General features: G+C 63.5%; 42 protein-coding genes, 3 tRNA genes and 1 pseudogene (1 of these 46 running past the window's edge). 21 read left to right on the top strand and 25 right to left on the bottom strand.

Annotation, left to right across the window (positions count from 1 at the left end):
- The 4 genes from sthA to AC1TPF_RS16385 all read right to left on the bottom strand — a co-directional run.
- Nucleotides 1-442 carry the 5' end (the start) of a Si-specific NAD(P)(+) transhydrogenase gene (sthA, locus tag AC1TPF_RS16400; protein ID WP_482145132.1) on the bottom strand. It extends 995 nt beyond the left edge of the window, so the window shows 442 of its 1,437 coding nt (coding positions 1-442); it begins with the start codon at nt 440-442; its stop codon lies beyond the left edge, outside the window.
- A gap of 106 nt (nt 443-548) precedes the next feature.
- Complete coding sequence (locus tag AC1TPF_RS16395; RefSeq protein ID WP_482144754.1) at nt 549-1,406, bottom strand: PE-PPE domain-containing protein; 858 nt, start codon at nt 1,404-1,406, stop codon at nt 549-551.
- A gap of 71 nt (nt 1,407-1,477) precedes the next feature.
- Nucleotides 1,478-2,275: an Fpg/Nei family DNA glycosylase gene (locus tag AC1TPF_RS16390; protein WP_482144753.1), complete on the bottom strand. Its 798-nt coding sequence runs from the start codon at nt 2,273-2,275 to the stop codon at nt 1,478-1,480.
- A 22-nt stretch (nt 2,276-2,297) separates the two neighbouring features.
- Nucleotides 2,298-2,765, bottom strand: coding sequence for a ribose-5-phosphate isomerase (locus AC1TPF_RS16385; RefSeq protein WP_482138913.1), 468 nt, complete (start codon nt 2,763-2,765; stop codon nt 2,298-2,300).
- Nucleotides 2,766-2,866: 101 nt separating this feature from the next.
- On the opposite strand from AC1TPF_RS16385, the gene AC1TPF_RS16380 reads away from it, so the two are divergent.
- On the top strand, nt 2,867-3,883 hold the full coding sequence (locus AC1TPF_RS16380; RefSeq protein WP_482144752.1) for a M48 family metallopeptidase: 1,017 nt from the start codon (nt 2,867-2,869) through the stop codon (nt 3,881-3,883).
- 53 nt (nt 3,884-3,936) lie between these two features.
- Here the strand turns inward: AC1TPF_RS16380 and AC1TPF_RS16375 are convergent, their stop codons facing one another.
- Complete coding sequence (locus AC1TPF_RS16375) at nt 3,937-4,548, bottom strand: mycothiol-dependent nitroreductase Rv2466c family protein (RefSeq protein WP_482138909.1); 612 nt, start codon at nt 4,546-4,548, stop codon at nt 3,937-3,939.
- 172 nt (nt 4,549-4,720) lie between these two features.
- Between AC1TPF_RS16375 and pepN the strand changes: the two genes are divergently transcribed.
- Nucleotides 4,721-7,288, top strand: a complete 2,568-nt coding sequence (gene pepN / locus AC1TPF_RS16370) for an aminopeptidase N (protein WP_482144751.1) — start codon at nt 4,721-4,723, stop codon at nt 7,286-7,288.
- Nucleotides 7,289-7,366: 78 nt separating this feature from the next.
- Here the strand turns inward: pepN and AC1TPF_RS16365 are convergent, their stop codons facing one another.
- From AC1TPF_RS16365 to AC1TPF_RS16355, 3 genes are all read right to left on the bottom strand, one after another.
- Nucleotides 7,367-7,840: a DUF5130 family protein gene (locus AC1TPF_RS16365; RefSeq protein WP_482138905.1), complete on the bottom strand. Its 474-nt coding sequence runs from the start codon at nt 7,838-7,840 to the stop codon at nt 7,367-7,369.
- A complete protein-coding gene (ctaJ, locus tag AC1TPF_RS16360; protein ID WP_482138903.1) occupies nt 7,827-8,078 on the bottom strand; it encodes an aa3-type cytochrome oxidase subunit CtaJ in 252 nt (83 codons plus the stop codon). The genes AC1TPF_RS16365 and ctaJ overlap by 14 nt, the downstream gene beginning before the upstream one ends.
- A gap of 122 nt (nt 8,079-8,200) precedes the next feature.
- On the bottom strand, nt 8,201-8,890 hold the full coding sequence (locus tag AC1TPF_RS16355) for an HNH endonuclease (RefSeq protein ID WP_482144750.1): 690 nt from the start codon (nt 8,888-8,890) through the stop codon (nt 8,201-8,203).
- A gap of 183 nt (nt 8,891-9,073) precedes the next feature.
- Between AC1TPF_RS16355 and AC1TPF_RS16350 the strand changes: the two genes are divergently transcribed.
- On the top strand, nt 9,074-9,469 hold the full coding sequence (locus AC1TPF_RS16350; RefSeq protein ID WP_482138900.1) for a globin: 396 nt from the start codon (nt 9,074-9,076) through the stop codon (nt 9,467-9,469).
- A gap of 64 nt (nt 9,470-9,533) precedes the next feature.
- On the top strand, nt 9,534-11,183 hold the full coding sequence (locus tag AC1TPF_RS16345; protein ID WP_482144749.1) for a glycoside hydrolase family 13 protein: 1,650 nt from the start codon (nt 9,534-9,536) through the stop codon (nt 11,181-11,183).
- Between the two features lie 39 nt (nt 11,184-11,222).
- On the opposite strand, the gene AC1TPF_RS16340 is transcribed toward AC1TPF_RS16345, so the two are convergent.
- From AC1TPF_RS16340 to AC1TPF_RS16315, 6 genes and pseudogenes are all read right to left on the bottom strand, one after another.
- Nucleotides 11,223-11,915 carry a DUF8185 domain-containing protein gene (locus AC1TPF_RS16340; protein WP_482138896.1) on the bottom strand — a complete coding sequence of 231 codons (693 nt, stop codon included), beginning with the start codon at nt 11,913-11,915 and terminating at the stop codon, nt 11,223-11,225.
- On the bottom strand, nt 11,915-16,729 hold the full coding sequence (locus AC1TPF_RS16335; protein WP_482144748.1) for an NAD-glutamate dehydrogenase: 4,815 nt from the start codon (nt 16,727-16,729) through the stop codon (nt 11,915-11,917). Before AC1TPF_RS16335 ends, AC1TPF_RS16340 begins: the two co-directional genes overlap by 1 nt.
- Nucleotides 16,730-16,816: 87 nt before the next feature.
- The gene (ettA, locus tag AC1TPF_RS16330; RefSeq protein WP_482138892.1) at nt 16,817-18,490 is read right to left on the bottom strand and encodes an energy-dependent translational throttle protein EttA; all 1,674 of its coding nucleotides are present in this window, start codon (nt 18,488-18,490) and stop codon (nt 16,817-16,819) included.
- A gap of 436 nt (nt 18,491-18,926) precedes the next feature.
- Nucleotides 18,927-19,202: pseudogene (locus AC1TPF_RS16325) on the bottom strand (transposase); the annotation flags it as partial.
- A gap of 168 nt (nt 19,203-19,370) precedes the next feature.
- On the bottom strand, nt 19,371-20,693 hold the full coding sequence (locus tag AC1TPF_RS16320) for a cutinase family protein (RefSeq protein WP_482144747.1): 1,323 nt from the start codon (nt 20,691-20,693) through the stop codon (nt 19,371-19,373).
- 976 nt (nt 20,694-21,669) lie between these two features.
- A complete protein-coding gene (locus AC1TPF_RS16315) occupies nt 21,670-23,787 on the bottom strand; it encodes a bifunctional copper resistance protein CopD/cytochrome c oxidase assembly protein (RefSeq protein ID WP_482144746.1) in 2,118 nt (705 codons plus the stop codon).
- Between the two features lie 88 nt (nt 23,788-23,875).
- Here AC1TPF_RS16315 and AC1TPF_RS16310 point away from each other — a divergent pair.
- Nucleotides 23,876-23,949: transfer RNA gene (locus AC1TPF_RS16310), tRNA-Arg, on the top strand.
- Nucleotides 23,950-23,993: 44 nt separating this feature from the next.
- On the opposite strand, the gene AC1TPF_RS16305 is transcribed toward AC1TPF_RS16310, so the two are convergent.
- Entirely contained in the window at nt 23,994-24,263 is a 270-nt protein-coding gene (locus tag AC1TPF_RS16305; RefSeq protein ID WP_482138886.1) for a hypothetical protein, read from the bottom strand.
- Between the two features lie 69 nt (nt 24,264-24,332).
- Here AC1TPF_RS16305 and AC1TPF_RS16300 point away from each other — a divergent pair, with 69 nt between their 5' ends.
- Nucleotides 24,333-24,797, top strand: coding sequence for a DUF6188 family protein (locus tag AC1TPF_RS16300; RefSeq protein WP_482138884.1), 465 nt, complete (start codon nt 24,333-24,335; stop codon nt 24,795-24,797).
- An 18-nt stretch (nt 24,798-24,815) separates the two neighbouring features.
- Here AC1TPF_RS16300 and AC1TPF_RS16295 read toward each other — a convergent pair whose 3' ends face one another.
- Nucleotides 24,816-25,508 (bottom strand): lysophospholipid acyltransferase family protein, encoded by a 693-nt coding sequence (locus AC1TPF_RS16295; protein WP_482144745.1) that lies wholly within the window; start codon nt 25,506-25,508, stop codon nt 24,816-24,818.
- 37 nt (nt 25,509-25,545) lie between these two features.
- Here AC1TPF_RS16295 and AC1TPF_RS16290 point away from each other — a divergent pair, with 37 nt between their 5' ends.
- The 8 genes from AC1TPF_RS16290 (at nt 25,546) to AC1TPF_RS16255 (ending at nt 32,437) form a co-directional block, all read left to right on the top strand.
- Nucleotides 25,546-26,115 (top strand): TetR/AcrR family transcriptional regulator, encoded by a 570-nt coding sequence (locus tag AC1TPF_RS16290; protein WP_482144744.1) that lies wholly within the window; start codon nt 25,546-25,548, stop codon nt 26,113-26,115.
- A gap of 109 nt (nt 26,116-26,224) precedes the next feature.
- On the top strand, nt 26,225-27,505 hold the full coding sequence (locus tag AC1TPF_RS16285) for an HNH endonuclease (RefSeq protein ID WP_482144743.1): 1,281 nt from the start codon (nt 26,225-26,227) through the stop codon (nt 27,503-27,505).
- An 88-nt stretch (nt 27,506-27,593) separates the two neighbouring features.
- Nucleotides 27,594-28,139 carry a PadR family transcriptional regulator gene (locus tag AC1TPF_RS16280; RefSeq protein ID WP_482138879.1) on the top strand — a complete coding sequence of 182 codons (546 nt, stop codon included), beginning with the start codon at nt 27,594-27,596 and terminating at the stop codon, nt 28,137-28,139.
- Nucleotides 28,140-28,189: 50 nt separating this feature from the next.
- Nucleotides 28,190-30,235, top strand: a complete 2,046-nt coding sequence (locus AC1TPF_RS16275; RefSeq protein WP_482144742.1) for an FAD-dependent oxidoreductase — start codon at nt 28,190-28,192, stop codon at nt 30,233-30,235.
- A gap of 20 nt (nt 30,236-30,255) precedes the next feature.
- Nucleotides 30,256-30,762, top strand: a complete 507-nt coding sequence (locus AC1TPF_RS16270) for a nitroreductase/quinone reductase family protein (protein ID WP_482144741.1) — start codon at nt 30,256-30,258, stop codon at nt 30,760-30,762.
- A gap of 42 nt (nt 30,763-30,804) precedes the next feature.
- The gene (gene cmrA, locus AC1TPF_RS16265) at nt 30,805-31,608 is read left to right on the top strand and encodes a mycolate reductase (RefSeq protein WP_482144740.1); all 804 of its coding nucleotides are present in this window, start codon (nt 30,805-30,807) and stop codon (nt 31,606-31,608) included.
- A gap of 69 nt (nt 31,609-31,677) precedes the next feature.
- Nucleotides 31,678-32,277, top strand: a complete 600-nt coding sequence (orn, locus tag AC1TPF_RS16260; RefSeq protein WP_482138872.1) for an oligoribonuclease — start codon at nt 31,678-31,680, stop codon at nt 32,275-32,277.
- A gap of 84 nt (nt 32,278-32,361) precedes the next feature.
- A tRNA-His gene (locus tag AC1TPF_RS16255) sits at nt 32,362-32,437 on the top strand.
- Between the two features lie 261 nt (nt 32,438-32,698).
- On the opposite strand, the gene AC1TPF_RS16250 is transcribed toward AC1TPF_RS16255, so the two are convergent.
- A complete protein-coding gene (locus AC1TPF_RS16250; protein ID WP_482144739.1) occupies nt 32,699-33,931 on the bottom strand; it encodes a L,D-transpeptidase in 1,233 nt (410 codons plus the stop codon).
- Nucleotides 33,932-34,180: 249 nt separating this feature from the next.
- Between AC1TPF_RS16250 and AC1TPF_RS16245 the strand changes: the two genes are divergently transcribed.
- Nucleotides 34,181-34,253 (top strand) — tRNA-Lys (locus tag AC1TPF_RS16245).
- Nucleotides 34,254-34,468: 215 nt separating this feature from the next.
- On the opposite strand, the gene AC1TPF_RS16240 is transcribed toward AC1TPF_RS16245, so the two are convergent.
- The gene (locus AC1TPF_RS16240; protein ID WP_482138870.1) at nt 34,469-34,690 is read right to left on the bottom strand and encodes a DUF3618 domain-containing protein; all 222 of its coding nucleotides are present in this window, start codon (nt 34,688-34,690) and stop codon (nt 34,469-34,471) included.
- 144 nt (nt 34,691-34,834) lie between these two features.
- On the opposite strand from AC1TPF_RS16240, the gene bcp reads away from it, so the two are divergent.
- A complete protein-coding gene (gene bcp, locus AC1TPF_RS16235; protein ID WP_482144738.1) occupies nt 34,835-35,308 on the top strand; it encodes a thioredoxin-dependent thiol peroxidase in 474 nt (157 codons plus the stop codon).
- Nucleotides 35,309-35,326: 18 nt separating this feature from the next.
- Complete coding sequence (locus tag AC1TPF_RS16230) at nt 35,327-36,040, top strand: TetR/AcrR family transcriptional regulator (RefSeq protein WP_482138866.1); 714 nt, start codon at nt 35,327-35,329, stop codon at nt 36,038-36,040.
- 27 nt (nt 36,041-36,067) lie between these two features.
- On the opposite strand, the gene acpS is transcribed toward AC1TPF_RS16230, so the two are convergent.
- Nucleotides 36,068-36,472, bottom strand: coding sequence for a holo-ACP synthase AcpS (gene acpS, locus AC1TPF_RS16225; protein WP_482138864.1), 405 nt, complete (start codon nt 36,470-36,472; stop codon nt 36,068-36,070).
- 3 nt (nt 36,473-36,475) lie between these two features.
- The gene (locus tag AC1TPF_RS16220) at nt 36,476-45,694 is read right to left on the bottom strand and encodes a fatty acid synthase subunit beta domain-containing protein (RefSeq protein WP_482138862.1); all 9,219 of its coding nucleotides are present in this window, start codon (nt 45,692-45,694) and stop codon (nt 36,476-36,478) included.
- A 435-nt stretch (nt 45,695-46,129) separates the two neighbouring features.
- Here AC1TPF_RS16220 and AC1TPF_RS16215 point away from each other — a divergent pair, with 435 nt between their 5' ends.
- Nucleotides 46,130-46,564, top strand: coding sequence for an HIT family protein (locus tag AC1TPF_RS16215; protein WP_482138860.1), 435 nt, complete (start codon nt 46,130-46,132; stop codon nt 46,562-46,564).
- A complete protein-coding gene (locus AC1TPF_RS16210; RefSeq protein WP_482138858.1) occupies nt 46,557-47,327 on the top strand; it encodes an SIR2 family NAD-dependent protein deacylase in 771 nt (256 codons plus the stop codon). Before AC1TPF_RS16215 ends, AC1TPF_RS16210 begins: the two co-directional genes overlap by 8 nt.
- On the opposite strand, the gene AC1TPF_RS16205 is transcribed toward AC1TPF_RS16210, so the two are convergent.
- The 3 genes from AC1TPF_RS16205 to AC1TPF_RS16195 all read right to left on the bottom strand — a co-directional run bounded on the left by AC1TPF_RS16205 (nt 47,324) and on the right by AC1TPF_RS16195 (nt 53,822).
- Complete coding sequence (locus AC1TPF_RS16205; protein ID WP_482144737.1) at nt 47,324-51,487, bottom strand: AAA domain-containing protein; 4,164 nt, start codon at nt 51,485-51,487, stop codon at nt 47,324-47,326. The two genes, AC1TPF_RS16210 and AC1TPF_RS16205, sit on opposite strands and share 4 nt — an antisense overlap.
- 101 nt (nt 51,488-51,588) lie before the next feature.
- Nucleotides 51,589-51,924, bottom strand: coding sequence for a rhodanese-like domain-containing protein (locus AC1TPF_RS16200; protein ID WP_482138855.1), 336 nt, complete (start codon nt 51,922-51,924; stop codon nt 51,589-51,591).
- Nucleotides 51,925-52,082: 158 nt separating this feature from the next.
- A complete protein-coding gene (locus tag AC1TPF_RS16195) occupies nt 52,083-53,822 on the bottom strand; it encodes a DEAD/DEAH box helicase (protein ID WP_482139873.1) in 1,740 nt (579 codons plus the stop codon).
- A gap of 221 nt (nt 53,823-54,043) precedes the next feature.
- Here AC1TPF_RS16195 and AC1TPF_RS16190 point away from each other — a divergent pair, with 221 nt between their 5' ends.
- Nucleotides 54,044-55,834: an AMP-dependent synthetase/ligase gene (locus tag AC1TPF_RS16190; RefSeq protein WP_482144736.1), complete on the top strand. Its 1,791-nt coding sequence runs from the start codon at nt 54,044-54,046 to the stop codon at nt 55,832-55,834.
- A 101-nt stretch (nt 55,835-55,935) separates the two neighbouring features.
- On the opposite strand, the gene AC1TPF_RS16185 is transcribed toward AC1TPF_RS16190, so the two are convergent.
- Nucleotides 55,936-56,886: a hypothetical protein gene (locus tag AC1TPF_RS16185; protein WP_482144735.1), complete on the bottom strand. Its 951-nt coding sequence runs from the start codon at nt 56,884-56,886 to the stop codon at nt 55,936-55,938.
- 65 nt (nt 56,887-56,951) lie between these two features.
- Nucleotides 56,952-57,263 carry a hypothetical protein gene (locus AC1TPF_RS16180; RefSeq protein WP_482145131.1) on the bottom strand — a complete coding sequence of 104 codons (312 nt, stop codon included), beginning with the start codon at nt 57,261-57,263 and terminating at the stop codon, nt 56,952-56,954.
- A gap of 58 nt (nt 57,264-57,321) precedes the next feature.
- Here AC1TPF_RS16180 and AC1TPF_RS16175 point away from each other — a divergent pair.
- Nucleotides 57,322-57,671: hypothetical protein (locus AC1TPF_RS16175; RefSeq protein WP_482144734.1), on the top strand; the 350-nt coding region annotated here is incomplete at its 3' end.

Genomic DNA, 57,671 nt, shown 5'->3' with positions numbered 1-57,671 from the left:
GACGGGTGCCGACGGCGATGACCGCATAGTCGAACGTGATGTTCTTTCGGTCACCGCCCTCCGATTCGACGATGAGTTCATTGGGTCCGACAAACCTGCCGTTGCCGATCAGGAGCGCAACCCGGTTGCGGGACAACTGATTCTGGATGATGTCGATCTCTTTCCCCACCACATGCGATGTGCGTGAGGACAGATCAGCGACGGTGATGTCCGTCTTCAGCCGGTACGACTGCCCGTACAACTCCCGCTGATTCAGACCGGTCAGATACAAGACCGCCTCGCGCAGTGTTTTCGACGGAATGGTGCCGGTGTTGATACACACACCACCGACCATGTTCCGACGTTCGACCACCGCGGCTTTCTTGCCGAGCTTGGCGGCAGCAATCGCCGCCTTCTGCCCCGCGGGGCCGGAGCCGATGACAACCAGGTCGTAGTGATCCACGTTCATTTCTCCCAGCGTTGACAAGTCTGGGATTCAGTGTCACCCAAATACAGGTGTCTCACATTTCAGGCGCGTGAATTGTTGCCACCGGGCAAGTGGATACCGGCTAGGCAGCGTGCCGATCGACCCCGCCGAAGGGCAGAAATGTCACCTGCACCTGCAACCACTGGGCCAGTACCTCGCAACCGGACGCCTCGCCCCCGGCAAGTGGTTCGGCGTCATACGCGGTGTGCCGTCCGCCGCGACGGTTCACGACCTGCAGACCCCGCCACATCAATTTGCCAGGTAGGTACCCCGCGATCTCCACCACCGCGACCCGTAGTCGCCGTATGTCTTTACGCCACTGCCGAGGATGGATCGATGTCCGCGCCGCGTTCTGGAAGTCATTGCCCCTCAATACTTGCCAGAGATGGCGACACCAGCCACGCACGTCGTGAATCGACATCGCCGCGGTCAGGTCGGCGAAATCTCGCAGGAATGAGTCACCGCTGGCGTTGCAGATCACATCGGCGGGGTCGGCGATCCAGATCACCGGGATGTCCCCCGGTATCGCCGCGCCCTGGCCGGCAAGTCCGAAGCCGTCGCAGCCCGCGACCACCCCTGGCGGCTGGTGCGGATCGGCCACGAATCCGACCGCCATCACAGTCCTGTGACTTTGGCAGCCCGCCAGCATGTTTCGGATCACCACCGAGCCCTGCGAATAGCCGATGAGCATCACCGGCCCGGTGGTCGCATCCAGCCGGGCCTGCAGATTTGCCACACCCTCGCGCACGCTGTCCAGGTAACTCATACCGGCCAGATCCGGCACCGGGCCATAGCTTGCCGGGTATCCGACCCACCGGCAGTCGAATCGTTCGTCGAGCCGGCCTGCCACCTCCGAGAGGAGCCCTCCGACCCGGTGTCGGCTGTCACCTGGGTAGGATTCGCCGGTTCCTCCCACGAAGAGCACCGTCACAACTGCCATACGTCCATCATGCCGATGAAACCTGAGGGCTTGCTTAGGCGGTCACACTGCGATTGCCGAGAATTCGGCTTTCAGTCGGCCTGACAGGTCGGGCACCAGTAGACCTTGCGGGCCACCATCTCCCCCATCAGGATCGGTGTCCCGCAGATTCGGCAGGGTTCACCGGTGCGGCGGTAGACATAGGTACGCGGCCGACCCGGACCGTACGCCGGAGCCCCGTGATCATCGTCGGGTCGGACGACGTGCATCTTGCCGCGCCGCACACCGATTGCCATCAGCCCCACCAGATCCGACCACAATCCGTCCCATTCGGAACGGTCGATCCCGGTTCCGGGGCGGTGCGGATTGATCGACGCCCGGAACAGGACCTCCGCGCGGTAGACATTGCCCACGCCACACAGCACCTTTTGGTCCATCAGGAGTGAACCGATTGCCTTGCGGGATCGGGCTATCGCGGCCCAGGCGAGCTCGGGGTCGGCGTCCTTGCGTAGCGGGTCCGGACCGAGCCGCGCGGTGAGAGCCGTCAGATCCGCCGGGGTGTACAACTCGCAGGCGCTCGGACCCCGGAGGTCGGCGCCGTAGTTGTCGGATTCCATGCGCATCCGGACCTGGCCGACCGGTTCGGGCAGTGGTGCCGGGCCTTCGCTGAATCCTCCGTAGAGGCCCAGGTGCACGTGGACGATCTCGCCATTGCCGTAACGATGGATCAGATGCTTTCCCCAGGCCTCCGCGCGAACGAAGGTCTGCCCGTCGATGCGGCAGGCCCCGGAGGCAAAGCGTCCCTGCGGACTGCTGACCGCCACCTGTCTGCCGGCAAACTCGCGATGGTGGATCCGGGCCAGCCGGTGAAGCGTATGCCCTTCAGGCACAGCTTGTTTCGAAGTCTCGGCGCTACGGCAGCAGCGGCGGCACGCCGGTGCGCTCGTATTCCGAGAGGATGTCGATACGGCGCTGATGGCGCTCTTCACCCGACCACTCGGTGTTGATGAACGCGTCGACGATCGCCAGCGCCTCGGCCTGGCTGTGCATGCGGCCACCGATTCCGATGAGCTGGGCTTTGTTGTGCTGACGCGCCAACTGCGCGGTCTCGACGCTCCACGCCAGTGCGCAGCGAGCTCCGGGGACCTTGTTCGCGGCGATCTGTTCGCCGTTTCCGCTGCCACCGAGGACGATCCCCAGGCTGCCTTCGTCGGCGACGGTCCGCAGCGCGGCATCGACGCAGAAGGCGGGGTAGTCATCGAGAGCGTCGTATTCGTGCGCTCCGCAATCGATCACCTCGTGACCCGCAGAGGTCAGATGTTCGGCAATCTGGGCTTTGAGTTCGAATCCGGCATGGTCGCCACCTAGGTACACGCGCATACCACCAGTCTGACAGAGTGCCGTGGCGCGCCGGGCACCGACCGGAAATGCCCGGCCAAGGGCAGGGCATTTTGCGGCTCGGCAGCACTAGATTGATCAGGGTGTATCCCGACTCCCCTCCGCCCGCAGCGGCCTCACATTGGCTTACCCCGGCACCGTTCGCCGGACGCCCGCGACGGCATCCGTGGGAGATCCCGATCCTGGTCCTGGTTCTTGTTGTCGGACTCGGCGGCTACGTCGTGGTTGTGGTCCTGGTGGCACTGGGTTCCCTGAACACCTGGTTCCTGCTGATCCTGCTCGCACCGCTGCTGCTGTACCTGATCCGTGGCCTGACCTACGCGCTGCCGCGTGTCAACGGGGTCAAGATGAGCCCGACCCAGTTCCCCGAGGGCTATCAGATGGTGGTCGAATCGGCCCGCAGATTCGGGCTCGAATACGTCCCGGACGCCTACGTGGTTCTCGGCAACGGCACGATCAACGCGTTTGCGTCCGGCCACGGATTCCGCCGTTTTGTCGTCGTCTATTCGGACCTTTTCGAAATCGGCGGGCACGCCCGCAGTCCAGAAGCGTTGCGGTTCATCATCGGACACGAAGTCGGGCACATCGCTGCCGGGCACGTCTCGTACTGGCGTCAGCTCGGTTCGATCATCGGCCTGAACCTACCCGTGCTCGGCCAGGCACTGTCGCGGTCGATGGAGTACACCGCCGACAATCACGGCTACTACAACCAGCCATCCGGATCACCCGGCGCCATCGGGGTTTTGGCCGCAGGCAAATACATGCTGACCTCGGTCAGTTTCGACGAATTCGCAGATCGGGCAACGCTGGAGAAGGGCTTCTTCACCTGGCTGACCAACCTGCAGTCGACCCATCCGGTGCTGACCTGGCGAGCCGCGGCCCTGCGCGACCGATCCGGGCCGGGAAGGATGTTCTTCCGGCCGCGCCATATCGTTCGCGGAATCGGTAGCGGCCACGTCCAGCTGGTGCTGCCGACCGGTCCGATGTCGATGCCGCCGACCGGGATGGTGCCGGTTTCTTCGATTCCACCGGCGCCACCGGTCGACCTGACCAAAGATCAGGCCGACCGCAAGCGCGAGGAGACCAAACCCGAGTACTGACCTCGGTCGAACTACCTGGTCTGTTGAACTACCCGGTCTGTTGAACTACCTGGTCAGTCGAACTGCGGGTCCTCGTTGCGAGACCGCTTGAGTTCGAAGAAGTGCGGGTAGCTCGACAGTGCCAATGCGCCGTCCCACACCTTTCCGGCCACCTCACCGCGCGGGATCCGGGACAGGACCGGTCCGAAGAAGGCCACGTCGTTGATGTGGATCGTGGGGGTGCCGACGTCATCGCCGACCTTGTCCATACCGGCGTGATGGCTCTTGCGGATCGCATCGTCGAAGGTGGTTTCGTCGGCGGCCTTGGCCAACTCGGCGGACAGTCCCACCTCTTTCAGAGCCAGCGGGATGACCTCGCCGAAGTCCTTGATGCCCTTGTTGTGGATGAGCGTTCCCATCGCGGTGTACAGCGGGGACAGGATTTCATCGCCATGTTCGGCCTGCGCGGCGGCGATCACGCGAACCGGGCGCCAGGCCTCCTTGAGGCCTTCGCGGTACTCCTCGGGGACGTCCTTGCCCTCGTTGAGCACGGCCAAGCTCATGATGTGGAAGTTCGTCTCGATGTCGCGCACCTTCTCGACCTCCAGAATCCAGCGGGAGGTGATCCAGCACCACGGGCACAGCGGGTCGAACCAGAAGTCAACGCGGTCAGTCGAGGCGGTCATGAGTTGGAGAACTCCTTCAGCAGTAGAACGTGGGCATGGTGCCGGTGGAACCATTGCATGATTCAACAACTCGCGCCGGTTCACATTCCCTCCCGCACCGAACCAACGCAACTGTCCACGCAATACGGTAGTTGTGTAGCAACCGGCAAAATCTCTCCTGAAGCGAGGCAACGTGGCGGCACCAAATTTGACCCGAGATCTGGCGGGCCAACGCTCGGCGAACATCTCGGTCTCCAACTATGCGATCGATCTCGACCTCACCGACGGTTCGGGCAAACCCGGCGAGAAGACGTTCCGGTCGGCGGTGACCATCACCTTCACCGCCACGGCCGGTTCCTCATCGTTTGTCGATCTGATCGCGCAGACGCTTCACAGCGCCACCCTCAACGGTTCACCCGTGGACATCTCGGGTTACACCGAAGAGGACGGCCTGGCGCTGACCGACCTGGCCGACGACAACACCCTCGAGGTGGTCGCCGACTGCATCTATTCGCACACCGGCGAGGGCCTTCATCGCTTTGTCGACCCCACCGACGATGCGGTCTACCTGTACTCACAGTTCGAAACCGCCGACGCAAAAAGGATGTTCGCCTGTTTCGACCAGCCGGACATGAAAGCGACCTTCGACGTCACCGTCACCGCACCGACGGACTGGAAGGTGATCTCCAACGGCGCCGGCACCGAAACCGCCCCCGGCAAGCACACTTTCGCCACCACCCCGTTGCTGAGTACCTATCTGGTGGCGTTGATCGCGGGCCCCTACGCGGTCTGGACCGACAGCTACACCGACGAGCACGGCACCATCGACCTCGGCATCTTCTGCCGCTCGTCACTTGCCGAGTTCATGGACGATGATCGGCTGTTCACCGAGACCAAGCAGGGTTTCGAGTTCTACCACAAGAACTTTGGCATCCCGTACGCGTTCGGCAAGTACGACCAGCTCTTCGTCCCTGAGTTCAATGCCGGTGCCATGGAGAACGCGGGTGCGGTGACGTTCCTCGAGGACTACGTCTTCCGGTCCAAGGTCACCAAGTACCTGTACGAACGCCGTGCCGAAACCGTGCTGCACGAGATGGCGCACATGTGGTTCGGCGACCTCGTCACCATGCAGTGGTGGGATGACCTGTGGCTCAACGAGTCCTTCGCCACGTTCGCCTCGGTGCTGTGCCAGTCGGAGGCCACCGAATACAAGAACGCCTGGACGACATTCGCCAATGTCGAGAAGTCCTGGGCATATCGGCAGGATCAACTCCCGTCCACCCACCCGGTGGCGGCCGACATCCCCGACATCGCGGCCGTGGAGGTCAACTTCGACGGGATCACCTATGCCAAGGGCGCTTCGGTACTCAAGCAGCTGGTTGCATACGTCGGCCTCGAGGAGTTCCTGTCCGGATTGCGTGACTACTTCCAGGCGCACAAGTTCGGCAACGCCACCTTCGCCGATCTCCTGGGTGCTCTCGAGAAGTCTTCGGGCCGCGACCTGTCGGACTGGGGTTCACAGTGGCTCAAGACCACCGGTATCAACGTCATCCGGCCGGATTTCGACCTCGACGAATCCGGCGCTTTCACCCGCTTCGACATCCTGCAGGATGGTGCGGCACCCGGGGCGGGCGAGACCCGTACCCACCGCCTCGCAGTCGGCGTCTACGACGATGTGGACGGAAAGCTGGTCCGCACCAAACGAGTTGAGCTCGATGTCACCGGTGAACGTACCGCAGTTTCCGAGTTGGTCGGGGTCGATCGGGGTCAGCTGATCCTGCTGAACGACGACGACCTGACGTACTGCTCGGTCCGTCTGGACCCCGATTCGCTGGCCACGGCAACCACCCGGCTCGCCGACATCAGCGAGCCCATGCCCCGCACCCTGGTGTGGTCGGCTGCCTGGGAGATGACCCGGCAGGCCGAGATGCGCGCCCGTGAGTTCGCCGCACTGGTGGAGCAGGGTATCGGTACCGAAACCGAGATCGGTGTCGTCCAGCGAGTCCTCATGCAGGCTCAGACCGCAATCGACGGCTACGCCGATCCGGAGTGGGCAACCAAAGTGGGGTGGCCGCGTTTCAGTGCCCGCCTTCTCGAGCTCGCCCGGGCGGCGCAGCCCGGCTCCGATCATCAGCTCGCCTTTGTCAACACTCTGCTCTCCGGCGTACTCGCCCCGCAGCAGACCAGTGTTGTTCGCGCACTGCTCGATTCCGATCCCGCCGACCAGGGTCTGGCCGGACTGACGGTCGACACCGACCTGCGGTGGTCGATCGTGCAGGCTCTGGCGACCGCCGGTGCCATCGACACCGACCCGGCCTCCAGCCCGGTGATCGACGCCGAACTCGCCCGCGACAACACCTCCGCGGGCAGCAGGCAGGCCGCCAAGGCACGGGCATCACGTCCGCTGGCGGAGGCAAAGGCAGACGCCTGGGCCCAGGCAACCGAAGATGACACACTGTCGAACACTCTGGGACGTTCGATCATCGCCGGCTTCGCCCGACCAGGTCAGAGTGCACTCCTGGCGCCCTACACCGCGAAGTACTTCGAGATCGCCCCGCAGGTGTGGGAACGTCGTTCGAGCGAGGTCGCCCAGACCGTGGTGGTCGGGCTGTATCCGAACTGGGCAGTCGACGAGGACGCTCTGGCCCTGGCCGACGAACTGCTGGCCGGAGAACATCCGCCTGCACTGCGCCGGTTGATCTCCGAAGGCCGCGACACCGTGGCGCGGACGCTGCGGGCCCGCACCTTCGACAAGAGCTAGACACGAACACAAAAGGGCGGGACAACCGAAAGGTTGTCCCGCCCTTTGTTGGTTCAGGCGTGTTTGTTCAGATTCGGGTCAGCGAACCGTGACTGCCGCGGCCATGACCCGGATGGCGGAGATCAGTCCGTCGACGAGGTCACCGGACCGGATGCCCGCGATTGCTGCGGTGACCCCGAGCTGGGCCACCCGATCGTTGAGGCGTGCGGCAACCTCTTTGCCGGAGACGACCACGACGTCCTTGGTGTTCGGCGAGACCGCGATCAGTGCGGCGTGCTCAGGCTCAGGCGCGTTCGGCAGGATCGCCGCGGCGCCCGCGACAGCGTCGTCGCCCAGGTCTCCGATGTACACCGAGAAACGGATGGCCGTCTCATCGGTTGCATCGAACAACGCCTCGTCCAGTGCCACCAGTTCGTCGGTCTTGAACGGCGGCGTGGAAGGCACGTCCGTCGGGAAACGAGCTGCTGAGACCCGACCACTGAGGGTCAGGGCCGAGCCCATGGGGAGCGATTCGGGATCGACAGTTGACTTGACCACATCACCACTTGCCACTTGCCGAGCCTCCGATCAAATCGTCCGTGCCGTGCCCGTGATACAGCGGGGCCACAGGTGCTGCCTCAGTTGCGCTGAGCAGCAACGGTCCGTGCTCCCACTTCTGGTCGATTGTGTAGAACTTCACCTTCGGGTACTTGACACCGTTGGTGAACACCAACGCTCCAACAACCATCACCACAGAAATGATAGTGATGATGATGGTCGGCATGCCGACCGCCACAATCAGGTCTTCCATCGTTCCGCCCTTCAGAACCGCTCGACTCTTGTGTCAAAACTTAGCCGACGGCACCGGCGGTTGCTTCGCCGAGGTCGCCCGGCGCGTCGGAAGACGGTACTCCGATGCCGCACAGATCCGGCTCAGGCCGCGCCCACATCCAGATACCTCGACCACGACGGATCGAAATCCTTCACCGTCGCCAGCAGTCGCCAGTGCCGCCCCTTCGGCGCGGTCAGCGTGACCTTGAGTGTCCAGCCGAGCTCCGAGAGCAGGCGGTCGGCTTTCTTGTGGTTGCAGGACGCGCAGCAGGCAACGCAGTTGTCCCAGGTGTGGGTTCCGCCGCGACTGCGCGGCACCACATGGTCGATCGTGTCGGCTTTGCCACCGCAGTAACCGCAGCGCGTACGGTCGCGCTGCATCAGTGCGGCCCTCGTCATCGGGATGACCGCGCGATACGGAACCCGCACGTACGTCCGCAGCCTGATCACCGACGGCACGGCTATCGCCATCTCCGCCGAATGAATGAGCGGGCCGGCGCCGTCCTCGTGGATGACATCGGCCCGCTCACGGAGCACCAACACAATTGCCCTGCGTATCGAGATCGCGGCAAGCGGCTCGTAGGTCGCATTCAGGAGCAGCACGCGGTGCTTGCCCCAGCGCGAATTTGTTCCGCCCCCTGGCGGCACACCGATCGCGTCGACGGAGCGGGGTCCGGTGTCCAGCGTGGACACGCTTGCCTCACCGCGCGATCTCACGCGTCCATCAGTTGTGGTCGGGCCGCGGTCATACCCCGCGTGACCCTTCTTACGCTGCACCTTCGTCCGCGACATCTAACCTCCCGGCCAAACAACCGACCTCGATGGGAACGATTCAGTTCAACACGGATGCCGAACAAATGCGAGGCAAATTGCAGGTCGCCCGCGGTCAGCTGTGTGAACACTGGATGTCCGGGCCCGAACCTGCGGACGGGCGGCGCCAACGCCGATGTGCTCACCGGGTGGAAGAATGGGGCCGTGACTACTTCTCCGCAGACGTTTTACGAGGCAGTGGGCGGCGAACAGACCTTTGCCGACCTCACTGGCCGTTTCTACGAGGAAGTCGCGAAGGACGAGATCCTGCGACCGCTCTACCCCGAAGAAGACCTCGCTCCGGCCGAGCGACGTATGCGCATGTTCCTGGTGCAGTACTGGGGAGGACCTCGGACGTATTCGGATGAACGCGGCCACCCGAGACTGCGGATGCGGCACAACCCCTTCCGGATCGGTCCCATCGAGAAGGCGGCGTGGCTGCGGTGCATGTACATCGCGATCGGGTCGATCGACTCGGCGCGTCTGGACGACAGCCATCGACAGGCCTTGACCGACTACGTCGAGATGGCGGCCGACTCGATGATGAACTCCCCGATATGACGCCGAGACCTGCCACGGCGACGTGACCGTGACGTTCGGTAGGTCGTGAGGCAAGATAAATCACGTGAGTGACGAGACAAAAGATCTTTCCGAGGCCGCGAGCAATGCTTCGGCTGAAGATCACACGCCGGCCGACCCCGGATTTCCCCGGTGGTGGCAGAACGCGATCTTCTATCAGATCTACCCCCGCTCCTTCTCCGACGACAACGGTGACGGTGTCGGTGACATCCCCGGCGTGATCGACAAGCTGGGCTACCTGGAACTGATCGGTGTCGATGCCATCTGGCTCAGCCCGGTGATGAAGTCCCCGATGGCCGACCACGGGTACGACGTCTCGGACCCACGCGACATCGATGAACTGTTCGGCGGTCTCGAGGCGTTGGACAACCTCATCCGCGAAGCTCACGAACGCAACATCAAAGTCACCATGGACCTTGTCCCCAACCACACCAGCGACCAGCACGCCTGGTTCATCGAGGCACTCGCCTCTGAGCCCGGCAGCGCGGCCCGCGAGCGATACATCTTCCGCGACGGGCGCGGAGAGGACGGCAGCGAACCGCCCAACAACTGGAGCAGTGTCTTCGGCGGTCCGGCCTGGACCAGGGTCACCGAACCGAATGGTGAACCGGGCCAGTGGTTTCTGCACATCTTCGCCCCCGAACAGCCGGACCTGAACTGGGAGAATCCCGAGGTCTTCGCCGACCTCGAGAAGACTTTGAGGTTCTGGCTCGACCGCGGTGTCGACGGATTCCGGATCGACGTCGCCCACGGAATGGCCAAGCCCGAAGGGCTACCCGACATGGATCTCGAGGACGTCGGCCTGCTCAGCAACGCCGATGACGATCCGCGGTTCAACAACCCGGGTGTCCACGACATCCATCGTCAGATCCGTGCGGTGCTCGACGACTACCCCGACGCGATGACCGTCGGCGAGATCTGGGTGCAGGACAACGAACGCTTCGCCGAATACGTGCGCCCCGACGAACTCCACCTGGGATTCAATTTCCGACTCGCCAAGATTCCCTTCGAGTCCGAAGCTGTCCGCGCTGCGATCGAGCATTCGCTGGAGGCAGTCGCGTACGTCTCGGGCACCCCGACCTGGACGCTCTCGAACCACGACGTCGAGCGCGAGGTCACCCGCTACGCGTCCGACGACTCACCGCAGGCCGGTATCGACCGCGCCCGGGCGATGATCCTGGTCGAACTCGCTCTACCCGGCGCGGTGTTCATCTACAACGGTGCCGAACTCGGACTGCCCAATGTCGACCTGCCTGACGATGTGCTGCAGGATCCGGTCTGGGAGCGGTCGGGACACACCGAACGCGGCCGCGATGGCTGCCGCGTACCGCTGCCCTGGGAGGGCACTGCTCCCCCGTTCGCGTTCTCGAGCAACCCGGACACGTGGTTGCCGATACCCGCGGAGTGGGCAGCGCTGACCGTCGAGAACCAACTCGAAGACCTGACCTCGACGCTGTCGCTGTATCGGCAGGCGATCGAGTTCCGCAAGACTCGTCCGGAGTTCGCCGGCGAGGCCATCGAGTGGTACGGCGCCCCGACCGGATGCCTGGCGTTCCGCCGATCGCTCGGCAGGTTGGTCTGTGCCCTCAACGCAGGCGAGGAACCGATCGGGTTGCCTCCGGGTGAGGTGCTTCTCTCCAGCGCGCCGCTGGTCGATGGCCAACTCCCACCCAATGCGGCGGCCTGGCTCGTCTGACCACACTGACGGCCCGGCCGCCCGCGCGGCCGGGCACCGCTAGTTGACCGACAGCCCCAAAGGCATGGTTCGGCGCTGATGGACCGATCCGAATCTGGCGTCGAGTCGTGCCCACACGGCGGTGGTCCGGACCCGGACCATTTCCGCGTCGTCGATGTCTTCGATGGGCGATGTCTCGGTGACATCGCGGTTGTCGGCCTGTCGCACGAAGCCCATGGCGGTCAGCGCAAAAACCGATCGCATCGACACGCCGACGACCTGATCTGATGACTCCGACGACACGTCGACCACCTGCTGATCGAGCAGCGAGGTCGGCGGTCCGTGGCCGCTGCCCTGTGTGCGCGCGACCTCGGCTCCGGTCCGGGACAGTTGCACCAATACCCGCGCAGGTATGTCGTCGATGTGGGTGAATCCGTCGGTGGAAGGCAACGCACCGCGCCAGGCGCTGTCGAGGGCGAACCCGGTGTCGACGGTCGTCACCGCAGGGTCGTCTTTGGTCGCCCGCAACACATTTCGCAGCTCGGACGCCCCACACACCACGTCGTCACCGGACATCGAACCGGCCACAACACGGCTGGCCAGGACATCGAATCCGGTGTTGACCCAGACGCCGAGCAAACCATCCCCACGCCGTTTGATCCGGATCACGGCGACGTCGTCTGCTCGCAGGGCGCGGCCGGCAAAAGCCGCGAGATCAATCCGGTCACGGGCGGACAGTGTTAAATCGGCCATCAGCGGATGATGCTCCTCAATTGTCGAGCTGCGACCGACAGGGTTGCCAGATCGAGGTTTCCACTCTCAGAGATGTCTGAGAGTGTCGCGCGGACCCTGGACAGCCTCGAGGTGTTGTGCAGTTCCCACTCGGCTATCTTCTCGTCCGCCGATTCATCGGGCTCACCGGCGTCCAGAATCACCAGACACAGCGATCGCAGCGCCTGGTGCAGATCGTCGCGCAATGCCAGGCGCGCCAACGAGTGCCAACGGTCGATGCGGTCGAGATCGGAGACCGCGCTGAGCAGTTCCTCCACCCCGAGGTGGTCCATCAGCGCGAAGTACAGATCGCCGACCTCCACCGGGTCGCGGTCGGAGATCTCGGCGGCATCGATGATGTCGAGGAGGCAGAACCGGTGAAGGCTCAGTGCGACGGCCTGCGCGACATCCTCGGGGACACCGTCACCGACCAGGCGTGCGGCGTGATCGTCGACAATGCTCGCCGACGCACCACGTAGCCAACCGGGCACACGCGGTGACAGCTCGGCGACCAGTTCGCCGTATCGGGTGACCTCAGCGGCCATCGCCAACGGTTGTGGCCGCCCGGCGATCATCCACCGGGACGCCCGGAACAACAGCCGGCGGGTGTAGACGATCATCGCGTCGGTGGCCGGTACCGGACACGGGGCCGCGGCGATCGCCCACCACAGTGCGTGCAAGCCGAAGACCTCGGTCACCACCTGATAGGACCGCACCACGTCGACCGGCTCGCCGCCGCTGCCCTCGCAGAGGCGGAAGACGTGCGTGATGCCGCCGTTGTCCACCAGATCGTTCACCACCGTGGTGGTAACGATCTCTCGGCGCAGCTGATGGGTCGCGATCCCCTCGGCGAAGCGTTCCCGCAACGCGGCCGGGAAGTAGGCGCTCAGGCGTGACGAGAACACATCGTTGTCGGGCAGTTCACCCGCGAGCATGTCGGCCTTCAGCAGGAGCTTGACGTGGGCCATCACGGTGGCCAGTTCGGGCGAGGTCAAACCGTGACGGCCGGTGGCATTTCCGCGTTTGGCCAATTCGTCCGGACGGGGCAGCGCCTCCAATCGCAGGTCGACGCCGCGCCCTGCCATCTCCTTGAGCAACCGCCGGTAGACCTCTGCCGTCTCGTCGGCACTGGCCCGGCTGGTACCGAGTTCGGCGTTCTGCGAGACGTTGTCGGCCAGCACCAGATCCCCCACCTCGGTCGTCATCGACTCGAGCAGTGGGTTTCGCTGGGCAGCAGGCAGTTCGCCCGTCGAGACCTGGGAATCGAGCAGGATCTTGATGTTGACCTCATGGTCGGAACAGTCGACACCGGCAGAGTTGTCCATCGCGTCGGTGTTGACCCGGCCACCGCCGAGTGCGAACTCGATACGCCCGAGTTCCGTCAGCCCGAGGTTGCCGCCTTCCCCGACGACCTTGGCGCGCAACTCGTTTCCGTTGACCCGGATGGTGTCGTTGGCCTTGTCGCCCACTTGTGCGTGGGACTGGGTGCTGGCCTTCACATAGGTCCCGATGCCACCGTTCCACAGCAGGTCAACAGGTGCGAGCAGGATCGCCCGGATGAGTTCTGGCGGGGACAGCGCCGTGATGTCTTCAGCCAGTCCCAGCGCGTCGGCGATCTGCGGGCTGATCGGTATCGACTTCTGATCGCGCGCCCACACTCCGCCGCCTTCGCTGATCAGGTCCGTGCGGTAGTCGGCCCACGAGGATCGCGGCAGGTCGAACAGACGTCGTCGTTCGACGAACGACGCCGCGGTGTCGGGGTCCGGATCGATGAACACGTGCCGGTGATCGAATGCGGCGACAAGGCCGATGTGCTCGGACAACAGCATGCCGTTGCCGAACACATCGCCGCTCATGTCGCCGATTCCGACCACGGTGAAATCGACGGTCTGCGTATCGGAACCCATCTCCCGGAAATGTCGTTTCACCGCTTCCCAGGCACCCCGCGCGGTGATTCCCATGGCCTTGTGGTCGTATCCGGCCGAACCACCCGAGGCAAATGCATCGCCAAGCCAGAACTGGTACTGCCCGGCAACATCATTGGCGATATCGGAGAACGAGGCCGTCCCCTTGTCTGCGGCCACCACCAGGTACGGGTCGTCGCTGTCGCGTCGGACCACCTCGGGAGGCCCGACGATGTCTCCCGACTTCGCATCGATGTTGTCGGTGACATCGAGCAGTCCGGAGATGAATCGCCGATAGCATTCGATGCCTTCGTTGCGGACCGCCTCGCGGTCGGCAGCGGCGTCTCCGGTCGGCAGCGGAGGACGCCTGACCACGAATCCCCCTTTGGACCCGACCGGCACGATCACCGCATTCTTGACCGCCTGCGCCTTGACCAGACCCAGGACCTCGGTGCGGAAATCCTCCTGCCGATCGGACCAGCGCAGACCACCGCGCGCAACGGATCCGAATCTCAGGTGCACGCCTTCGACGCGCGGCGAGTACACATAGATCTCGAACAAGGGCCTGGGCAAAGGGGTTTGGGGAATCTCGCGCGGCCGGAGTTTGAAGCTGAGGGTCTGGTGCTGCAATCCGGCCCGGTCGGTGCCGAAGTAGTTGGTGCGCACAGTGGCCGACAGTGCGGAGACATAAGCATTGACGATCCGGTCGACATCCATGCTGATGATGTCACCGATCGCCACGGATAGGCGTTCGAGGACCTCGTTGCGACGGTTTTCGTCGGCGCTCTCCGGATCGAAGGAGGCCCGAAAGAGTTCAACCAGCGATTTCGTGACCACTGCGTTGCTTCCGAGCACCGAAGCCACATGTGTTGTGCTGTAAGAAGTCCCACATTGGCGCAGATAGCGGGCGTAGGCGCGCAGCATGGCCACCTCGTGCCACGTCAGACCACATCGGAAGATCAGTTCGTTGAAGTTGTCGACCGCGGCGTCGCCACGCCAGATCTGCGAGAACGCCTCGGTGAAACGATGTTCGACGTCGGCGACATTCTGCTCCTCGACCGTCATCCCGTCGGCCAGTGAGAGCCCGAACTCGTACACGAAACACCGATGACCGTCCTGGCGCTCGATCTCGAGCGGACGTTCGTCGAGGACGTTGACGCCCAGGCTGTGCAAGACCGGAAGGATCTCCGTCAAGGTCGCCGGGCGTCCGCACAGATAGAACGCGAAACGCCAGTCCTGACCACTGCGCTCTGCATCATCGGCAGGCCGGTACAGCCGAACGTAGAAGTCGCCATCTCCGAGGGAGTCGACTATCGCGATGTCGACGTAGGCCTCCGCCGGGCTCCGCACGTCTTTGTAACTGTCGGGCAAGGTCGCGGCGTAGAACGCGATCTCGTCGAGATCCCCGGCATCGCCAGCGGCAACTTCACGTAGCAATTCGTCCCAGCCACGCGCCGCCTCGACCATCTTGTCCTGCAACGCAATCTGTTCCGGCGTGCCCACCGCGAGGCTGCCGAGTGCACGGCAATCCCGCGCTCGGACCCGCATCACCACGTGCAACTGTGCCAATGCGGATTCACTGACCCGAGCGGTGTATTCCAGATGCCCGCCTCCGAGTTCGTCGAGCAGCAGTTTCTGCAATGTCTCGCGCAGCCGGGTGGTGTAGCGGTCTCGCGGCAGATAAACCAGCGCAGAAACGATCTCGCCCGCGGGATCAGGGCGCAGGAAAACCCGTATCTGTCGATTCGGTACGGCCTCGAGGACCGCCGACAGCGTCCGGGCGAGTTCATCGGCAGACATCGAGAACAGTTCGGTGCGTGGCAGGGTCTGCATCAGCTCGAGCATTGCCATGCCGTTGAAAGAGCTGGGATCGAACTTTGCCTTGGCCAGCACGTCGCCGACCTTGGAGTCGATCACCGGGATCGCCAGGACGTTCTCGTGCAGCGCCGTCGACGTGAAGGTCCCGACGAATACGTGATCCCCTTTTCGGGTGCCATCGGTGTCGTAGTCGGCGACCGTGATCAGGGTGGGAAAGTTCGATCGCTGGATACGCGTCGGAAGGTAGAGCTGTTGCACCGTCACCGGACCGGCGCCGGGATCGATTCTGTGCGCCGAGGTATCGCCCCGCCAGATGCCCAAACCCGTCTCGGGTTCGGTAGTCCGGTCGCCGGCAGTTCCTACGCAGTGCACGTAGCCGTAAGCCGAAAAATGTTGCTCGGCGAGCCAACCGAGCATCTGGGCATGGTCCGATGCCGTCGCGCGGTCGATACCGTCCGGCACGTCTGCGGTCGTATACGAACCGAATACGTCGGCAAGGCGCCCGATCAGACCGATCATGGCGGCTCGATCGCGATTGACGTCGCGGATCCGGCCGACGACCGTGTCCAGCTCTGCCCGCACTCGTTCGAGATCGATCGTCGACGTGGTCGGCGTCGCCTCGACGTAGATCCACGACTCGGTGATCCGGCCACGGCCGGCGACGTCGCCGGAAGCCTCGGACCCGTCGACTTCCAGCAACACACCGTCCTCGTCACGGACAACCGGAAGAATTGGGTGATCGATGCGGACGACCATCAGATCGGCCGCCTCGATACCGGCCACCACCGACTCGACCAGCAGCGGCATGTCGTCGGCAACCATTGCGATCAACACCGACCCGCCGTCGTGGTCGATGTCGATGACCGCTGTGCCCGGTGACCTGATGTGCCCCAGCCCCAGATGCCGGAAGAGCTGGGATCGTTGTGCCGATCCCAGCTCTTCCCAGGTCTTCTGCCGACGGGTGCCCGGTCCGTGAAAGTACCCACTGATTGCTTCTCCCAGCAGGGCTTTCACAGATGCCGGTAGATCCTCGGACGGGGTGTCCGCAAAATCAGACTGCGTCGATCCGACCATTACCGTCACACTCCAGTTGATCGGTCTCCCCCGGGATCTCCGAGGGTCTGCCTTCAAATGTAGTGATCGCCGGCGGCCGGCGAATTGCTAATCGCGTGTCAGCTTGCGGTGTGTCACAGAATGCGGACGGGCAGCGTCGGCTCCGAGACGCTCGATCTTGTTGGCCTCGTACGCCTCGAAGTTGCCCTCGAACCAGAACCATTTGCCCTCTTCGACGTTGCCTTCCCACGCCAGGATGTGGGTACAGGTGCGGTCGAGGAACCAACGGTCGTGCGAGATGACCACAGCACAACCCGGGAACAATTCGAGCGCGTTCTCCAGCGAACCGAGGGTTTCGACGTCGAGGTCGTTGGTCGGCTCATCGAGCAGGATCAGGTTGCCGCCCTCTTTGAGGGTCAGCGCCAGGTTCAGGCGGTTGCGCTCACCACCGGAGAGCACCTCGGCGCGCTTCTGCTGGTCCGGTCCCTTGAACCCGAATGCGCTGACGTAGGCGCGCGACGGCATCTCGTTCTGGCCGACCGTGATGAAGTCCTGGCCATCGGAGACGACCTCCCAGACGTTCTTCTTCGGGTCGATGTTCGCGCGGTTCTGGTCGACGTAGCTGAGCTTGACCGTGTCGCCGACCTTGACCTCACCCGAATCGGGTTCTTCGAGTCCGACGATGGTCTTGAACAGAGTGGTCTTACCGACACCGTTGGGGCCGATGACGCCGACGATGCCGTTACGCGGCAGGGTGAACGACAGGTCCTTGATCAGCACCCGGCCGTCGAAACCCTTGTCGAGGTGGCTGACGTTGACAACCACATCACCGAGGCGCGGAGGCGTCGGGATCTGGATTTCCTCGAAGTCGAGCTTGCGCATCTTCTCGGCTTCGGTGGCCATCTCTTCGTATCGGCCGAGGCGGGCCTTGTTCTTGGTCTGGCGGGCCTTGGAGCCGGACCGCACCCAAGCCAGCTCCTCTTTGAGGCGCTTCTGCAGCTTCTGGTCTTTCTTGCCCTGAACCTCGAGCCTGGCGGCCTTCTTCTCCAGGTACGTCGAGTAGTTGCCCTCGTACGGGTGGAGCTTTCCGCGGTCGACCTCACAGATCCACTGCGCGACGTGATCGAGGAAGTACCGGTCGTGGGTCACGGCCAGCACAGCGCCCGGGTAAGACGCGAGGTACTGCTCGAGCCACAGGACACTCTCGGCGTCGAGGTGGTTGGTGGGCTCATCGAGGAGCAGCAGGTCGGGCTTCTGCAGCAGCAGCTTGCACAGTGCGACGCGACGACGCTCACCACCGGAGAGGTGGGTGACGGGCTCGTCCGCCGGCGGGCAGCGCAGCGCGTCCATCGCCTGTTCGAGCTGTGAGTCCAGGTCCCAGGCATCGCCGTGGTCGAGGGCTTCCTGCAGCTTGCCCATCTCTTCCATGAGCTCGTCCGAGTAGTCCGTTGCCATCAGTTCGGCGATCTCGTTGAACCGGTCGAGCTGTTCCTTGATCAGGCCCATGCCCTCTTCGACGTTCTGTCGAACAGTCTTTTCTTCGTTGAGCTTGGGTTCCTGCATGAGGATGCCGACGCTCGCGTCGGGGTCGAGGAATGCCTCGCCGTTGGACGGCTGATCGATGCCGGCCATGATCTTGAGGATCGACGACTTACCGGCACCGTTGGGCCCGACCACACCGATCTTCGCGCCCGGGTAGAACGACATGGTGACATCGTCGAGAATCACCTTGTCGCCGTGTGCTTTTCGCACTTTTTTCATTGTATAGATGAACTCTGGCATCTAGTGGCCTTCCTACCTGCTGTTTAGGGGTAATGGGCGTAGGGATTGCCCTTGTTCTGCCCTCCGCTGAGCCGGGTCAGTTCTCCGGGATGAAGCGTTGTCCGATTTGGACACGCTGCACACGGAGGTGAGCCAGCTTTGCACCCCACAACCCTATCCAATCGCCGAAGACACGTTCGCCCGCCACCGCGCAATCACGGTTGCCGGCGTCGCCCGTCAGCCGGCAGAGGCCCATCACCCTTGATAGCAACGTCGCAACATCACCATGAAGTTCCCGGGCACCTCGAGTGGGCGCGCGAGCGTCTCGAACCAGGCGAGGATGCCTGGAACGAACGTTCCGGATCAGGGCTTGGTGTCCGCCGCAGTCAAACATGTACCGGCGGGGCGCCAACCTCTTGAGCAGAGCATTTCCGGAAGTTCACTTTGAAATCATGCTCTTCGACAGGTACACAACGGCCTGGCGCATCACCTCGACTTCCTGCTCGAGCTCTTTGATCCTCTTGCGTGCTTCCCGCAACCCAGCAGCGCCGTCGTCGACGGATTCTGATGTCGGTCCGTTGATACGGTCCTCGCGGTCGGCGATCTTGATCCACCGCTTCAAACACGTTTCAGAAATCCCGAAATCCCTCGCGACCTGACGCACTGAAGCCTCACCATTGCGAGCGACTGAGATCACCTCGCGGCGAAACTCATTCGGATATGGCTTGGGCATGACAACCGTCCCTTCAACGCGAGATGGATCTCACGCGTGAAACAAACCGGAAGAAGTTCCCATCGTCCGGTGCGGTTCGTTGTCGGTCACGATCCCAACGACGATCCGAGCTCTGTCGATGAACAGGAACATGTGTTTTCGTTGCATTCAGTCGGAAATCATTGGCGCTCATGACAATCCCTGAATATTCGGCAAGACATCACCTATCGCCGGTGGCACCTGATCAGCGACCGCAGTCGACAGAGCGTCACCGACGGCGGTCACGACACCACCGACCACAGACGACGCGGCATCATTCACTGCAGATACGGCATCACCCACCGCAGACCCGATATCATCGACGACCGCAATGGCGTCTTCGGCTACAGGTGGGACAGCATCAGACACCACATCCGGCACATCGACCACCGGCGGTGAGATATCAGCCACCGCAGGCACAGCAACACCGCCTGTAGATGGCGCAGTATCCGACCCCGGGGGCGAGACATCGGCCACCGAAACATCTGGCACAGCAGACGGCACATCGGTAGCCACCGCAGGCACCACATCCGGCACAGCAGACGGCACATCTGCAGCCGCCGCGGGCAGAGCATTGATGACTGCAGCCACAATGTCATTCCAGCCGGCCACCGCCCAGTCAGGTACCGGAGGCGGAATATAGTTGGTCACCTCAGTCGGTAATGCTGCGTCCAGCACAGGAGGGAGAAAGTCGCCAATCCGAGTCGGTATATAGGGTCCATCCAAGGGCCGAATAGGCGCATGAGGCACCAACTGCCGCGTCAAAGAATCAAGGTCACGTAGATTTGGAACATCCCAGGGCACAGGATAAGACGGAAGTACCGGGTCGGCACATGGCGCTGGATAGGCGTGCTGCGCCTGGCAATACGTACCGATCGCACGTTCGACAAATGTCAATGGATCCTTCAACGGATTCACCGCCGAACAATAGAGGTCGCGCAGGTTGCAAATCTCGACAATTGCCGGACCTCCCGGCGGCGCTACCCGCCAACCGGTAAAAGTGAAGCCAGGGATGAAAGTGGGCAGGATACCCAAGATTCCAGCGCCCTCCGGCCCGGGCAGACGTTTCGGATTGCCCTCGGTGATACAGGTCGTGTTCCTGCCATCCAATCGGTCGCACACATCCGAGACAACAATGGCTCCGAGCGAGTATCCGATTATGGTCACACCCGAACCCGGACATCTGGCTCGGAACGAGTTGACGGCATTCGTCAAGTTTTCGGTACCGATCCGAATGGATTCATCAGCCGATACATTGCCGGCTACCGGCGAAATACTCGCTGGATAGATGATATTGGTACGGGGTCCGGCTGGAACATTCGGCACGTTCACGCTGTTCGGGTCCCCGGTCCCACCGACCACGAAGTTTTGCGAGGCCGGACACACCTGGGCATTTGCCGCAGGCACCTGGATGACATGAAAAACGAGAAACGTTAACAGAGCTCCGATTACAGCAGGAATTAGTCGCCTCATCGAGGTTCACCTACGATTCGTACAGAGTTTGAATGTTGATGCGTGGTCCGGTGAATATCACCGGCACGCTTACGCACTCGCGGCCAGTTGCAGAAGCCCGAGTATTCAAATGGGAGATTCCCCGCAGTCGCCAGGACTTATCCAAGCCTGACACAGTGATCCTACTCAGCTGTGCACAAAGTCCCGATGCCAGCCGCCGAGACCCGCCTTCCTATGACAGGTGTTGCGCGACTTCAAGACTGGACAGGGACTTGACTGTGAGGATCACACCACTTGAATACTAGACCCTCGCCTGGTCCACGGCTAGGTCCTCGCCTACCCACACCAATCCACGGCTTCATGTCCGACGATCGGCGAATTAGGGCTGCGGCAAGCGCAGTGTGCAGATGTGGCGAGATCGCTTCACCATGCAACATCCACTACTGCTTGACCATTGGAGCCCTCGACCTGACTGCACCTGAGACCGACAGCAGACCCCGAACCTTGGCTGCCGCTCGTTTGCCGACGGCGCCCACGTCATCAAATGGTGGTCACATGCGCCTAGGCCTATCGAAAGACACTGGCCGCGTTGACCAAATGCAGGGCCTTCACGTGGTAGCCAGATGCACATACCCGCGTATTCATTGATCAACTCAATACTATTGCTGCAGAGCCGAATTCATGGGCAACAGGCACCTTGTTCCAGAAGAGCGAGGCCCGAGGCACGCGTCATGCACAAGCAGATATTGAGTCCGGCGTACCTACGCATAGGTTCGTAGTGGGCAAATCAACCTTTCGCGACAATCCCAAAGAAGGTGGAATGGACGGGGCCGATGGCCTTTTGGCATTTTCTCGAAAGGCCTTTGTAATCACGAAATATACTGCACCACATACGAATTATGTGCGATTTGCCCTTTGCCTCATCTCGGCATGAGAACGAGACTCTCTGATAGTGGACCGACCGGAGTGCTGAGGAGAGTCGAGCTCTAGGCCGCACCTAGTTGGGGGTTACCCGCGGGCTGCCCGGAGTGGGTTCGCTCGAATCTTGGTCCCCGGACTCATCAGATACCGGCTTCTCCCCAACCGTGCCCGTTGCGACAACCGACTCGGGTCCGTCTGCCCCGGCCATCTGTTTCAACATCGCGTTGTAGCCGGCCAACTCGGCGTCTTCGTCACGATCTGCTCGCCGGTCGAACTGGCGGGCCTGTCGTAGGTCCTGGCGACTCCATTGCACCAACAGGGCCAGCATGACCAACACGAGCGGAATCTCTCCGGCCGCCCAGGCGATGCCGCCGCCCAACCGTTGATCGCTCATCAGATCGGGGTTCCACGGCAGCATCAGGCTCTGGTAATAGCTGCGGGCGATCACGTTGTCGGTGCTCATCAGCGCCACACCGAAGAAGGCGTGGAAAGGCAACGAGCCGAACACCATTGCGAGCTTGGCAACCGGCGACAACGTTCGTGGTGCCGGGTCGATCCCGATGACCACCCAGTAGAAGAGGTATCCACTGACGATGAAGTGGAAGTTCATCGCGACGTGCGCGGCGTGATAGTCGACAAGCTTCTCGAACAGTCCACCCAGGTACAGGACGTAGTAACTGCCGACAAAGAGCACCGACGCCACCAGCGGATGCGTGATGAACCGCGAGTACGGACTGTGCAGGATGGCCAAGATCCACTCCCGCGGTCCCGGCGGCGCGCTCTTTCCGGCCGGCCGCAGAGCCCGCAACGCCAACGTCATCGGGCCACCGAGGACCAGTAGAACCGGCGTCAGCATCGAGAGCGTCATGTGCGCGATCATGTGCAGGCTGAACATCGCAGGCGCATATTTGCCGAGCCCGGATGAGGTGGCGAACAACAGTGCAGCGCAGCCCAGGATCCAGGCGATCGTCCGACCGATCGGCCACGCATCACCGCGACGGCGCAAGCGGATCACGCCGCGGAGATAGACGACGGCCATGACAATCGCCAGGGTTCCGAACAGCAGGTCGAACCGCCAGTCGAGGAAGATCCGCGCGAATGTGGGTTCGTGATCGATTCGGTAGCCAAGAAGCAGTTCGGCAGCGGGCATGTTCGACGGGTTGGCGTTGACCGGAGGAGGCGTCCGCGACAGTCCCACGGCGATACCGAATGTTGCCGCGAACACGAGCAACTCGACTACGGCAAACCGGATCAGCGGACGCCGGTTGTCGTCCTTCTCCATCGCCGGGATGCTGGCCTTCCGGTGCCACGCACCCAATCCACCCAGGACGACCAGCGCCACGATCTTGGCCAGGACCAATTGCCCGTAAGTCTCGGTGAACAGCTGATCGACCTTCACCCGGATCAGCGCATTGATGACGCCACTGGCCCCGACAACGATGAACGTCCAGAACGCGACACGAGAGTATCGAGTGATCGCGAGCAGCGTGTAGCGCCCGGCGCCGCGGGCGTAGATCAGGACCGCGAAGAGTCCTCCCATCCACAGACAGGCGCCGACCAGGTGCAGGATCAGACTGTTCGTGGCGACGTCGTGGCTACCGCCGGTCGACGAATGCCCCGCCAGAGCGGTCGGCATCAACGTCAGGATCGCCAGGGGCAACACGATCAGGGTCCACGTCCATCGCAGGGCGATGCGCGCGACGATCGCACAGATCACCGCAAAGATGGCGGTCCACAACCAGGACCGCGCGTCCGCGACCTGATCAAATGCAGAGATGATCCGATCGGGACTCAATGTCTCCGACAGCGGATACCCCGACGTGTCCGAGATGGTCAGCGGGATCATCAGCAGAGCCGCCACCGCCCAGATCAGGGCGCCGACCGACGCGAACTTGATCGCCCGATACCCGCCAACGTCGAGGACGCCGTCAGATTGTGGCGGCACGAAGAATGCCGCGAACAATGCGCCGCCGACTGCGATCACTGCGCCGATCTCACCGATGGTCTGAACGGTGGGCAGCCCGTACCGCGTCAGTGTCCCCGGATCTCCGACACCGGCGAGATCAAGTGCGTCGCCGGCGGAGATTGCGGTGACCGCCACCGCAACGGCGGCTGCCACCCAGGCCAACACCCAGCCAATGCTTGCCGCAGCACTGCGACGGATATCAATCGAATCGGGGCTGGGTGTACTCACCCCTCCAGGGTAGGCACCGGCCGACTGTGACTCGCGTCCGCCTGTGTTCGACCGTGCCGATATACTCACCTGCGCCGGCCATCGGCACGCCTCCGTAGCTCAGGTGGATAGAGCAAGAGCCTTCTAATCTCTAGGTCGCAGGTTCGAGTCCTGCCGGGGGCACCTGGTTTTTGCTTGCACGGACACCTGCCCAACCGGGCAGGTGTTCAGTCCTCAGGAAGCGCCGCGAAGGCCTTCTTTGTGCTTCGGTACCAACCCAATCCAGCGACGGGTCGCTTCCACCTGCCCTGCATTTCCTTCAGCGCACCTTCGTGGGTTGCATCGCCTTTCTCCACCATTTCTTTCAAATGGCGGTCTTGGGCGTGGATCACGTCGTCCGCCTTGTCGCCACGGAGTTCAATCTCGCATGGCCCACCCAGTTGCTTACATGTCATCGTTTTCATGGCTTCAAGACCTCCCAGGTCTGGCGTGGACATTGCTTGGTTGATGTCCTACCGGCGACGTTATCTGCGGTTTCGCCACCCGCGCTTCTCGATTCCTGATCGATGCGGTTGGGTCACCGACCGGCGGATGTTACCGTCGAATGTGACGTCCGACACACGGAGGCTTCGATGCAACTGTGGATTCAAGGTCACACAGTGGAACGACTCACGTTCGACGACACTCTGACGTTCTTCTTCAACGACCACTGCGAGTTGGTGTTGTGGACGCCGTTCTGGTTGACGTCTCCCCCGATCGGCGGCCTCGGTGTCGAACACCACGGCATCAACCCGGCGAAGGTCATCGACGAGCAGCGACCACTCTTCACAATGCTGGGCAATCGGGCCGACGTCGTGGAATGCAACGACGACGGCGACCTGCACATCGGATTCGGGGATGGCAGCGCCATCGACCTGCCGAGCCACCCGGAGCAGCCGTCCTGGGAACTCTTCGCCAAACGGTACGGATACGCCACGTGTGAAAAGACCGGTCAGATCCGCATCATCGAACACAATCACGCAACCACCTGAGCCGGGATTCCGCGCCGGTCAAGCGACGTCTCGGCGCGGTGGGGTTTCGACCCACGATTTCGCATACTCGTCGACGTACTCCTGCCCACTGTGTTGAGCAAGGATCCGCATCAACGCATCAGTCGCACCGCGATAGTCGCCGGTCGCCGCATACGGCGAGAGATCGAACGGGGGCAGTATCTCGACGACCACCCGGCCACGGCGCCACCACATCACACCCGCCACCGGCCGAGTCCCGGTGATCGCCACCGGGACAACTGATATCCCGTTGGCAATAGCCACTCTCGCGACTCCCGTCCGACCGCGATACAAGCGCCCATCTGGCGATCGGGTTCCCTCCGGATGTATCCCCCACACCTTCCCGCCGCGCACGATAGATGTTGCCGCCGACATGGCCGATGACGCCGCGTGCCCACCTGTCCGGTCCACCGGGATCTGCCCCAGCGCGGTGAAAAACCAGCTCTGGAGGCGTCCCACCATCCCGGTACGGGTGAAGTAGTCCGACTTGGCAAGGAAGAAGACCTGCCTGCGGGCAGCCAGTGTGAGGTAGAAGGAGTCGATCACGGCCAAGTGATTGGCGGCGACGATCGCCGGACCTGTCGACGGAACATTGTGGCGACCAACAATTTTCGGCCGCCCGAGTACATACAGCACCGGACCGACCAGAACATGGCGACAAACCCGATAGGCGACCTCACCCGTAAGCGACATAGACAGTGTCTACCCCAGTGCAGTAGACACTGTCTATATGAGCGAAGAGTCCACCCACGACCTACTGGTGCGAGCCGGGATCGAGCTACTGGAAGAATCAGGCACCGCGGACATCAGCCTCCGGGCGATTGCCCGGCGAGCAGGCGTTTCTCATGGCGCACCCCGTCGATGGTTCCCAACGCACCGCATGCTCCTCGCCTCCATAGCCGAGGTCGGTCTGAACGATCTCGCCGCTGCACTCCAGTCCGCAGCCCTCCAACCCTCAGAAACTCCGACGAACGCGATCAATCAAGTTGCAAAGTCGTACATTTCGTTCGCCACGCTTCGACCGGCGATGTTCACCCTCATATTTCGCCACGACCTCTTGGAGGGGTCGGGCAGACAATTGCGCAACACCTCCCGCCCGATGTTCGATCAACTTGTCACGCTGATTCGCCAATCAGCAGCCACCGCGGAACCCGAGATCGCCGCCGCGACATTGTGGGCAGGCATCCACGGCATCGCGGTCCTGTCAGCGTCAGGATCACTCGAACTGACAACCTCCGGCATCCCGGTCGATGAGCTCATCCGCCGTGTCGTCTCGGGCGCGACCAGCACAGCGCACTAACAATGTCAGAGCTCATCGCTATGCTCGAACATAGATTCGATCACGTTGTTCGGGGGGCCACATGCTTGAAACAAACGACATTGCGGGCGTTCGAGATGCCTTGCAACATATGGAGTTTGATCGTCCTGCTGCCGATTCGGTAGATCAGATCACGGCACTCGAAGACCTAAAGGCTGCCTGCGCCGCAGCGCAGGCGAGGGCGACCATGAACCTCTACCGCAAGCGCCGCGAGGAACATCGAGAACAGGGGCTACCTGCGAAGAAGGTCGGTGCAGGCATCGCGTCGGAGATCGGGCTTGCCCGACGAGTGTCGCCACATCGAGGGGGCCGATACCTGGGTTTCGCGCGAGCGGTGGTCGATGAGATGCCTCATACGATGGCCGCACTCGAAGCGGGTCACCTATCCGAGTGGCGTGCCACCATCCTGGTTCGCGAAACGGCGTACCTCGAGGTTGCGGACCGGGTCGGCATCGATGCCGAGCTATGCGCCGACCCGGACGGACTGCACGGGGTCGGCGACAAGGCACTCACCGCTCGCGCCAAAGCACTTGCTTATCAACGAGATCCACATGCAGTGGTTGCACGTGCCGCCAAAGCGACTAAAGACCGCCGGGTCACCTCGCGTCCGGCACCCGATTGCATGGCAACGGTGAGCGCACTCCTACCGGTCGCCCAGGGCGTCGGGGTGATCGCTGCCCTACGTCGGGCAGCCGATCTGCACCGCGGTGACGGCGATGGCCGCTCCCGGGATCAGATCATGGCTGATGTGTTGTTCGAGCGGGTCACCGGCAGCGCCGCCGCCGACGGCCCACCGATCACTGTCAACTTGGTCGTATCGGATGCCGCATTGTTGGCTGACGCCGACGACGCCGCCCATGTCGACGGGTACGGCCCAATCCCGGCCGGCATTGCTCGACAATTGGTTGCCGCGGCCGCCGACCGCGACACAACGCTCACGATCAGGCGGTTGTTCACGAAACCGGCCACCGGCGCGCTGGTGGCCATGGAATCGGTCGCCCGGGTATTTCCCAAGGCACTGGCACTACTGATCCGCCTACGCGATCAAATCTGCCGTACTCCCTACTGCGATGCACCGGTGCGGCATATCGACCATGTCGCTCCGCACAGCAAGGAGGGACCCACGAGCGGCGAGAACGGACAGGGGTTGTGCGAGGACTGCAATTACGCAAAACAGGCACCTGGATGGCATTCAGCGACACAGGAATCAAACACGCAGCGCCACTCGGTAGCCGTTTCAACGCCCACCGGCCATTGCCACATCTCGGTCGCCCCTGCGCTTCCGCGACCTGCCGCACCGCGTTCAACAGGGCACCGCAGCGAAAGCCACAGCCAGATCGAGGCGAACCTTCTCGAACTCGTGGCGGCATGAACTGAATCAACACGCAGGTCAACCATATGAAATTCCGGGTATATGAACACCATTGCATAGTGCCGCGTTGCATGGGTATTGTGCAGAGGTGGCACTCGAACACGCGATCATGACCTCGCTTGCCGAGCGACCGGGCACCGGCTACGAAATCGGCCAACAGTTCAGCCGGTCGATCGGCCACTTCTGGTCTGCCACACACCAGCAGATCTATCGGACGCTCAAGAAGCTCCATTCCGATGAATTGGTCAGCTTCGAGTCAGTTGCGCAGGACGGCAGGCCAGACAAAAAGGTCTACACGCTCTCCGCGAAAGGCCGAGCCGCACTGAGCGATTGGGTCGGGGCACCCACCGAGCCCCAACAACTCCGCGACGAATTGGGCGTGAAGATCAGGGCCGCCGAAGCCGCGGATCTGCCGCAGCTGATCAGTGAATTGCGGCGCCAACGATCCCTGCACGAAGAACGCCTCCGCCTCTACCAAGAGTTCGAAAAGAACGACTTTCCCGATCCGAGCGCACTGAACTTGCGCAAACTCAAACAACACCTCGTGCTGCGTGGTGGCGTGCGCATCGAAGCCGGCTTCATCGACTGGTGCGACGAAGTGATCGCCGCACTCGAAGGTGTCCTCGACTCGTAGTCCCACAGCCGACAACACGGCCAGCCCCCGTGACGAAGGAAGGTCTTGCAATGACAACTCCATACCCGAAGCTGTTCGAGCCGTTGACGATCAACAAAACCGTCCTGAAGAACCGAATCATCATGGGATCGATGCACACCGGTCTCGAAGATCGCATCTGGGACACCGACAAGCTGGCGGCCTACTACGCCGAACGCGCGCGCGGCGGCGCCGGCCTGATCATCACCGGCGGCATCGCGCCGACCCGCGCCGGACTTCTCCTGCCCTTCGGCAGCAAACTCACCAACAAGGTCGACGTCATCCGGCACCGGCGTCTGACCAACGCCGTGCACAAAGAGGGCGGCAAGATCGCGATGCAGATCCTGTACGCCGGTCGCTACGGATACACCCCCCTGAAGTTCAGTGTCGGCTGGGAGAAGTCGCCGGTTCACCCCTTCCGGCCGATCAAGATGAACGATGCGCTCATCAAGCACGCCATCTGGTCGTACGGTCGCTGCGCAAAACTCGCCAGGGACGCGGGATACGACGGCATCGAGATCATGGGCGGCGAGGGCTACCTGCTCAACACATTCCTCTGCAAGCGCACCAACAACCGCACCGACAAGTGGGGCGGCAGTACGGAGAACCGACAGCGGATCGTCGTCGAGATCGCGAAGGAGATCCGCAAAAAGACCGGCCCCGATTTCATGGTGATCATGCGCCAGTCGATCGCCGACCTGGTCAAAGACGGCCAGACGTGGGACGAGATCGCCCTGCTGGCACGCAAACTCGAGGCCGCAGGCGTCGACGCCATCAACACCGACATCGGCTGGCATGAGGCGCAGGTACCCACCATCGTCACGTCGGTTCCGCGTGGCGCGTTTGTCGGCTACACCGAGCGCTTGCGCGAAGAGGTGTCGATCCCACTGATCGCATCGAACCGGATCAACACACCTGAACTCGGCGAAGAGATCCTCGAAGGCGGACGGGTCGACGCCATCTCGATGGCCCGACCACTGCTCGCCGACCCGGAGTTCGCCAACAAGGCACAGGCGGGCCGCGGCGACGAGATCAACACCTGCATCGCATGCAACCAGGCTTGCCTCGACCACGCGTTCGTCGGCAAAAAAGTGTCATGCCTGCTCAATCCACGCGCCGGGCGCGAGACCGAATTGATCCTCGGCGCCACCCGCAAGGCCAAACGTGTGGCAGTGGTCGGCGCCGGCCCCGCCGGACTCTCGGCAGCCGTCGCCGCCGCCCAGCGCGGCCACAACGTCCACCTTTTCGAGGCAGGCGAACACATCGGCGGCCAGTTCTCGATCGCGGCCAGGATCCCGGGCAAAGAAGAGTTCGCCGAGACCATCCGCTACTACAAACGGCAACTCGAAGTCACCGGCGTGCAGGTACACCTGGGTACCTGGATCAGCGCCGACGAACTCATCGAGCAAAAGTTCGACGACGTCATCGTCGCCACCGGTGTCACACCTCGGATGCCGAACATCCCGGGCATCGACCACCCGAAGGTGCTGTCGTACGCCGATGCCGTCCTCGGTCGCGGTGCGATCGGCAAGACCGTTGCGGTGATCGGCGCGGGCGGAATCGGATTCGACGTCAGCGAGTTCCTCACCGTCGACGACTCCCCCACACTGAACATCAAGGAGTGGGAGCAGGAATGGGGCATCACCGACGACCTCACCGTTCCCGGGTTTGTCGGAAAGCCACGGCCAACTCCGGCCACCCGCAAGGTCTACCTCGTCCAGCGCAAGCCCGGAGGCCAAGGCAAGACCCTCGGCAAGACGTCCGGTTGGGTGCACCGCGCCACCATCAAAATGAAGGGCGTGGAACAGATTTCGGGCGCCACCTACGACAAGATCGATGACGCCGGACTGCACCTGAGCTTCGCGCCGAAAGAAGAAGGTGGAGATCGCACCACCCGCATCCTCGACGTCGACACCGTCGTGGTCTGCGCCGGACAAGAATCGGTGCGCGAGCTGATCGACCCGTTGACCGTCGGGGGTGTGAACACCCACGTGATCGGTGGCGCCGATGTGGCCGCCGAACTCGACGCCAAGCGGGCAATCCGCCAAGGTACCGAGGTCGCCGCGAGTATCGTCTGACCCCAGCGAGAGGGGTCGCGATGGCCACACCATTTCCGGATAGACGTTGGGGTTCCGAAGATTCCCGACTGAAATCGTTGGCGCTGGCCTTCGCGGCAACCTCCGCGGGATCGTTGATAATCCGAAAGCTCACGCCGATCGACCGACGGTTGATGAGCCGGACCAACGGCAAATACACAACACTCGGTCCGATCGGCGCTCCGACCATGTTGCTCACCACCATCGGCGCGAAGAGCGGCGAACGGCGAACGTCCCCTCTCATTTTCTACCGGGAGGATCCGGAATTGTTTGTCGTCGGCTCCAACTTCGGGCAAGCCCACCACCCCGCATGGACCGCCAACCTGCTGGCGAACCCGAATGCGTGGGTCAACATCGATGGAAGCGAAATCGAGGTCACCGCCACACCTCTCGAGGGTGCCGACAAACACCGGATCTTCCACGAGTTCGAGACCATGGCCAAGGTGTATCGGGTCTACAACGGTCGGACCTCCCGCGAACTGCGGCTCTTTCGTCTGACCGCCGTATAACACTTGACCACCGGATGGCCGGACACCGTTACGCTTTGCGCCATGGGTATTCCGCAGCCGTCGTTGTCCGCGCGCGCCGTCGTCACCGGGGCCTCGTCCGGTATCGGTGCCGCACTTGCCACCGAGTTGGCGCGCCGTGGACACGGACTGATCCTCGTCGCCCGTCGCGAAGAGATCCTGAAGTCCACCGCACTCGACCTCGGCGCCAAGTTCGGTGTCGAGGTCGAAGTACGCGCCACAGACCTGTCCGACCCGGTCGCCACCACCGCACTTTGCGACGAATTGGCCGGGCGTGAGATCTCGATCCTGTGCAACAACGCGGGAATCGCAACATTCGGCGCACTCGCCGACCTGGATCCCGACTACGAACGAGCTCAGGTCCAGCTGAATGCGGTGGCCGTCCACGACCTCACGTTGGCGGTCTTGCCGCAGATGGTCGGCCGGGGCTCAGGCGGCATCCTCATGGTCGGTTCGGCCGCGGGCAACATGCCCATCCCCCACAACGCCACGTACGCCGCAACAAAGGCATTCGTCAACACCTTGTCCGAGTCCTTGCGCGGCGAGGTCGCCGACCAAGGCGTACACGTGACGTTGCTGGCACCGGGACCCGTTCGCACCCAGACCCCTTCGCCGGAGGAAGCCAGCACCGTCGACCGGGTGGTTCCGGACTTCCTCTGGAACTCGAGCGAGTACGTGGCGAAGCTGAGCCTGGATGCGCTGGAACGCAACAAGATGCGCGTGGTACCGGGCTTGTTGTCGAAGGCGATGTCGGTTGCGGGCGGCTACAGCCCACGTAAGTTCACCGCCCCTGTCGTCGGCGCCTTCTATCGCAAGTTCGGCGACTGACCGCCGGACCATCCGTCCACTCGGCCCACTGGCCTCGGGCAACGAGTATCGCTGAACTAGGGTGATGTGATGCAAGACAAACTTGTGTGGATCGACTGCGAGATGACCGGGCTGCAATTGGGCAGTGACAAACTCATCGAAATCGCAGCTCTGGTCACCGACAGCGAACTGAACATATTGGGCGACGGCGTAGACGTTGTCATCCATGCCGACGAAGACGCCCTGGCCGCGATGCCGGACGTCGTGAAGAAGATGCATGCCGCCTCCGGCCTGACCGAAGAGGTGCGGGCCTCCACGGTCACCCTCGAAGAGGCCGAGAAGATGGTGCTGGAGTACCTGCGCTCGCAGATCGGGTCTGCAGGCGCAGCACCCCTCGCCGGCAACTCCATCGCCACCGACCGCGGTTTCATCACCCGGGACATGCCGAAGCTCGACAGCTACCTGCACTACCGGATGGTGGATGTCAGCTCCATCAAGGAGTTGTGCAGGCGCTGGTACCCGAAGGTCTACTTCGGTCAGCCGCAGAAGGGCCTCGCGCACCGCGCGCTGGCCGACATCCGCGAATCCATCCGCGAGCTCAAGTACTACCGCGCAACGGTGTTCGTACCGCAGCCCGGACCGGACTCCCCAGCCATCGAAGAAGTGACAAAAACACTCGGTCCGGCCTGATGAACCGCAGGTCAGGAACCGATTGGAGTTTCTGCCCGGCATACCGCTAAAGTTAGTTCCGGTCCCGCTCAGCGGGTACCGATGGTGGGCGTAGTTCAGTTGGTAGAGCACCAGATTGTGATTCTGGCTGTCGCGGGTTCGAGTCCCGTCGTCCACCCCAATCAGAAACGGTCTATCGCGCTTCGGCGCGGTAGACCGTTTCTGCGTTAACGTCCCCCGCTCGCCCGGCCCCCGATTCCCCCGGCCCCGGCTTCGGTCCTCATTTCGCCGCAGCGGCCTTCGTTGTCCCACTGCGACACCCGACTTCGGGTTCGAGGGTTTCAGGGGCTCATATGACAAACGCCGGGCAGTAACCGTCTTTCGACGATCACCACCCGGCGTCAACGGTCCATGACAGGGACCAACCGGAGAGCAGCCCGACTCAGGCGTTGCCCTTCTTCCAGGTCGCCCAAGGGATGTTCCAGTCACCGAGGCCATCGGTGCCCGACAGCTCGGGACCGACCGTGTTCTTCACGGTGACGACGTCGCCGCGTAGCGAGTTCTGCACCCACCACAGGGCGTTGTCCGGGCTGACGTTCAGACAGCCGTGGCTGGTGTTCTCGCTACCCTGCGCGTAGACCGACCATGGCGCGGAGTGGATGTAGATACCGCTCCAGGACATCTGGGTCGCGTAGTCGACGTCGAGCTTGTATCCGGCCGGAGAGTTCACCGGAACGCCATAGGTCGACGAGTCCATCACGATCTCATCGAGACGGTCTCCGATGATGTACGTCCCGTTGTCCGTGGGTGTCGAATCCTTACCCATCGAAGTCGGCATGGTCTTGATGACCTCACCGTTCTCGGTGATGGTGATCGTCTTGGTGTTGTCGTCCGCAACAGCGATCAGTTCGCGGCCGATGGTGAAGTTCGTTTTGAGGTTTTCCTGACCGAACAGGCCGTCCCCGAGGTCGATTCCGTAAGTGTTGACCGCGACATCGACCTTGGTGCCGGGCTTCCAGAAGTTCTCCGGCCGCCAGCGCAGTTCGGTGTCACTGAGCCAATAGAACGCGCCCTCGGTCGGTGGCTCGGTCTTGACTGTGATCGCGTCCTGGGCGGCCCTGCGGTTCGGGATCGACTCGTCGAAGCGAATCGAGACCGGCATTCCGACACCGACGGTCGAACCCTTCTCCGGCAGCAGATAGGCCTGGGTCAAGTTGTTCGGCGAGCTGGTCGTGAATGTCCGGCTCGACTGGGTCTTGCCGCCAATGCCTTTGGCGTCGGCGACGAGCGTGTACCGCTTGTTGTAACCGAACGAGCCCGCCGGGACCGTCCACGTCTTCTTGTCGTCCGACATGACACCCGGCACGACCACGCCGGCCGTGTTGGTGACCTTGACATCGGTCAGGCGACCATCGTTTGCGGTCACCTGCACGGGTGCACCCGGCGCGAAACCGACGTCGCCGTCGATGACGGGCTCGTTCGCCAAGCCGGTGACCTCGACCGCGGGCTGCAGCAGATCGTCGAACGGTGTTGTGCTGACCACCTGATCGCTGTACTTCGCGGGCTTGGGATCAGACGAGCATGCCGACGCGACACCCGCGAGTGTCACCAACAGAATCAACAGAACCGTGGGCGTACTCGCCCTCCGGGTCACAGAGGCCTGCCTGAACCCCATCACACTCCCAAGATCTGACTAAGGCCCGACGACGCGGGCAAGAAACTAACTAGGCGAAAGTGTACGTGTTAAACCCGACGTGCATGAAACAATAAACCGTCGATAATGTGACGCTCACTACACGAAGCCCGCTGCGGACCAGTGGTTTCCACGCCCTCGAGCCGGTCGACCAGGCGATTTTTATTTCCGAGGGTCGGCCTGATAGCGTTCTATCTCGCAAGACGAAGTGAAGAACAAGGCAAGAAGCAAGCGCCATTAGCTCAATTGGCAGAGCAGCTGACTCTTAATCAGCGGGTTCGGGGTTCGAGTCCCTGATGGCGCACAAGAGAGTTGAACCCCCAGGCAACTGGGGGTTTTTCTTTTGCCCGAACGACATTCGGCCGCAGTGATCCAACTACTGCACATCGCCGATCAGTGACACTTCATCGCGAGAAGTCCGCACATCCTCGGGTGGCCCGAAAACCACAAACGCCCACCAGGTGACCATTGGCCACCGAGCGGGCGTGCGAGGACGGCGGTGCCCCGCCGTTCATTCGTTCAGTTGACGATCTTCTTGATCACAATGGCGACGACGACCACGCCCACCGCGATCAGCGTCCCGGCAACCGCCGGTTTGCGGACGGTGGCCAGGACGGTCGCCTTGGCGTCATCGGCCAGGCGCTGAGGGTTGGCACGGGAGGCCAGCGCATCGAGTGTCCCCGCCAGTTCATCGCGGGCCCGCTCGATATCGCGTTCGATGCTGTCGGTGTCGCGTGCCACAGGTCCTCCATCGGTACAGTGCCGTCCTCGCCGCAGATTGTGGGCGTGGATCGGTCCGGTCAGGTCTTCTGCTCTACGGTAGTTCACCGACCATGTTGCACGTGTTGCGCCACACTGTTTACTTACTCGGCTAGCCTGAGTTCGATGACTGAGAACACACGCTTGGCTGTGGGCGACGACGCCCCCGATTTTTCCCTGCCCGATGCAGACGAGAACATCGTCTCCCTCGCGGACTACCGCGGTCGGCAGGTGATCGTCTACTTCTATCCGGCAGCGAGTACACCCGGTTGCACCAAGCAGGCCTGCGACTTCCGCGACAGCCTTGCCGAACTCAACACCGAGGGCATCGATGTCATCGGGATCTCGCCAGACAAGCCGGCCAAGCTCGCGAAATTCCGCGATGCGGAAAACCTGACGTTCCCGCTGCTGTCCGATGTGGACAAGTCGGTCCTGACGGCCTGGGGCGCGTTCGGTGAGAAGAAGATGTACGGCAAAACGGTGACCGGCGTGATCCGCTCCACCTTCCTCGTCGATGCGGACGGCAAAATCGCTGCCGCCCAATACAATGTGCGGGCCACCGGCCACGTGGCCAAGCTGCGCCGCGATCTCTCGGTCTGACCGGAGACAGGCTCGTTCATGGCGGATCGGCAGCCGGGCCCCGGACACGGAACCACTGGTGCACTGAAAACCAGTGCTCCGGGATCCGGTGCGTCCCGACTGCTCAGTGCCGAGCCGTTGGTCCCCCGCAAGCGACCAACGCAGCAACGTAGCCAGCTGCGTTTCGACGCGATGCTGGCCGCTGCACGGGAACTGCTCATCGAGGTCGGGTTCGAGTCACTGACCTGCGAACACATCGCAGCCCGCGCCGATGTCCCGATCGGCACCCTCTATCAGTACTTCGCGAACAAGTACGTGGTGGTCTGTGAGCTCGACAGAGAAGATGCTGCCGGGGTTCAGGATGAGCTGGCGACCTTTGCCGCGGAGATCCCGTCACTGGACTGGCCACGCCTGCTGGAGAAATTCATCGATCACCTCGCCCGACTCTGGCACGACGATCCGTCCCGGCGGGCCGTGTGGCTGGCCGTTCAGTCGACCCCGGCTACCCGAGCAACCGCGACAGTCCACGAACGCGCCCTGGCCGCCCAGGTGGCGCGCATCATCGCCCCGTTGACACCGCAGCGCGACCGCCGCGCCCTGATGTCGGAGTTGCTCGTACACACGGCGTATTCGCTGCTCAGTTTCTCGGTGCAGGAAGGCCACAACCATGCCGACACCGTGGCCGAACTCAAACTCATGCTCGGGCGGTACATGATGCTCGAAAACCCCGAAAGCCGCCAGACCACAGAGTGATCCGGCGGCTTTGCCCGAACGGGTGATTCAGTCTTCTTTCGGGGCCTCTTCGATGACTGCCACAGCTGCTGCCATGTCACCGTCATGGGTCAGCGAGATGTGCACGACAGTGCCTTCCAGATGCCCGGCGATCTCGCCACCCAGTCTGATCGCAGGCCGACCCCACGTGTCGGTGACAACCTCGATGTCGCCGTGACGGATCATCGGCAACAACGGCTTCCGCGCGAACCGACTCACCGACCAGGCCTTGATGACGGCTTCCTTTGCCGCCCACCGCGCAGCCAGATGCCTGGCGTCATCGCCGGTGCCGGATGCAGAGTCGCGACGCTCCCCCACCGTGAACCGGTCGGCGAATGTGGTGCCCGGCTGCTGCAGCTGCTCGGCGAAGCCGGGGATCGACACGAGGTCGATCCCCACTCCGATAACCGTCATGACTCAGTAGTGTCCGTTGGCCGACAACCGGGCGTCACCGTCGAGCAGCATCGCCGCTTCCTGGTCACCCTCGTACGCGCTGTCGTCGAACCGTCGGTTCGGCGGCCGCTGGTAGGCGGGCTTTCCACCGAACATCGACTCCAGCAGACGCTGCTGTCCCAACCGTGAGCGCTCTGCGGCCGCGGTCCGGTACTGCTCACGCTGAGCCGGATCAAGCGATGCGACAAAGGCTTCCGGATGCACGACGGCGATCAGTCCGGAGACGTGACCGAATCCGAGGCTGGTCAGCAGACCTGCCTTGAGTGCAAACCGGTCACCGAAGTGCAGCGGCTCGGTCGGCCAGACGAGGTGCTTGTACTCCTCCATGGCCTCGTCGACACAGTCCAGGCTGCGGTTCGGCGGGATGACGCCATCGCGCAGCATCTGGCACAGGCCGATCAGCTGGAAGGCCGCGGCACCACCCTTGGCGTGACCGGTCAGCGACTTCTGCGAGACCACGAACAGCGGCGCACCATCGCTGCGGCCGATGGCCGCGGCGAGACGCTCGTGCAGGTTCGCCTCGTTGGGGTCGTTGGCCTTGGTCGAGGTGTCGTGCTTGGAGACCAGCGCCACGTCGTCCGGGCTCACACCCAGCTGGCGCAGCGACCGGGCGAAGCCCGAATCCTTCTGTCCACGAGCCGCACCCAATGCACCGATACCCGGCGCCGGGATGGACGTGTGGACGCCGTCGCCGAAGCTCTGTGCCCAACCGACAACTCCGAGAACCGGCAGACCCATCTCGGCCGCGACATCACCGCGGGCGAGGAGGATCGTGCCGCCACCCTGGGATTCCACGAATCCGCCGCGCCGACGGTCGTTGGCGCGAGAGTAGCGACGCTCGTTGATGCCCTGTGCGGCCATCTTTGACGACTCCGCGGTGGCCGACATGTCACCGAATCCGACGATGCCCTCGATACCGAGGTCGTCAAAACCGCCGGCGACCGCGAACAGCGCCTTGCCGAGCTTGATCTTGTCGACGCCCTCTTCAACCGAGACGGCGGCGGTGGCACAGGCGGCGACCGGATGAATCATCGCGCCGTAGCTACCGATGTACGACTGCACCACGTGGGCGGCAACAACATTCGGCAGAGCTTCCTGCAGGATGGCGTTGTCCTTGGCCTCACCGGTGAAGGTGTCGAGGTACAGCGACCGCATCGACGTCATGCCACCCATACCGGTGCCCTGGGTGTTGGCGACCAGCCCCGGGTGCACCCAGCGCATCAGTTCGGACGGTTCGAATCCGGAGGCCAGGAAGGCATCCACGGTGGCGATCAGGTTCCACAGCGCCACGCGGTCGACCGACTCGGTCATGTCCGCCGACACGCCCCAGCGGGTGGGATCGAATCCGGTGGGGATCTGACCGCCGACGGTGCGGCTCAACTTGAACTTGCGTGGGACGCGGATCTCGGTGCCCGACATGCGGGTCACCTGCCATTCGCCGCTCTCCTGGTCGACCTTGATCTTGGTCTTGTCGGGAGCCGCGGAGAGGAACGAGCGCGCCTCTGCCTCGGACGCCACCGAGAAGGTCAGGTCGTTGTCGAGGAACACCGACGTCAGCAACGGTGAGGTGTTGTCGATCATGTCGCCGTCGTCGACGTACCGACGAATGCCACAACGTTCCACCACAGCGTCGTGGTAGCGGTCGGCGATCTCCGCCTCCGCCACGGGATCACCGGATTCGGCGTCGTACCACCCCGGCTTCGGGGTGGCTTCCCAGGTGATCAGTCCGGTGCTCCAGGCCAGTTCGAGCACACCGGCGGCCGACAGTTCTTCCGCGACCTCCATCTCGAAACGGGTCCGGCTGCTGCCGTATGGTCCGAGCTCTCCGGCTCCGACGATCACCACGAGATCCTCGGGGCGGGCGTCGATGTTGCCCCACGCCGGAGCGGTCGACTCGGGTGCGCGAGCCGGTGCGGGCAGTGCCGCCACGGTCGGCTCGTCGTCTTCGGTGTCGTCCTCGGTCGCGGCAGCCGCGTCGGCCTGTGCCTGCGCCAGTGCCTTCATGTCGAGTTTGGCATCGCCGAGCCCACCGGTCAGATCGAGCTGCAACGGTTCGGTGCGTGCCTGCGCACGCGCCTCGGGGGTGACGGCCTTGAGCAGCTCGGTGGCCATCTCGGCCGTCGACCACGTCTTGACGCCGGCAGCCTCCACTGCCTCGACGAGTCCGTCGTTGTGACCCATCAGGCCGGTTCCGGAGACCCAGCCGATCAGGGCGTGGGCCAGGGTGACCTTCGAGTTCCACGAATCCTCGGCGCCCCAACGCTTCACCAGCGCATCGAGTGCAGCCTTGGATTCGCCGTAGGCACCGTCTCCACCGAACATTCCACGGTTCGGGGAACCCGGCAGCACCACGTGCAGACGGGCGGCCAGGTGATGATCGGCGGCAATGTCACCGAGACCGGCGATCAACCGCTCGACCGACCACAGCAGCACCTTCATCTCGAGTTCGGCGCGACCACCGGCATCGGTGAGGTCGCCGGCAACCCGCGGCGCGGCGAACGGGAACAGCAGCGTCGGCTTGAGGGCCGGCTTCACCACACCTGTTTTGCTACCGAGGTTCTCGGTCTGTTCGCTGCTGATCCACGAGACGAGCTCATCGACGTCGGTGTACGACGACAGGTTGGCCGGAACCACCCAGAGCGCAGCGTTTCCGCGGGCGCTTCGGCGGTACAGCGACTTGAAGAACGCCAGGCGGCCATCGTCCAGACGCGAGGTCGTGGCGACAACCGTTGCGCCGTCGGCCAGGAGTTGTTCGACGATAGCGGCCGCGATCGAGCCCTTGCTGGCGCCGGTGACCACTGCGACGTCGTCGGCATACGACGACGGCTGCGGATCCTGTGCGGCGTGGGCGATCTGGGCGTACAGGCGCGAGTGCTCCTGGAACCCGTTGGCCAGGGCCTTGCCCTGCCACCACGTCGCCTGATGGCACACCGTCTCACCGGCACCGATGAAGCGCGCGGCGATGTCGTAGAAATCCTGGTCGAGGACATGCTCGTCTTCGATCCACAACCGTGCCAGATCCTCACGGGAGCTGGCCCAGCGATCGTCGATCAGGATCGCGCGACGCTCGTCGAACGCCGGCGCCACAACGCGTAGCCAGTCCGAACCGAGTTCGGCGTTGACGCGCTCGAGGGCGACGGTGTTGTCCTCGGCAGGCTCGCCTGCCAAATCCTCATCGGCAAGACCGAGCTTCTCCAGGATGGTCCTGGCGGCCGAGGCCAGTGCCCCACTGCGTCCGGTGAACTGTTCTGTCAGCTCGCCCAGCGCAGCAGCGTCGATCGTGCCTCCGCCACCACCGCCACCGACGGCCGGCTTGGACACCGGAACGCCCTTGATGACGCCGACTTTCGCGACCGCAGCGTCGATCAGAGCATCGACGGCGTCGGTGTTGGCGGGTGCCGTCGAGATCAGGTCACCGAGATCGCCACCGCGCACGCTCACGCCGTCACGGCTTCCGAGTGCGACCGCAACGGTGGTGTGCAGTGCCCAGCCGGGGCCGAGCTGCCAGACCGAGGTGACGCGGTCTTCGATGTACGACGAGCGCTTGCCCGCCGGTCCGAAGACCTTGCGGATCTGATCGCCCACCGCGTCGGTGAGCACCGATCCCAGCGGCTTGTAGCCACGGGCCAGCGCGTTCACGGTTGTCGACAGTGCAGGCATCTCTGCTTCGGCCGCACCGTCGATCGCACCCAATCCGAGCTCGCCCCCGATGTCGAGGAGCAACTGGTTGCGACGCGATGAGACACCGTCACACAGCGCCTCGATGGTGTCGGCCGATCCGATCTGATCGACACGGATCTTGGTCCAGAGCGCGATCACCGAGTTGACGGCGTCGGTCGGACCGAACGAGATGTCGTCCGGACGCGGACCTGAATCAGCCGGAGCCGCAACAGGGGCCGGAGCCGCGGCGACAGGCGCAGCAGCTGCCGGTGCGCCGGACTCGGCCGGAGCCTGCGCCACGACGTCGTCGTCCTCGTCGAACTCAGGCGCGCTGTCCTTGGACAGGATGACGTCGGAGTCGCGCTCGATGTTGAGCACCTGGACGATCGCCTGCTGGTAGTCGTCGAGCTTGAGGGTGTTGCCTGCCAGGCCGCTCAGTGTCGGTGCGGACTTCACGCCGACCTCGACGAAACGCTCGACACCGATGCCGCCACGCTCGGCTGGGGTGAACAGCAGATCCTGCGTCTCGATCCACCGGACCGGGCTGGCGAACTGCCAGGCCAGCAATTCGATCAGGATCACCCGGGTCAGGGCACTGGGCTTGGCGCTCCACGAATCCCAGTCGGCCAGAACCTCGTTCAGCGGCTCGGACGGAACCAGGTCGGCGATCTCCTGGACGAAGTCGCGGCCCAGGTTGAACATCCGCGGGACCAGGTTGGGGACATAGCGGCCGACGAGGATGTCGGGGTCGATGTGCTCGGGCAGCAGATCGTCGAGACGAAGCCGGAAGTCGGGCACACCGGCACGCAGGACCGTCGAGTGGAACGGAACGTCGATGCCGGGGATGACGATGAACGAGCGTTTGCCACCGGTCTTCGCGCGGCGCACCTCGATTTCGGCCTCGAGTGCTTCCAGACCCTTCACGGTGCCGGCGATGGCGTACTGCGAACCGAGCAGGTTGAGGTTGACGACCTCGACGAACTCGCCGCTGCGCTCACCGGTCTCGTTGACGAAGGGGATGACGTCGGCGTCGGCCAGACCGAACTGGCTGGGCCGGATCGCAGCCATCTGGTAGTCGCTGCGGCCCTTGGCATCTCGCGGCACGAGATGGTGCATCGCCTCACCGCGCTGGAAGACGACCTCGAGCACGGCCTCGAGCGGGAGGACCCCGGCACAGGCGGCCAGCGCGTTGTACTCACCGACCGAGTGGCCACAGGTGATCGCGCCCTCGATGAAGCCTCCGGACTCTTTCAGTTCGGCGATCTGAGCAACACCGAGAGTTGCCATCGCAACCTGGGTGAACTGCGTCAGGAACAGGACGCCGTCGGGATGCTGGTAGGTGGTGCCGCCTGCCGACAGCGTGGTCGGGTTGTCGCGGACCACGGCCAGGATCGAGAAGCCCAGTGCGTCACGGGTGTGCTTGTCGGCACGATCCCAGATCTTGCGGGCGGCCTTGGAGCGGGCGCGGGCGTCGAGACCCATGCCCTTGCTCTGGATGCCCTGGCCCGGGAACGCGTAGACGGTCTTGGGCGGTGCCAGCAGTCCGGTGGCCTGCATGACCAACAGGTCGTCCACCTTGCAGGTGACCTCGATGATGTCGCGGCCGGCGTCCATGCCGACGCGGTCGACGCGGATCGTCACCTCATCTCCGGGGCGGACCATGCCCAGGAACCGAGCGGTCCAGCCCTGCAGTGCGCGCGGAACCGGGATCGGGTTCTTGGAGTCGGTGGCCGTCGCCACGTGCTGCGCGGCGGCCGAGAGCCACATGCCGTGCACGATCGGACTGCCGAGTCCGGCCATCTTGGCGGCCGAGTCGTTGACGTGGATCGGATTGTGGTCACCCGAGACCAGCGCAAAGCCGTGCATCCGCGACGGGGTGGCAACCTTGGCCTCCCGCAGCTTCTTCCGGGTTGCGTCACCGGCCTTGGCACTCAGGGCGCCTCCGGCACGGTCCGGATCGGACAGCTCTCCGGCACCGGTGCGTCCGCGCACCGCGAACCGCTCGGCCATCTCAGCGATGACACGCGCTCCGTCGGCGATGGACACGACAACGGTGATCACGCGGCCCAGGTCGGTGTCGGTGACATCGGCAAGTGTTGCGGTGACGGTGAACTCGGCCTTGGTGCGGGGCAGCTCACCGACGGTTGATGTCACGTGGTCGAGGTGGACCAGATCGAGCAGGCCCTCGACAACGGGTGCGCCGTCGTCGGTGGTTGCCGCGCCGATCACGCTGAACACGGTCGGCCAGCAGAGCCCGACGAGGGTGTCGGGGTTGGCAAAGCCGCCTGCGCCCTGCGGCAGTGAGGCGCTCAGATGTTCGGGCAGCGTGTATGCGGTCACGGCCGCATGGTCGGCGACAGCTTCCGGATCCCAGGTCGCGGTGGTGGTCGCGGTGCGGTCGGCAACCGCGGTCAGCGATCCGCCTGCGGCAACGGTGAGCAGCTGGCGCATCGCACCGGCGGCTGCGTCGACGGTCACCTTCGGGGCGCCGCCGTCGAAGATGGAACTGTCGACGACCATCGGGATCGAGACGATTGCCTTACCGATCGGCACGTTCAGGACAGCGCCGTCGTCGGTGCGTTCGAGTACGGCACCGCTGGGCTCGTGCTCACCGCGGTCTGAGGACGGGAACTCCCAGGCATCGCGATCACCCAGCAGCGCAATCGGATTGGCGACCAGACGACCCGACCACTGGACGTTCAGGGCTTCGATGACACTGCCGAGGACTCCGTCGACGTCGACCAGTCCGGCCCGCAGCCGGGCACTGATCGGCTGCGGCTGCTCGCCGGCGCCGACCAGATCGGTGACGACCTGGGCCTCGAAACGGTTGAGCAGGTCTCCGACAGGCTCGTCGACACGGGTGATGCCGGCAACGGCAACGGTGCCGGGGATGATGCACACCTCGTCGGCACTGTAACGAGGGTCGTGGGCCTGCCACAACGAGTCACTGCGCCACCAGCGGCGGACGTCCTTGTCGACGACCGGCACGAAGTTGACCGGCTTACCCGGGGTGCGGCACAGCTCGAGAAAGAACACCAGATCGGCGGGATGCAACACATCCGTGCCTGCCGACGGATAAACCGCGATCAGTGCATCGATTGCGGCACCGGCGTTGTCGGTGGCCGAACTGTGTCCGAAGAGGGTGGTGATCTGGCCGCGATCGGCATCGTTGAGGCGGGCCTCGGCGCGCTGCAACATCTCGATGAAACGCTGACGCCAGGTGATATCGGCCCAGGTCGCCTCGCCGGTGGCCTCGCCGACGGCAAGCTCGACATAACGCTCGAGCCACTGCTGGTAGGTCATCTGCGCAACGTCACCGAAGTACGGCTTGGCGGTTCGGGACAGCGCCTCGATGATCTCCTCGCGACGCTCGGCGACAGCCTCTTCGTCACCGGCCACGTCGTCGAGCAACCGGCCACAGCGTGAGGCGGCGTTGTCGATCTCGTGGATGTCAGCACCCAATTGGCTTCGACCGGAGGCCATTCCGGCAGCGGCGAATCCGGCCCCGATCCACTCGTCACACCCTGGGGTGTTGACGAGGAGTTCCTTGACCTGCGGCGAGGTGGTCGCCTCTTTGGTGGCCATGGCGGCGGTGCCCACGAGGATGCCGTCGAGCGGCATCAGCGGGTAGTCGTGCGCGGCCGACCAGGCACCGGTCAGGTACTCGCTGGCGCGCTCGGCGGTGCCGATGCCACCACCGACACAGATGACGACGTTCGGGCGGGCCCGCAGCTCACCGTAGGTGGCCAGCAGCAGCGCGTCGAGGTCTTCCCACGAGTGGTGTCCACCGGCGCGGCCACCCTCGATCTGCACGATCACCGGGTAGTGCGGCACCTCGGCGGCGATCCGGATCACCGAGCGGATCTGGTTGATCGTTCCGGGCTTGAATGCGATGTACGGGATATTCGCATCGGCGAGTTCCGACACGAGGGCGACTGCCTCGTCGAGCTCGGGGATGCCGGCCGTCACGATGACGCCGTCGATCGGGGCACCGTTGGCGCGGGCCTTCTGCACCAGGCGCTTGCCGCCGATCTGCAGCTTCCACAGGTACGGGTCGAGGAACAGGGTGTTGAACTGTGCCTGGCGACCGGGCTCGAGGAGCTCGGTCAGCTTGGCGATGTTCTCGGCGAAGATCGCCTCGGTCACCTGTCCGCCACCGGCGAGCTCGGCCCAGTGGCCGGCGTTGGCGGCCGCGGCAACGATCGCGGGATCGACCGTAGTCGGGGTCATGCCGGCCAACAGCATCGGCGAGCGACCGGTCAGACGGGTGAACGCGGTCTCGACGACCTGTCGGCCGTCGGGCAGCGACACGATGCGGGGACGGTAACTGCTCCACGGGGTCTGGACTTCGGGGATGCCGCCGGGTGCGAACAGGTTGCGCTGTCCGCCGCGTTGGCTGACGGAGATCAGGCCGATGCCCTGTCCGCGGACCACGGGGACGCTCAGGCGGGTGGCGACATCGCCGGGTCCCAGGTCGAGGATCCACTTCGCGCCTGCGCTGATCACGTCGTCGAGGGCATCAACCCAGTTGACCTGATCGACCAGGACGGCAGCGGCGAGCCGACGCGCGGCGACCTCGTCGATGTCGCAGGCGGCTGCCCACTCGGCGACCAGGTCGCAGGCGGCTTGCAGCGAAGGGTGGTGGAAAGCGATCGACACGGAGAGCGGATCGAAGACCGGCGCGAACGGAGAACCACCGGTGAGCTTCTTCTTGCGGTCCGCGGCCTCAGCGGCGGCGACTGCCTCACAGCGGGCGATGAACGCGGCCAGGTGACGCGGTGCGCCGGAGAGCACGACCGAACGGCGGCCGTTGATAATCGAGACAACCGGTGCCGACACGCGGTCGGATTCCTGCAGTCCCTGCGCATAGTCGTCGACCAGAACCTGGATGCGGGCGGGATCGACCTGGGTGACCGAGAGCATCGGGCTGCCTGCGGCGTCCACGGACAGGCCTCGGCGGCGGGCGATCAGCGCGCCGGCGGCACCGATGAAGTGTGCAACCGCAAGCAGTGCTCCGTCACCCAACCCACCGTCGGCGGATGCGGACCTGACGGCCTCTGCGGCGAGCACGCCCTGCGAATGACCGACAGCGGCCACCGGGGGCAACGCGTCGATGTCGAGGCCCTGCTTGCGGTTCGCGCTGATGGCGGCAAGCTGCGCCAGCAGGATGCCGGGTACCGACACCGGGGCGGCGGCAAGGGCCGAGCCGGCAGGCAAGGCCTCTTCGCTGTTGTGCGCATGCACCCAACTCAACGGGTGGAAACCATCGGGACGCACGGCCGAGAGCTGATCGGATACCGGCTCGATGAGTCGCTCGGCGGCTTCGACGATCTTGGTGGTGCTGCGATCGAGATCTGCGTCGATCACCAGTTCGGCGAGCACGGGCAGCCACGGGCCGCCCTGTCCGCCGAAGCTGACCGCGTAGGGCTCACCTTCGCGCAGTCGGTCGATCAGCGATCCATCCGGGCGCGGGGCCCGAGGCGAGTTCTCTTCTGCTCCTGCGCGAAACTGGTGAATGGTCACGGGGCTCCCTAATAGCTGTTCAATCTTGATGGTTTGCGGGCGTGACACCGCTCATCGTCTTGGTTGCGCACCTGCGAGCCGTTCCCACCCGTCAGCGACCACTACGCTGTCGATCATGTTGAGCTCCAACATGATCCATCTCCAGAGCCAGGCCTCGACGCCTGGCGTCGTCAGATGCGCATGGAGACCATGTTTACACACAAAAATGAGGCTTTCCTCATGTTTGAAAGTGACCGGCGGGTATACCCGTCGGTAACCTTGCCGGGAATCCCTCGACGAATACCCCAAGGCTGTCGAACCATCGGAAAACAGCAGTTCACACCACCCGAACGACCGCTCGGCCGGTGCAAATCGGACACACAAAGTTGTTATCGAACCGTTATAATTGAATATGTCACTGATCGCGCCGTTCTTGGCCACCACTAGGGTGAGCGCATGACGGAGTGCATCTTCTGTGCCATCGCCGACGGCTCATCACCTGCCCACGTCGTCTACGAAGACGTCGACATCCTGGGATTCCTCGACATCCGCCCGGTCCGCCCCGGCCACACCCTGTTGATCCCGAAAAAGCACGCCGCCGACCTCGCCGAATTGAGCCCGGAACTCGGCGGCAAACTCTTTGTCGCAGGCCAGAGGGTTGCTGCCGCGCTGCGCGCGTCGTCCATCGCCGCCGACGGCGTCAACCTCCTGGTCAACGACGGGCGTGCAGCATTCCAATCGGTCTTCCATTCACATCTGCACGTGGTGCCGCGTCACCATGGTGACAAGCTGACCCTGGCAAAAGGGTTGTTGACCAGACGTGACTCCGACATGCCTGCCACTGCTGCGATTCTGCGCGCCCAATTGGAGACCTCGACCACCGATGACTGAATCCGAACTCGACCCGGCGCCAGCAGAACTGGTGCGAGACGCCGGATGGGTGACGGTCTGCTCAGGCGCCGGAATGTCCGCCGAGAGCAACGTGCCGACTTTCCGCGACACACAGACCGGCCTTTGGGAACGTTTCGATCCGACCGAACTGGCCACACCGGAAGCCTGGTCCCGCGACTCCGCGATGGTCTGGGCCTGGTACCAGTGGCGCGCCAAACTCGTGCGTTCGACCACCCCCAATCAGGGTCATGTGGCGCTGGCGCAGTGGGCCGAATGTCGCACCGTTTCGGTGATCACCCAGAACGTCGACGACCTACACGAACGCGCCGGTAGCGACGTCATCGCGCATCTCCACGGCAGCCTGTTCGAACCCCGGTGCTCGAACTGCGAGCTGCCCTACTTCGGTATCGACGCCGATCCGGAGATCGCGACCGAGACACCGCGCGTGGAACCGCCCTCGTGCCCACAATGTCTGTCAGAAATACGCCCGGGTGTCGTGTGGTTCGGCGAACCGCTCCCCTCCGATGCCTGGAGTCGCGCGGTCGACGCCGCGCTCGGCAGCGACCTGCTGATCGTCGTGGGTACATCGGGTCTGGTCTACCCTGCCGCATCACTGCCCGAGCGAGCTCTCGCCGCCGGCATTCCGGTGATCGAGATCAACCCGGAGCCAACACCTTTGAGTTCATCGGTCACCCACTTCATGCAGACCACCGCGGGCGCGGGCCTTCCCGCACTACTGCGGGAGGTCCGGACTACCGGTTAGTCGCCGCCGGTCAGCGCCACCGGCACCCACGGGTCGTCGACCGGCCCGCCCGCGAGGTCCGGGCCCACCGAATTGGGTCGCACACCACGCTTTTCGAGTTCATCCCAGAGTCCATCGAGGGCATGTTCCGGATTGAGCAGGTACTCCGATTCCCGTACCCGCCAGAACCGCCAACCGCACCGTCGGAGTTCACGCTCGCGCTCCATGTCGGCTCGGGCCTGTTCGGGCGTACTGGTGAACTCGTCGCCGTCGCACTCCACTGCCAGCCGGGCATCGCTGCCGGTGACAACCAGATCGACAACCCGATTGTTCACAACGACTTTCGGATTCACATAGAATCCCCGGTCGACCAGGTCGACAAAGATCTGCTGCTCGAACAGTGAATCGAAAGGTTCCGCACGTGTGGTCGGGGTGACACCGGTCGGCATCGGATCGACAAGGGCACCTTCGGTCTTCTGCATGTAGGTCAGCAACGAATACCGAAGATCGTTGTCTTTGAGATCGTCGGGCTGGACGGAATGGACAAGCCACAGCTGTTCCATCGCGCGAGATGCCGCGACATTGATACGCCGCTGAGATTCACTGCGCCGCAAAGCATTCACGTTGGTATCAGGGCAGACCACCATCGACAGGAACACCACATGTCGCTCGTCGCCCTGGAAGTCCGGCGGTGTCCCGATCCGGAGGTTGCGCTCCCGCCATACCTGCGGATCCAGCGCTTCCCGCAACATCTGGGTGAGAAGATCCACCTGCCGTTGACCCTGCAGCACCACCACACCGAAGGACATGCCGTCGTAGCGGGGATCCTCCATGCACTCGGTCACCACACCGACCAACGCTGCGGCCTCGTCGGCATTGACCAACGAGGAGTTGGTTCCGGTACTCCGGGCGTTCTCGACGTAGCGGGTACGCAGCGGCGGCAACCTGTCAGCACCGAACTGGCGCACCGGGATCAGCGGCGAATCCGGATAGAACTGCCGACTGGAGAATTCGATGATCTCCGGCATCGACCGGAAATGCTCGCGCAGGCGCACCACATGACCGAACCTCGTCCGAAGCATCGAGAACAGGCTCGACCGCGGAGTCAGGCTGTCACGCATGTACTGCGGGATGTCGGGTAGGTACGTGTCGAGCTTGGAAAACACCTCTTCCATGCCCGAGCCGCCGAAACCACCCGGTGCACACTGCCGGTCGTCGCCGACGACGATCACCCGCGGTGCCAGCCAGAGTAGGAACAGGCTGGAGATGTCGGCCTGACTGGCCTCGTCGACGATGACCACATCAAACGAGTTCTGCGCCGGCGCAACCGAACTGAGGACCTGCGCGATCGGCATGATCCAAGCCGGTACCGCAGTCTGCGCCTGCGCCATCGCGGAGCGTGCTGCCAGCCGGAAGCGCTCGGCATGTTTACCCGAACCCTTACCGATGTTGGTGATGTGGTCGCGATACGACTGCAGTGCCTGCACCTGACTGACGGTCATGTGCTCCAGACACTCCCGCCAGGCACAGGCCGCAGCCAACCGGGCGGTGAAGTGCGTGATATCCGCCTCGACCTCATCGAGATCCGCTTCCAGGCGGCCCTCGCGGTCGGGGTCGCTGCGCTCTTGGGCCCATTGGTAGGCGCGTCGCCATGACCAGGCCGCTTCGAGATCTTCGAGCCGATCTTCCCAGACGGGATCCTCTGCGGTCTCGACAAGAAGCTTGACAAGGGCAGGCGCCTTCGCCTTCAGTCTCAATTCCAAAAGATCTAGAGCGCCCTGGTTTTCGAGTTCGACGCGGGCGTTATGCCATGCCCGGCGAGCTTCCAGAACTGCATCGGCGTCCGCGGCGCGTACCGCTGCCAGCAGCGCGTCACCTTCCGGCGACGGTCCCTTCTCGACCTCGGCCGACAGTGCCCGTGCCACGTCGTCGAGCTCGCGTCGTGCCAGGACCCCGTCGTTGGCCGCGGCAATCGCACCTGCCTGCCGCGCAACCTCTTCGACCTCGTCGATGCTCTTCGGCCGCGGGCCGCCAGGGCTGATCGCATTGAGCTCACGGACCAACTGATCACGGCCGGTCAGTAGTTCGGAGACCCAGGCCAGCTGTCCGTCGAGACGTACCAATCGACCGAGTTGCACCGATCGTGTCCCGGAGGTGTCCATCGGCACGCCCACCTCGGACAGGATCGCCTGCACGCGGGAGACCGCGTCGAGCACACCGAGATGATCGGCCACCAGGCGCAGCGACGCCGCATCCGTCGGTTCACGCCCGTCCACGGTGAAGGTGGCACCGAGATCCTCGACTGCCTTCTGCTCCGGCGCTTTTCGGAAGCGCGACCGCCACTGGCCACCGGACTCGAGGTATTTGGCTGCCTTCTCGTAGAGCACCGCGTCGCCGGGCGCGGCACCGTGACCCTCGACCGTGTGGGTGCCGATCCGGGTGTCACGTTCGGTGGCGTCGTCGATCACCGCAGACAATGCGGTGACCCGATTCCACAGGTAGGAGGCCTCACCCGAGAGCAACCGGTCTGCCATCTGCTGCAGATGTGGTGGGAACGTGCGGACTTCGCGCACGGCGGCGCCGAGCCGATCACACCTTGCCTTCACCCGCAGCAACCGGGCACTGTCGACATCGGCCAGGATCGCGAGCAGCGAACCGCTGCCGACCATCTGTTCGGTGGGTCGATTGCGTACCCGGTTACAGATCGACTCGAGTTCCACTGTCCCGGGCAGGATCAGGTCCAGGTCGGGCAGATGCTGGCCGATCCGGCTCGCCCACCGGTCGGTGCGACGACCCAGTAGCTCGAGCAACCGATCGAACTCTTCACGCTCGAGCGGCGGCAACGGACTGTGTAGCGGTCCCGGTAGCCAGTCATGCTGCGCGGCAACCTCATTGCACTGCCGGACGATGCCGGCGGCGGTACCGCTGTAGCCGGCAGCAACCCACTCGTGCTTTTCGGTCTCGGATTCGCGCAGCTGCCAGATGTCGCGCAGGATCTGTTCCCGCTTGGACCGGGCCTGGTCACGCTTGGACCGCAGGTTCTTGATCTCGCTGGTCGCCACACGTGACTGGAAGCTGCCCTTGCGGTTGGCGATTGCCTCCACGCTGTCGATCAACGACTGTGAGCCGTCTTTGGTGACGTCGGTGATCGACACCGCCAGTTGCTGTACTTCGACGGGCAGTTTGTCACGCAGTACGTGCAGGGCCTGCGCCTTTTCGGAGACGACCAGCACCCGCTGACCTTTGGCCAGCAACGCGGTCATCAGATTGGCGATCGTGTGGGTCTTCCCGGTTCCGGGCGGACCCTCGACCACGACGCCACTGTCGAGACCGAGCTGGGCCAGGATGTCGCGCTGCTCGACGTTGGACGGCAACGGATAGAGCGCGTCCTCGATGAGTTCTTCAGCCGACATCGCGCCACTGTCACGCAGGCGCCGGACACGCTCTTCTGCCTCGACCGGTTCGACCAGCTGTGCCAGACCGATCGGGATCTCATTCGACTCGTCGCGCAGAGCCGCGATCATCGACTCGTAATAGTCGAGCAACGGTGCGAAGCCACGTCGACGGAGTACCAACGCGGGCTCCAGATCGACCGTGACCGACGCCGGATCATCGGCAACCGCGCGACGCCATTTGGTGAAGAACTTATCGATCGAGTCCGCCACCGGCGAGCGCGTGGTGGCCAGCTGGCCGGACAGTTCGGCCGAGACAGTCAGATCGAAACCGTCGAGACCGGTCAGCAGATGGCCGGCGTGCAGTTCTGGTTGCGAGCCACCGGCGAGCTTCACGGTGATGATGCCCGCGGTGTGGTCATGGACGGCGACGACGGGTTGGGTCACGAGATGCTCGCGGACCAGGACCGGGTCGCCATACGTCAGCAGCCCCGAGGCGAGCACCAGTTCCAGGGACTCGGGACGTTCGGCCAATTCGTCGACCGCCTGCGCGAGGAGGTCATACGCGGTGTTCTGCGCTGGATTGTCGCGCGAGAGTTCGGTGATCACCTGGCCAACGGCAGCGTCGCGGTTGATCGAGATGTCATAGCCATCGCCGAGCCACACCACGCCGGCGTGCTCGCTCACGTCACGAATGACGGACGATTTCGCGCGGATCAGTTCATGCAAGAACTGCAACAACCGCAGAACCCTGCCACGCCGGTCGTCGCCGGACACCGAATCGGTCATCACGTCCTCGAGTTAAGCCTCAGGTTGACACTATTTATCACCCTGAACGCTACCCGCTGAAGCGTCTCGGTTCACACCGCGTGTCTGTTAACGGCCTGTCGTCACTTGTGGCTGATGGCACCGCGCAATGCGCGGTACCCACCGACAACGTAATGCACGTTCGTATAACCCAGGGCTGCGATCGTTTCGGCGATCCGGGACGCTTGTGACTTCACCGACACCACATCGATTTCGGTGTCGAATCCGTCGATCACCGGGATCCGGCGGCTCGAACCCGGGTCGAAGGCATCCTCCAACTCACCGGGTTCCACCACCACAGCCCCGGGCAAACTACCCTGATGCCGCATGACTTGTGGTCGCATATCGACCACGATTGCTGTCCCGCGATCCCGACGCTCGGCTGCATCAGCTGCCGAGATCGGATCCGCTGTCGCCACTGAACCCATACTGTTCCTATTGCTTTCGAGAGATGTACATGTACCACTGGTGAGTTCGTGTCACCAGACTGCATTGTTACGGGAAGATCTCATTTTGTCGAATACTTCCCCAACACGGACATGTCTTCCAGCGATAGGCGCAGGCCCGGTGTACCTACCTACCTGGGGCCGCGGCCTGCAACTTTCTGCGTACCGCGCCGATCTCGACTGAACGACTTGTTGCCGTAGCTCTTCGCACCGCCACCCTGCGCGCGACCGCCGCGGGGCGAGCCCTCGTCCTTCTTGATGCCGATGGGAACACCGGCGATCCGAGTGCTCCGCAGCCGCGACAACGTGTCGCGATCGAGGTTGCGAGGCAGCTCGACCAAGGAGTGGTCGGCCCGAATGCTGATGTGACCGAAATCGCCACGGGACAGGCCGCCCTCGTTGGCAATCGCACCCACGATTGCACCCGGGGTGACGTTGTGCTGCCGGCCGACCGCCAGGCGGTACGTCGCAAAATCGCCGTCGCCTTGTCCGGAACGCTCAGTACGTTCCTTGCGATCACGGTCTTTGCGCTCGCTCGCAGGCGGGTCCGGTGACAGCAGGAATCCGCCATCACGCGTTTCGAGTGCCAGCGCGGCCGCGATGTCAGCCATCGTGACGTCGTTCTCGCTCGCGTAATTCTCGATCAGCTTGCGGAACAGATCGAGATTGTCCGATCCCAGATTTGCGGTGATCGACTCCCCGAACTTCGCCACACGCTGTGCGTTGACGTCGTCGACGCTCGGCAGACCGATTTCTTCCAGCGGCTGGCGAGTGGCCTTCTCGATTGCGCGGAGCAGGTGACGCTCACGCGGCGACACGAAGAGCAGCGCGTTACCCGAACGACCGGCGCGGCCGGTACGACCGATCCGGTGCACGTACGCCTCGGTGTCGTGCGGGATGTCGTAGTTGAGGACGTGCGAGATCCGCTCGACATCGAGCCCACGGGCCGCGACGTCGGTTGCAACCAGGATGTCGACCTGACCGTTCTTGAGCTGAGCAATCGTCCGCTCGCGCTGCGCCTGGGCGATGTCACCGTTGATCGCTGCTGCCGAGAAACCGCGCGAACGCAGGCGTTCGGCGAGATCCTCGGTGGCCTGCTTGGTACGGACGAACACGATCATCGCGTCGAAAGTCTCGACCTCGAGCACACGGGTCAGCGCGTCCATCTTGCGCTGGTGAGAGACCTGCAGATAGCGCTGCGTGATGTTCGACGCAGTCGCGGTCTTGGCCTTCATCGTGATCTCGACGGGGTTCTTCAGGTACTTCTGCGACAACCGCCCGATGGTCTTCGGCATGGTGGCCGAGAACAGTGCCACCTGCTTGCTGTCGGGGGTGTCTCGCAGGATGCGCTCGACGTCCTCGGCAAAGCCCATGTTGAGCATTTCGTCCGCCTCGTCGAGGACGAGGTAGTCGAGCTCGGAGATGTCGAGGGTGCCCTTGTCGAGGTGATCGATCACGCGACCGGGTGTACCCACAACGATCTGGGCTCCGCGGCGCAGACCGGACAACTGCACGGTGTAGCTCTGGCCGCCGTAGATCGGCAGCACCTTCACACCGGGCAGGTGCACCGAGTAACGACCGAAGGCCTCGGCCACCTGCAACGCGAGTTCACGCGTCGGCGCAAGGATCAGCGCCTTGGGCTTGCGAGCACTCGGATCGATATTCGAGAGAATCGGCACCGCAAAGGCGGCGGTCTTACCCGTGCCCGTCTGTGCAAGACCCACCACATCCCGACCCTCGAGGAGCGGCGGGATAGTCGCTGCCTGGATCGGCGATGGGGTTTCATAACCCACGTCCGTAAGCGCCTGCAACACGCGGGGATCCATCCCGAGGTCTGCGAAGGTCACGGTTTCTTCATTTTCGGCGGCCATATCACTCGTGGGGGCCGCACCAGTACTGTCTGTCATCGCTTTCCACTGTAGCCGTGATCAGCCTGAATCCGTTATTCGTAACCCGAGCGGTGAGTAAGCGACACACCTACACTGCCAGTCCCCTACTCGCGAGTAGGGAGAAAAGGTAACCTGGCCCACAGTTACCGTGTCCGAATTGTCGGCCACCCACTGTCCGCCATTCGTTTCCACTGGAGGCCAACGTGCAAGAGATCACCGTCCCCTCGGACTTTGTTGTTCCCGAGAAGGCGTCCATCGTCGATTCGATGCTGAAGCACCGCGCCGAGTCACCCACAAAAACACTGTTCAAACGCCGCTCGGCGGATGGTTCCTGGTTTGACGTCACCACCAAGGAGTTCGCCGATCTGGTCGACAAGGTCGCCAAGGGCTTCATCGCTTCGGGTGTCGGCCCGGGTGACCGCGTCTCCATCCTCTCGGCCACCCGCTATGAATGGACCGTTCTCGATTACGCCGTCTGGCGGGCCGGCGGCGTCACCGTCGCCATCTACGAGACCTCGTCGGCCTCGCAGGTCCAGTACATCGTCGAGAACTCCGGGACATCGCTGTTGGTTCTCGAGAATGCTGACCAGAAGTCACAGCATTCTCCCGTACTGGCCGACCTCGCCGAGCTCAAAGAAACCCTCGTCATCGATGAAGGTGCCGTCGACGAGCTGGTAAGGCGAGGCGAGGCGATCGGCGACGACGAGCTCGAACTACGCCACGCCAACGCCCTGGCCTCCGACGTCGCGACGCTGGTCTACACCTCCGGGACCACCGGCAAGCCCAAGGGCGTGGCACTGACCCATGCCAACTTCATCCATGAATGCCACGCGGTCCGGGTGACCCTCGGCGAACTGATGTCCGAGGGCAGCTCCACACTGCTGTTCCTCCCATTGGCACACATCTTTGCCCGGGTCATCTCGGTGGCATCGGTCGAGCACCTCGTGCAGCTCGGCCACACCACGGTGTCCCCCACACTCATGGACGAACTGGCCGCCTTCAAGCCGAGCTACTTGCTTTCGGTCCCCCGGGTCTTCGAAAAGGTCTACAACGGGGCCAAGCAAAAGGCCGAGGACGGTGGCAAGGGCAAGATCTTCGCCGCCGCAACCGACACCGCCGTCGAATACTCGAAGGCACTGGACACCGGCGGTCCCGGCCTGGTCCTCAAGCTCAAGCACAAGCTGTTCGACGTGCTCGTCTACTCGAAGCTGCGGACCGCACTCGGCGGCAATTGCGATAGCGCGGTCTCCGGTGGTGCCGCTCTTGGCGCGCGCCTGGGCCACTTCTTCCGCGGCATCGGCGTTCCGATCTACGAGGGCTACGGCCTCAGTGAGACCACCGCAGCCGTCACCGTCAATGCCGAAGGTGCACAACGCATCGGAACCGTCGGGCGCCCTGTGCATGGTCAGTCGGTCGCGATCGCCGACGACGGTGAGGTCTTGCTCAAGGGACCGGTGGTCTTCGGGGGCTACTGGAAGAACGAGCAGGCCACCAAAGAAGCCATCAAGGACGGCTGGTTCCACACCGGCGACATCGGAACACTCGACGACGGCTACCTGTCGATCACGGGCCGAAAGAAAGAACTGATCGTCACCGCAGGCGGCAAGAATGTCTCGCCGGCCCAGATGGAAGACGCCGTCCGCGCCCATCCACTGGTAAGCCAGGCACTCGTGGTCGGCGACAACAAGCCGTTCATCGCCGCCCTGGTCACCCTTGATCCGGAGGCACTGCCGGGCTGGCTCGAACGCCACGACCTCCCGGCAGACACGCTGATCGCAGATCTGTTGGAGCACAAGGACATTCTTGCCGACGTCGATGAAGCGATCGCCGCGGCGAACGCCCTGGTATCCAAGGCCGAGGCGATCAAGAAGTACCGGGTCATCGAGACCGACTTCACCATCGAGTCGGGCGAACTGACGCCGACCCTCAAGCTCAAGCGCAACGTGATCCACGATTCGCACACCGCCACCATCGAGGGTCTCTACACGAAGTAGGCAGTCAGAAACCCTGCACGGCACAGATCAAAAAAGGGAGACCACCCACCCGGGTGGTCTCCCTTTTTGCACGAGCGTCTGGTCGACCGCCCGCGATCACATCAGCGAGGCGTCACCGTCGTCGAAGTCACCACACGACCGGGATCGGCAGTGCCGAGTACATCGTTCACAGCGGCCGATACCGCCGTCAACCGATCGCGCGCCGATTGCCAATCCTGTTCGTACTGTTGACGACTGAGCAGGACAACCACGAAGCGTCCGTCGCCGTCGACGAAGCCCGCACTGTGCAGGTAACCGGCCTGGCCCCAGCAACACATCCAGCCCTGTTTGGCGACAGCCACACCGCCGGGCCTCTCGGCGAGCAGACCGAAATACTGGGCAAAGCCGTCGGTCGCAAACGCAGGTGCTGCGGCGAGCGCATCGACGATCAGATCCCGATCGGGCGCGGGCATGGCCAGCACGTGACCGTAGAGGCGCGCGATGTCTGCCGCGGTGATCGTCATCTCACCCCAATCCGAGGAATCGACTGGAGCAATCGTCCCGGTCAGCCCGAGCCGCGGGCCCACCCGATCGACCGCACCTTGCCCATCGAAACGGGCCCAGAGTTCGGCCATCGCGAAGTCGTCGCTGGGCCCGAGCACCCGCCGGATCAGATCGAGATCCGGTCCACCCACAATCAAACCCTCGTCGCGTCTGCGATCGACGATGTCGACCACCACAACCAATTTCGAGAGCGATGCCGACAGCATGGGCGGGTCGCTGTGACCGCCGAGGGCCAGTGCACCAGTCGGCGCGTCGAGGATCGCCGCCTCCAATTCGATCCCGCCGACAGCCGCAGCCGCATTCTCGGCGGAAGCGGCGGCCGCGTTCACCAGGCTCTCGCTCGACGACCGCGACGGTGTCCGAGCCTCAGTGGAATCCACGGTCGCGTTGCCCGCTCCACAGAACACAGCGCCGGCGGACGCAGTCAGCAAGACTTGAACCGCGATCAACCAGACCGCAACGGCAGCTCGTGCAGACCGCCGGCCGGGGGCCGTCAGATTCGCAGACATGGTCTTTCCAGGCTCCGCCTCTACGCCGAGTCCTGCCACTTCGCGGATCGACCACACGCGGCGGGCTACTTATGTCCGGGCTCCTCAACCGGCCGCAAAGCCCAGCCCGGCACCCAGTGCGTCACCTTCTCCTCGCGGCCGCGCGCCGGGATCGTGTAGGTGACCTTGCCGAACCATTCACCCCATTCGGTCATCCCCCACTCGGTGAGCACTCCCACCGTCTTTCGACGAAACTGCAGCCCCTCTGGGTGATAGATGCCCGAGTGGTGGGGCTGGTAGGCATAGAGGGTCACTAGATCGATCGACACGGCGACATGGCCAACTCGGACGAACGCCGAACCACGCGGCTGTCCGCCGTCACCGCCGATATCTGCCACCTTCACGGTTCGATCATACGTTCGAATCTCTGTTACTCTCAACCACGGCAGGGCGGCGATGCCTGCAGACGTGAAAGCGGATGCAGAGACGCCGCCCGCCATTTCATATCTGCCCGATGAGGCACGACAACCGGGCTGTGGTCGCGGCATCAAAGACGAAAGCTCCGGCAACGTCGACGTTTTTCGTGCACCGCCAACCAACCAGGTCACCAACTGGAGTGGAACTGCCCTGTGGTGGCGACTTCGCCTGGCCGACGGCAAACAAGACTGCATCAATCAGGTGGTGCGCGAGGGGGGACTTGAACCCCGGCTTCCATGCAGGTCAGAGCGTCACGTCGCTCGTTTTGCCCACATTTCACCCACGGCCCTATCCAGCCGGTTCGCCACATCATCCAAATCATCATCGAA

The sequence above is a fragment of the Williamsia sp. Y853 genome, from assembly GCF_056786495.1.
Note: the sequence above shows the minus strand (reverse complement) of the source record. Positions and strands in the feature narration are given on the sequence as shown.

Excerpts from the sequence above, each read along its gene's own strand:
- AC1TPF_RS16275 (WP_482144742.1), top strand. The coding sequence starts at position 28,190 with ATGACAACTCCATACCCGAAGCTGTTCGAGCCGTTGACGATCAACAAA.
- AC1TPF_RS16305 (WP_482138886.1), bottom strand. The coding sequence starts at position 24,263 with ATGTCCACGCCAGACCTGGGAGGTCTTGAAGCCATGAAAACGATGACA.
- AC1TPF_RS16205 (WP_482144737.1), bottom strand. The coding sequence starts at position 51,487 with ATGACCGATTCGGTGTCCGGCGACGACCGGCGTGGCAGGGTTCTGCGG.
- AC1TPF_RS16320 (WP_482144747.1), bottom strand. The coding sequence starts at position 20,693 with ATGAGGCGACTAATTCCTGCTGTAATCGGAGCTCTGTTAACGTTTCTC.
- AC1TPF_RS16270 (WP_482144741.1), top strand. The coding sequence starts at position 30,256 with ATGGCCACACCATTTCCGGATAGACGTTGGGGTTCCGAAGATTCCCGA.
- AC1TPF_RS16290 (WP_482144744.1), top strand. The coding sequence starts at position 25,546 with ATGAGCGAAGAGTCCACCCACGACCTACTGGTGCGAGCCGGGATCGAG.
- AC1TPF_RS16285 (WP_482144743.1), top strand. The coding sequence starts at position 26,225 with ATGGAGTTTGATCGTCCTGCTGCCGATTCGGTAGATCAGATCACGGCA.
- orn (WP_482138872.1), top strand. The coding sequence starts at position 31,678 with ATGCAAGACAAACTTGTGTGGATCGACTGCGAGATGACCGGGCTGCAA.
- AC1TPF_RS16385 (WP_482138913.1), bottom strand. The coding sequence starts at position 2,765 with ATGCGCGTGTACCTAGGTGGCGACCATGCCGGATTCGAACTCAAAGCC.
- AC1TPF_RS16215 (WP_482138860.1), top strand. The coding sequence starts at position 46,130 with ATGACGGAGTGCATCTTCTGTGCCATCGCCGACGGCTCATCACCTGCC.
- AC1TPF_RS16300 (WP_482138884.1), top strand. The coding sequence starts at position 24,333 with ATGCGGTTGGGTCACCGACCGGCGGATGTTACCGTCGAATGTGACGTC.
- ctaJ (WP_482138903.1), bottom strand. The coding sequence starts at position 8,078 with ATGGAAGACCTGATTGTGGCGGTCGGCATGCCGACCATCATCATCACT.
- AC1TPF_RS16340 (WP_482138896.1), bottom strand. The coding sequence starts at position 11,915 with ATGGCCGATTTAACACTGTCCGCCCGTGACCGGATTGATCTCGCGGCT.
- AC1TPF_RS16195 (WP_482139873.1), bottom strand. The coding sequence starts at position 53,822 with ATGGCCGCCGAAAATGAAGAAACCGTGACCTTCGCAGACCTCGGGATG.
- ettA (WP_482138892.1), bottom strand. The coding sequence starts at position 18,490 with ATGCCAGAGTTCATCTATACAATGAAAAAAGTGCGAAAAGCACACGGC.
- AC1TPF_RS16295 (WP_482144745.1), bottom strand. The coding sequence starts at position 25,508 with ATGTCGCTTACGGGTGAGGTCGCCTATCGGGTTTGTCGCCATGTTCTG.
- cmrA (WP_482144740.1), top strand. The coding sequence starts at position 30,805 with ATGGGTATTCCGCAGCCGTCGTTGTCCGCGCGCGCCGTCGTCACCGGG.
- AC1TPF_RS16210 (WP_482138858.1), top strand. The coding sequence starts at position 46,557 with ATGACTGAATCCGAACTCGACCCGGCGCCAGCAGAACTGGTGCGAGAC.
- AC1TPF_RS16355 (WP_482144750.1), bottom strand. The coding sequence starts at position 8,890 with ATGTCGCGGACGAAGGTGCAGCGTAAGAAGGGTCACGCGGGGTATGAC.
- bcp (WP_482144738.1), top strand. The coding sequence starts at position 34,835 with ATGACTGAGAACACACGCTTGGCTGTGGGCGACGACGCCCCCGATTTT.
- AC1TPF_RS16395 (WP_482144754.1), bottom strand. The coding sequence starts at position 1,406 with ATGGCAGTTGTGACGGTGCTCTTCGTGGGAGGAACCGGCGAATCCTAC.
- AC1TPF_RS16375 (WP_482138909.1), bottom strand. The coding sequence starts at position 4,548 with ATGACCGCCTCGACTGACCGCGTTGACTTCTGGTTCGACCCGCTGTGC.
- AC1TPF_RS16185 (WP_482144735.1), bottom strand. The coding sequence starts at position 56,886 with ATGTCTGCGAATCTGACGGCCCCCGGCCGGCGGTCTGCACGAGCTGCC.
- acpS (WP_482138864.1), bottom strand. The coding sequence starts at position 36,472 with ATGACGGTTATCGGAGTGGGGATCGACCTCGTGTCGATCCCCGGCTTC.
- AC1TPF_RS16335 (WP_482144748.1), bottom strand. The coding sequence starts at position 16,729 with ATGGTCGGATCGACGCAGTCTGATTTTGCGGACACCCCGTCCGAGGAT.
- AC1TPF_RS16250 (WP_482144739.1), bottom strand. The coding sequence starts at position 33,931 with ATGGGGTTCAGGCAGGCCTCTGTGACCCGGAGGGCGAGTACGCCCACG.
- AC1TPF_RS16230 (WP_482138866.1), top strand. The coding sequence starts at position 35,327 with ATGGCGGATCGGCAGCCGGGCCCCGGACACGGAACCACTGGTGCACTG.